The 56567-nt window shown below is 61.9% G+C and carries 52 protein-coding genes (1 of these 52 only partly in view); 24 read left to right on the forward strand and 28 right to left on the reverse strand.

Features of this window, described 5'->3' with window-relative positions; genetic code table 11:
- Positions 1-166 precede the first annotated feature (166 nt).
- Together AC1RR7_RS21805 and AC1RR7_RS21810 are read right to left on the reverse strand one after the other, a co-directional pair.
- A complete protein-coding gene (locus AC1RR7_RS21805) occupies positions 167-1378 on the reverse strand; it encodes an MFS transporter (protein ID WP_493158410.1) in 1212 nt (403 codons plus the stop codon).
- A gap of 132 nt (positions 1379-1510) precedes the next feature.
- Entirely contained in the window at positions 1511-5806 is a 4296-nt protein-coding gene (locus tag AC1RR7_RS21810; protein ID WP_493158411.1) for a DEAD/DEAH box helicase, read from the reverse strand.
- A gap of 178 nt (positions 5807-5984) precedes the next feature.
- Between AC1RR7_RS21810 and AC1RR7_RS21815 the strand changes: the two genes are divergently transcribed.
- Positions 5985-6869 (forward strand): sugar nucleotide-binding protein, encoded by an 885-nt coding sequence (locus tag AC1RR7_RS21815; protein WP_493158412.1) that lies wholly within the window; start codon positions 5985-5987, stop codon positions 6867-6869.
- Positions 6862-7791 (forward strand): NAD-dependent epimerase/dehydratase family protein, encoded by a 930-nt coding sequence (locus tag AC1RR7_RS21820; protein WP_102620875.1) that lies wholly within the window; start codon positions 6862-6864, stop codon positions 7789-7791. The genes AC1RR7_RS21815 and AC1RR7_RS21820 overlap by 8 nt, the downstream gene beginning before the upstream one ends.
- Positions 7792-7981: 190 nt before the next feature.
- Here AC1RR7_RS21820 and AC1RR7_RS21825 read toward each other — a convergent pair whose 3' ends face one another.
- From AC1RR7_RS21825 to AC1RR7_RS21860, 8 genes are all read right to left on the reverse strand, one after another.
- Positions 7982-8680 carry an OmpW/AlkL family protein gene (locus AC1RR7_RS21825; RefSeq protein ID WP_007955593.1) on the reverse strand — a complete coding sequence of 233 codons (699 nt, stop codon included), beginning with the start codon at positions 8678-8680 and terminating at the stop codon, positions 7982-7984.
- A gap of 158 nt (positions 8681-8838) precedes the next feature.
- On the reverse strand, positions 8839-9357 hold the full coding sequence (locus AC1RR7_RS21830; RefSeq protein ID WP_096820927.1) for a DUF3299 domain-containing protein: 519 nt from the start codon (positions 9355-9357) through the stop codon (positions 8839-8841).
- A gap of 11 nt (positions 9358-9368) precedes the next feature.
- Positions 9369-10634 (reverse strand): ABC transporter permease, encoded by a 1266-nt coding sequence (locus AC1RR7_RS21835; protein WP_493158414.1) that lies wholly within the window; start codon positions 10632-10634, stop codon positions 9369-9371.
- A gap of 1 nt (position 10635) precedes the next feature.
- Positions 10636-11346 carry an ABC transporter ATP-binding protein gene (locus AC1RR7_RS21840; protein WP_096820744.1) on the reverse strand — a complete coding sequence of 237 codons (711 nt, stop codon included), beginning with the start codon at positions 11344-11346 and terminating at the stop codon, positions 10636-10638.
- Between the two features lie 15 nt (positions 11347-11361).
- Complete coding sequence (locus AC1RR7_RS21845) at positions 11362-11964, reverse strand: DUF2796 domain-containing protein (protein WP_273537884.1); 603 nt, start codon at positions 11962-11964, stop codon at positions 11362-11364.
- Between the two features lie 157 nt (positions 11965-12121).
- Positions 12122-12685: a hypothetical protein gene (locus AC1RR7_RS21850; RefSeq protein WP_096820746.1), complete on the reverse strand. Its 564-nt coding sequence runs from the start codon at positions 12683-12685 to the stop codon at positions 12122-12124.
- Positions 12682-13632 (reverse strand): CHAP domain-containing protein, encoded by a 951-nt coding sequence (locus AC1RR7_RS21855; RefSeq protein ID WP_096820747.1) that lies wholly within the window; start codon positions 13630-13632, stop codon positions 12682-12684. Before AC1RR7_RS21855 ends, AC1RR7_RS21850 begins: the two co-directional genes overlap by 4 nt.
- Positions 13629-14210, reverse strand: a complete 582-nt coding sequence (locus AC1RR7_RS21860) for a PAAR domain-containing protein (protein ID WP_255261922.1) — start codon at positions 14208-14210, stop codon at positions 13629-13631. The genes AC1RR7_RS21855 and AC1RR7_RS21860 overlap by 4 nt, the downstream gene beginning before the upstream one ends.
- A 125-nt stretch (positions 14211-14335) precedes the next feature.
- Here AC1RR7_RS21860 and AC1RR7_RS21865 point away from each other — a divergent pair, with 125 nt between their 5' ends.
- Entirely contained in the window at positions 14336-14692 is a 357-nt protein-coding gene (locus AC1RR7_RS21865; RefSeq protein ID WP_273537889.1) for a hypothetical protein, read from the forward strand.
- Positions 14693-14696: 4 nt separating this feature from the next.
- Here the strand turns inward: AC1RR7_RS21865 and trxA are convergent, their stop codons facing one another.
- The 3 genes from trxA to AC1RR7_RS21880 are packed head-to-tail and all read right to left on the reverse strand — an operon-like array spanning position 14697 to position 16726.
- Positions 14697-15569, reverse strand: coding sequence for a thioredoxin (gene trxA / locus AC1RR7_RS21870; protein WP_096820749.1), 873 nt, complete (start codon positions 15567-15569; stop codon positions 14697-14699).
- Positions 15570-15608: 39 nt separating this feature from the next.
- On the reverse strand, positions 15609-16265 hold the full coding sequence (locus AC1RR7_RS21875; protein ID WP_085712325.1) for a class I SAM-dependent methyltransferase: 657 nt from the start codon (positions 16263-16265) through the stop codon (positions 15609-15611).
- Positions 16262-16726: a YbaY family lipoprotein gene (locus AC1RR7_RS21880; protein WP_096820929.1), complete on the reverse strand. Its 465-nt coding sequence runs from the start codon at positions 16724-16726 to the stop codon at positions 16262-16264. Before AC1RR7_RS21880 ends, AC1RR7_RS21875 begins: the two co-directional genes overlap by 4 nt.
- Before the next feature lie 128 nt (positions 16727-16854).
- Between AC1RR7_RS21880 and nrdR the strand changes: the two genes are divergently transcribed.
- From nrdR to AC1RR7_RS21940, 12 genes are all read left to right on the forward strand, one after another.
- A complete protein-coding gene (gene nrdR / locus AC1RR7_RS21885; RefSeq protein WP_003228656.1) occupies positions 16855-17319 on the forward strand; it encodes a transcriptional regulator NrdR in 465 nt (154 codons plus the stop codon).
- Entirely contained in the window at positions 17316-18449 is a 1134-nt protein-coding gene (ribD, locus tag AC1RR7_RS21890) for a bifunctional diaminohydroxyphosphoribosylaminopyrimidine deaminase/5-amino-6-(5-phosphoribosylamino)uracil reductase RibD (RefSeq protein ID WP_493091863.1), read from the forward strand. Before nrdR ends, ribD begins: the two co-directional genes overlap by 4 nt.
- Before the next feature lie 47 nt (positions 18450-18496).
- The gene (locus tag AC1RR7_RS21895) at positions 18497-19159 is read left to right on the forward strand and encodes a riboflavin synthase (RefSeq protein WP_085712322.1); all 663 of its coding nucleotides are present in this window, start codon (positions 18497-18499) and stop codon (positions 19157-19159) included.
- A 16-nt stretch (positions 19160-19175) separates the two neighbouring features.
- Positions 19176-20267 carry a bifunctional 3,4-dihydroxy-2-butanone-4-phosphate synthase/GTP cyclohydrolase II gene (gene ribBA / locus AC1RR7_RS21900; protein WP_065259547.1) on the forward strand — a complete coding sequence of 364 codons (1092 nt, stop codon included), beginning with the start codon at positions 19176-19178 and terminating at the stop codon, positions 20265-20267.
- 91 nt (positions 20268-20358) lie between these two features.
- Entirely contained in the window at positions 20359-20835 is a 477-nt protein-coding gene (gene ribH, locus AC1RR7_RS21905) for a 6,7-dimethyl-8-ribityllumazine synthase (protein ID WP_003228649.1), read from the forward strand.
- On the forward strand, positions 20832-21332 hold the full coding sequence (gene nusB, locus AC1RR7_RS21910) for a transcription antitermination factor NusB (protein ID WP_096820751.1): 501 nt from the start codon (positions 20832-20834) through the stop codon (positions 21330-21332). The genes ribH and nusB overlap by 4 nt, the downstream gene beginning before the upstream one ends.
- 18 nt (positions 21333-21350) lie before the next feature.
- Positions 21351-22316: a thiamine-phosphate kinase gene (gene thiL, locus AC1RR7_RS21915; protein ID WP_096820752.1), complete on the forward strand. Its 966-nt coding sequence runs from the start codon at positions 21351-21353 to the stop codon at positions 22314-22316.
- A complete protein-coding gene (locus AC1RR7_RS21920; RefSeq protein WP_096820753.1) occupies positions 22313-22816 on the forward strand; it encodes a phosphatidylglycerophosphatase A family protein in 504 nt (167 codons plus the stop codon). Before thiL ends, AC1RR7_RS21920 begins: the two co-directional genes overlap by 4 nt.
- Positions 22817-22844: 28 nt before the next feature.
- Complete coding sequence (locus AC1RR7_RS21925; protein WP_096820754.1) at positions 22845-23582, forward strand: substrate-binding periplasmic protein; 738 nt, start codon at positions 22845-22847, stop codon at positions 23580-23582.
- A 133-nt stretch (positions 23583-23715) separates the two neighbouring features.
- A complete protein-coding gene (ribA, locus tag AC1RR7_RS21930) occupies positions 23716-24333 on the forward strand; it encodes a GTP cyclohydrolase II (protein WP_065259552.1) in 618 nt (205 codons plus the stop codon).
- Positions 24330-24749, forward strand: a complete 420-nt coding sequence (locus AC1RR7_RS21935) for an MFS transporter (RefSeq protein ID WP_096820755.1) — start codon at positions 24330-24332, stop codon at positions 24747-24749. The genes ribA and AC1RR7_RS21935 overlap by 4 nt, the downstream gene beginning before the upstream one ends.
- Complete coding sequence (locus tag AC1RR7_RS21940; protein WP_493158416.1) at positions 24749-25549, forward strand: cobalamin-binding protein; 801 nt, start codon at positions 24749-24751, stop codon at positions 25547-25549. The genes AC1RR7_RS21935 and AC1RR7_RS21940 overlap by 1 nt, the downstream gene beginning before the upstream one ends.
- Before the next feature lie 3 nt (positions 25550-25552).
- On the opposite strand, the gene AC1RR7_RS21945 is transcribed toward AC1RR7_RS21940, so the two are convergent.
- The 5 genes from AC1RR7_RS21945 to AC1RR7_RS21965 all read right to left on the reverse strand — a co-directional run bounded on the left by AC1RR7_RS21945 (position 25553) and on the right by AC1RR7_RS21965 (position 31926).
- Positions 25553-27436, reverse strand: coding sequence for a TonB-dependent receptor domain-containing protein (locus tag AC1RR7_RS21945; RefSeq protein ID WP_493158417.1), 1884 nt, complete (start codon positions 27434-27436; stop codon positions 25553-25555).
- Positions 27437-27575: 139 nt separating this feature from the next.
- Positions 27576-29474: a 1-deoxy-D-xylulose-5-phosphate synthase gene (gene dxs / locus AC1RR7_RS21950; protein WP_493158419.1), complete on the reverse strand. Its 1899-nt coding sequence runs from the start codon at positions 29472-29474 to the stop codon at positions 27576-27578.
- A 91-nt stretch (positions 29475-29565) separates the two neighbouring features.
- Positions 29566-30453, reverse strand: coding sequence for a (2E,6E)-farnesyl diphosphate synthase (gene ispA, locus AC1RR7_RS21955; RefSeq protein ID WP_493072945.1), 888 nt, complete (start codon positions 30451-30453; stop codon positions 29566-29568).
- Positions 30450-30692 carry an exodeoxyribonuclease VII small subunit gene (locus AC1RR7_RS21960; RefSeq protein ID WP_007894317.1) on the reverse strand — a complete coding sequence of 81 codons (243 nt, stop codon included), beginning with the start codon at positions 30690-30692 and terminating at the stop codon, positions 30450-30452. The genes ispA and AC1RR7_RS21960 overlap by 4 nt, the downstream gene beginning before the upstream one ends.
- Before the next feature lie 88 nt (positions 30693-30780).
- Positions 30781-31926, reverse strand: coding sequence for a Fic family protein (locus AC1RR7_RS21965; protein ID WP_493158420.1), 1146 nt, complete (start codon positions 31924-31926; stop codon positions 30781-30783).
- A gap of 277 nt (positions 31927-32203) precedes the next feature.
- Here AC1RR7_RS21965 and AC1RR7_RS21970 point away from each other — a divergent pair, with 277 nt between their 5' ends.
- From AC1RR7_RS21970 to AC1RR7_RS21995, 6 genes are read left to right on the forward strand one after another with little or no spacing between them, the layout of a single operon-like run.
- Positions 32204-32995, forward strand: coding sequence for a YfaP family protein (locus tag AC1RR7_RS21970; protein WP_493158421.1), 792 nt, complete (start codon positions 32204-32206; stop codon positions 32993-32995).
- A gap of 35 nt (positions 32996-33030) precedes the next feature.
- Positions 33031-34743, forward strand: coding sequence for a DUF2138 domain-containing protein (locus AC1RR7_RS21975; protein WP_493158423.1), 1713 nt, complete (start codon positions 33031-33033; stop codon positions 34741-34743).
- A complete protein-coding gene (locus AC1RR7_RS21980) occupies positions 34713-35378 on the forward strand; it encodes a DUF1175 domain-containing protein (protein WP_493158425.1) in 666 nt (221 codons plus the stop codon). The genes AC1RR7_RS21975 and AC1RR7_RS21980 overlap by 31 nt, the downstream gene beginning before the upstream one ends.
- Positions 35375-39940 carry an alpha-2-macroglobulin family protein gene (locus AC1RR7_RS21985; RefSeq protein ID WP_493158427.1) on the forward strand — a complete coding sequence of 1522 codons (4566 nt, stop codon included), beginning with the start codon at positions 35375-35377 and terminating at the stop codon, positions 39938-39940. The genes AC1RR7_RS21980 and AC1RR7_RS21985 overlap by 4 nt, the downstream gene beginning before the upstream one ends.
- 1 nt (position 39941) lies before the next feature.
- On the forward strand, positions 39942-41561 hold the full coding sequence (locus tag AC1RR7_RS21990) for a DUF2300 domain-containing protein (protein WP_493158428.1): 1620 nt from the start codon (positions 39942-39944) through the stop codon (positions 41559-41561).
- 3 nt (positions 41562-41564) lie between these two features.
- Entirely contained in the window at positions 41565-42377 is an 813-nt protein-coding gene (locus AC1RR7_RS21995; protein WP_102620863.1) for a YfaP family protein, read from the forward strand.
- Between the two features lies 1 nt (position 42378).
- On the opposite strand, the gene AC1RR7_RS22000 is transcribed toward AC1RR7_RS21995, so the two are convergent.
- The 10 genes from AC1RR7_RS22000 to exaC all read right to left on the reverse strand — a co-directional run bounded on the left by AC1RR7_RS22000 (position 42379) and on the right by exaC (position 52553).
- Positions 42379-42855 carry a hypothetical protein gene (locus AC1RR7_RS22000; protein WP_493158430.1) on the reverse strand — a complete coding sequence of 159 codons (477 nt, stop codon included), beginning with the start codon at positions 42853-42855 and terminating at the stop codon, positions 42379-42381.
- A 415-nt stretch (positions 42856-43270) separates the two neighbouring features.
- Complete coding sequence (locus AC1RR7_RS22005) at positions 43271-44008, reverse strand: S24 family peptidase (RefSeq protein WP_493158431.1); 738 nt, start codon at positions 44006-44008, stop codon at positions 43271-43273.
- 221 nt (positions 44009-44229) lie between these two features.
- On the reverse strand, positions 44230-44757 hold the full coding sequence (ppa, locus tag AC1RR7_RS22010; protein ID WP_007990564.1) for an inorganic diphosphatase: 528 nt from the start codon (positions 44755-44757) through the stop codon (positions 44230-44232).
- A 112-nt stretch (positions 44758-44869) separates the two neighbouring features.
- Positions 44870-45682 (reverse strand): M90 family metallopeptidase, encoded by an 813-nt coding sequence (locus AC1RR7_RS22015; protein WP_493158432.1) that lies wholly within the window; start codon positions 45680-45682, stop codon positions 44870-44872.
- 4 nt (positions 45683-45686) lie between these two features.
- On the reverse strand, positions 45687-46337 hold the full coding sequence (locus tag AC1RR7_RS22020; protein WP_096820769.1) for a DedA family protein: 651 nt from the start codon (positions 46335-46337) through the stop codon (positions 45687-45689).
- 238 nt (positions 46338-46575) lie between these two features.
- Positions 46576-47037: a GNAT family N-acetyltransferase gene (locus AC1RR7_RS22025; protein WP_096820770.1), complete on the reverse strand. Its 462-nt coding sequence runs from the start codon at positions 47035-47037 to the stop codon at positions 46576-46578.
- A 115-nt stretch (positions 47038-47152) separates the two neighbouring features.
- Entirely contained in the window at positions 47153-47986 is an 834-nt protein-coding gene (gene eutC, locus AC1RR7_RS22030; protein WP_371858315.1) for an ethanolamine ammonia-lyase subunit EutC, read from the reverse strand.
- Positions 47983-49377: an ethanolamine ammonia-lyase subunit EutB gene (locus AC1RR7_RS22035; protein WP_102620861.1), complete on the reverse strand. Its 1395-nt coding sequence runs from the start codon at positions 49375-49377 to the stop codon at positions 47983-47985. Before AC1RR7_RS22035 ends, eutC begins: the two co-directional genes overlap by 4 nt.
- An 80-nt stretch (positions 49378-49457) precedes the next feature.
- Positions 49458-50828 (reverse strand): ethanolamine permease, encoded by a 1371-nt coding sequence (gene eat, locus AC1RR7_RS22040; RefSeq protein ID WP_096820772.1) that lies wholly within the window; start codon positions 50826-50828, stop codon positions 49458-49460.
- A 204-nt stretch (positions 50829-51032) separates the two neighbouring features.
- A complete protein-coding gene (gene exaC / locus AC1RR7_RS22045; protein ID WP_096820773.1) occupies positions 51033-52553 on the reverse strand; it encodes an acetaldehyde dehydrogenase ExaC in 1521 nt (506 codons plus the stop codon).
- Positions 52554-52854: 301 nt separating this feature from the next.
- Between exaC and AC1RR7_RS22050 the strand changes: the two genes are divergently transcribed.
- The 3 genes from AC1RR7_RS22050 to ubiX all read left to right on the forward strand — a co-directional run.
- Positions 52855-54771: a sigma-54-dependent Fis family transcriptional regulator gene (locus AC1RR7_RS22050; RefSeq protein ID WP_493158433.1), complete on the forward strand. Its 1917-nt coding sequence runs from the start codon at positions 52855-52857 to the stop codon at positions 54769-54771.
- A gap of 194 nt (positions 54772-54965) precedes the next feature.
- Positions 54966-56315 (forward strand): UDP-N-acetylmuramate:L-alanyl-gamma-D-glutamyl-meso-diaminopimelate ligase, encoded by a 1350-nt coding sequence (gene mpl / locus AC1RR7_RS22055; protein WP_007958628.1) that lies wholly within the window; start codon positions 54966-54968, stop codon positions 56313-56315.
- On the forward strand, positions 56312-56567 hold the start of the coding sequence (gene ubiX / locus AC1RR7_RS22060) for a flavin prenyltransferase UbiX (protein ID WP_011336112.1). It continues 380 nt past the right edge of the window; the window shows 256 of its 636 coding nt (coding positions 1-256); its start codon is at positions 56312-56314; the stop codon falls past the right edge of the window. Before mpl ends, ubiX begins: the two co-directional genes overlap by 4 nt.

A 56567-nucleotide genomic window follows, 5' to 3' on the forward strand; every position in this document is an offset into this window, starting at 1 on the left:
GTGGCGCTGGTCGCGCCAAGGGGCAGGGCGCCCCTTTGAGTCATCGATGCGAATCGCCGCCATGCCGTCCTCCCGTCGAAAGTCCTCTTACCGCCTCTGTCTATTGGTGACTGCGGGCGGTTCGAGAAAGTTTCGGCGGGACTACGGACGGTCGGTATTCGCCGGATCAGTGGCCGGTAATGACGCGAGCAGAGCCTTCAGCGGGTTCGGCATACACCGGACCCAGCCGGTCGAGGCGACCGCTCAAGGCTGTCAGGGCCAATGCCGCCAGCACCACCAGCCCGCCGATCCACGCGGTGTGGATCAGGCCGATGTGTTCGACAATCAGCCCGCCACCCCAGGCACCGCCGGCGATCCCGAGGTTGAACGCCGCAATGTTCAGCCCTGAAGCCACATCGACTGCCTGCGGCGTGTGATGTTCAGCCTGACGCACCACGTACACCTGCAAACCCGGCACGTTGCCGAAGGCGACCGCGCCCCAGACCAGCACGGTGGCCAGTGCCAGCCACGGGTTGCCGGCGGTGAAAGTGAGCACGAACAGCACGGCGGCGAGCAGGGCGAAGATGATTTTCAGGGCGCTGATCGGCCCGCGCTTGTCGGCCAGTTTGCCGCCCCAGATATTGCCGACGGCGACCGATACGCCGTACACCAGCAGCACCAGGCTGACCGTGCCGGCACTGAAGCCCGAGATGTCCTGAAGAATCGGCGCCAGGTAGGTGAAGGCAATGAACGAGCCGCCGTAACCGATGGCGGTCATGGCGTAGACCAGCAGCAGGCGCGGCTGTTTGAGCACCTGCAACTGTTGCAGCAGCGAGGCCGGTTTGCTGTGGGCGATGTTTTTCGGCACATACAGCAAGCTGCCGATGAACGCGATGACGCCCAGCGCCGACACGGCGAGGAAGGTTTCACGCCAGCCGAAATGCTGACCGATGAAGGTGCCCAGCGGCACGCCGGTGACCAGTGCCACGGTCAGCCCGGTGAACATGATCGCAATCGCGCTGGCGGCCTTTTCCTTGGGCACCAGGCTGGTGGCAATGGTCGAGCCGATGGAGAAGAACACGCCGTGGGCAAGGCCGGTGACGATCCGTGCCAGCACCAGCGATTCATAACTCGGTGCCAGCCAGGCCAGCAGGTTGCCGAGGGTAAACAGCACCATCAGCGACAGCAGCAACAGTTTGCGCGGGACTTTGCCGGTGAGCGCGGTCAGCACCGGCGCACCGATGGCCACGCCGAGGGCGTAGAGACTGACCAGCAGACCGGCGGACGGCAGACTGACGCCAAGATCGGCGCCGATGGTAGGAAGCAGGCCAACGATGACGAACTCGGTCGTCCCGATGGCAAATGCGCTGAGCGTCAGCGCGAGCAAGGCAATGGGCATGACAGCACTCCGGTTGAGGATTGAATGGAGCGCAGTGTCGGGGTTTGGCGAGGGAGGAAAAATACAGGGATGGGCATTTGATATTTGACCTGGGAGCAAAGATCAAACGCTGCCCTCAAGGCGTTCTTGAGCTCAATGCCGAATCAGTTTGTTGCGCACCTGTTCCATGGAGACCTGATCCAGCTCCGGCCAGAACTGCTGCTTGCCGGCAATCTCGGCCGCCACCGGCAACCCGTCGCGATACACCAGCCGGTTGCTCGTCAGCGCCGGCACTTTCGCGCCCGGCAACAAAGTGCCGGCGAGGTTCAGCGGATCGACCCCGCACACCGCGATCAGGCTACCGTCATGGGGGCGACGGCGCACTTCGCGCAGCAGCGGAATCGCCTCGGGCAGGGCGAATTGTTCACCGGCCAGGCCACTGACAAACCGCCCGCCGCGAATCTCGCCCCGGGCCTCCAGCCGGTGAAAGGTGCGCAGGAGTTCGCGCCAGCTCGGCAGCCAATCGGCTTCGCGTTCCAGCAGGCGCCAGAACACCACGCCGTAACGGCGCAACAAGGTCATGGCGATGTGTTCAAGCGTCTCGGGCGGCGCTGTCTGGCTGCTTTCCGCAACTGACCCACGACGTAAAAGCGCCCAGCGCCCGGCATCGTCCATGCCACCCACGAACGCCCCGCGCCCGCGTCGACTGCTGCGCTGCTGGCGCTTGCTCGCCGGGGTGATCAGTGCCCGCAGCCCGGCGAAGCTGTCGGCATTCACCAGACCTGCGCCGACCAGTTCCTGCAAGGCGATTTCCAGTTCGGTGCGCAGCAGGTGCGCTTCATGAATCAGCTCATCGAAAAACAGCGCCCCGTGCTGACTGAGGGCCTCGAAGACTTTCTGCGTTTTAGGCGACAGTTCACTGATCGGCGTCTGCTCGGCCAGTGCACTCCACAACCCGACCTGACTGCGCGGCAACAGCACCACGGGCGTACTGCGCAGCGCCGTGCCGCTGGTTTTTTGCCGGGCGCTGAGGCGTGTCCACACCAGTTTTCCGCTGCGGCACAAATCATCCAGCCAACGCGGTGAATAGTCCTTGAGCCGCGCCGGAAGAATGTCGCTGTCCCACGCCGAGGCGGCAGCCGGATAGCCTTCGAACTGACCGACAATCGCCGGCAACACGGCGCTGCCCTGACCCCGGGTGGACGGGGAGACATGCTGCCAGTCGAACAGGAAACGCATGAAATCCTGCAACGCCACCGGTTCGATTTCCCGGCGCAGGCGCTTGACGGTGTAGCGGTGAATACGCGCGAGCAGATGCCGTTCGCACCATTCTTCAGTCTTCAGCCCCGGCGTGAATTGACCGCGCAGTACATAGCCTTCGCGTTCCAGTCGGGCGAGGGCTTGATGGACGTGAGCGGGCAGCAATGACAGCGGTTGCGCGATGGTCTCCAGTGGCAGCGGACCGAATGCACTCAGTCGCGCGCGGATGACTTCCACCAAGGCATCGTCGGCGGTCCAGACTTCGTCAAAACCGGGCAGGGCTTGCAGTACTGAAGATGCCTGTGGATAAAGCGCTTGCAGACAGGTCAGGCGTTCTCGCGCCAACCAGAGCGAATGCTCGGGATCGATTTGCAGTTGGCAGGCTCGACCCGTGTCGGCCAACGCATTCAGCCAATCGCGCCAATGCAGGTTGGCCTCGACTTCGTGGTCGCTGATGCAGGCCAGGCTCATCAGCGCTTCGTGCATTTCATCGGGGCTGTTCGGCGTTGGCCAGGCTTCTTCACGTACGGCGGTGATCGCGTCGGCGTCCAGCGCACCGAGGTCATCGGTGGATTGTGGATCGCTCCAGCGGCGGTTGAGCACAGCCTGGGTGCGACGCTCTTCCAGCGGCGCGTCGTCGAGAAAGGTGTAGGGGCGTGCGCTGAGGATTTCCGCCGCCAGCGGCGAGGGCGCCGGCAGATCGCGGGCGATCAGGCGCACTTCGCCGCGTTCCATCCGTCGCAGGAGATCGAGCCAGCCCTCGCTGTCCATTGCGTCGTGCAGGCAATCGTCGAGGGTCTGTTCCACCAGCGGATGCTCGGGGATTTCCCGTTCGCCGGCGAGATTTTCCAGGCAGGCGATCTGATCGGGAAACACGCTGGCGATCAGGTCTTCGCTTTTCATTCGCTGCAACTGCGGCGGGACTTTTCGCCCGCCGACAAAGCGCGGCAGGGCCAGCGCCACCCCGGCGTTCCAGCGCCAGCGTACGCCGAACAACGGCGCATCCAGCACCGCTTGAATCAGGATGTGCTCGGCGCTGTTGCTGCGCAGATAACGCCAGACTTCGTCGAGTTCGAAACTGTGGCTGGTGGACAGCGACAGCACGATGGCGTCTTCGCTGGCGGCGGCCTGCAATTCGAAATTGAAGGTGCGGCAGAAGCGCTTGCGCAGGGCCAGGCCCCAGGCGCGATTGATACGGCTGCCGAATGGCGAGTGGATGATCAGTTGGGTGCCGCCGGACTCGTCGAAAAACCGCTCCATCAGCAGCGTGTCCTGGGACGGCAGGGCGCCGAGGGAGAGGCGGGCTCGGGCCAGATAATCCACAAGCTGTTCGGCGCTGGCCAGGTCCAGTCCCAGGGTCGCGGTCAGCCAGTCGAGGGCCGGTTGCAGGTCGCCGGGGCTGGCGCTCAGCAGTTGATCGAGCTGTGCCTGCAGGCGGGCCACGGCCATCGACAATTCGGCGCTGCGACCGGGCGCTTCGCCGAGCCAGAACGGAATGGTCGGCGGTTGGCCCTGGGCATCCTCGACCCGCACCTTGCCGGTTTCCACCCGCAGGATTCGGTAGGAGGTGTTGCCGAGCTGGAACACATCGCCGGCAATGCTTTCCACGGCGAAGTCTTCGTTGACGCTGCCGATGTTCAGGCCCTGGGGTTCCAGCAGCACGCTGTAGTCGGCGTTGTCGGGGATGGTGCCGCCGCTGGTCACGGCCGTCAGCCGCGCACCGCGTCGTCCGCGCAAGGTTCGGCTCACGGCATCGCGGTGCAGGTAGGCGCTGCGGATGCCCTGACGGCCGTTGTAGCCCTCGGCGAGCATGGTCAGCAGCGCCTGATAATGCTTTTCGTCGAGGTCGGCGTAGGGTTCCGCGTGACGAAGCAGTGCGAGCAACGCGTCCTCGGCCCACTCCTGGCAACTGACCTCGGCGATGATCTGCTGCGCCAGCACATCCAGCGGCGCTTCGGGGATGTGCAGGGTGTCGAGTTCGCGCCGGCGCACGCAGTCGAGCAGCGCGGCGCATTCGATCAAGTCATCGCGGGTGGTGGCGAACAGGCGCCCCTTGGGCGTGCCGCCAACCTGGTGTCCGGAACGGCCGACCCGTTGCAGAAAACCGGCAATCGAACGCGGTGAAGCGATCTGGCACACAAGGTCGACCTCACCGATGTCGATCCCCAGTTCCAGCGATGCAGTGGCGATCAGCACTTGCAACTCGCCACGCTTGAGTCGCTGTTCGGCGTCGAGACGAAACTCCTTGGCCAGACTGCCGTGGTGCGCGGCCACCGCGTGTTTGCCGAGGCGTTCGCTCAGGTGCCGGCTCAGGCGTTCGGCCAGGCGCCGGGTGTTGACGAAAATCAGCGTGGTGCGGTGTTCGCGGGCGAGCGTGGCGAGTCGGTCGTAGACCCGTTCCCAGACGTCATTGGCCATCACGGCTGACAACGGCACCGGCGGCACTTCGATGCCCAGATCCCGTGGACGGGCGTGGCCGATGTCGATGATTTCGCAAGGGCGCTCATGGCCGACCAGAAACCGTGCGACCGCATCGATCGGTTTTTGCGTGGCCGACAGGCCGATGCGGGTCAGCGGTTCGGCGCACAGCGCCTGCAAGCGTTCGAGGCTCAGGGCCAGGTGGCTGCCACGTTTGCTGGCGGCAATGGCGTGGATTTCATCGACGATCACCGTGCGCGTGGTGCCGAGCATTTTGCGCCCGGACTCCGAACCGAGCAGTACGTAGAGCGATTCCGGGGTGGTCACCAGAATGTGCGGCGCACTTTTGCGCATGGCGGCGCGGTCTTTTTGCGGGGTGTCACCGGTGCGTACGGCGGTGGTGATTTCCAGTGCCGGCAGGTCCATTTGGCGTAACTGGTCGGTTATTCCGGCCAGCGGATTTTGCAGGTTGATGCGGATGTCGTTGGACAACGCCTTGAGCGGCGAGACGTAGACCACCAGCGTCTCGTCCGGCAGACCGTCCGGGGTTTCCAGGCCACGGTGGACCAGATCGTCGAGCACCGCGAGGAATGCGGTGAGGGTCTTGCCGGAGCCGGTGGGCGCGGCGATCAGCGTCGAGCGACGCTGGCGGATCAACGGCCATGCGCGGGCCTGGGCGGCGGTGACCGTCGCGAATGTGCGGCTGAACCAGGCGCTGACAGCGGGGTGGAAGCCTGCCAGGGCCGCGTCCTTGGGGAGGGGCAGATTCATGGCTTCAGTTATGCGGGTGAGCGGGCGAAGTTGCAAGTACCGCTGGGGATCTACACTTTACGGGTGACGGTTGCGCACTAAACCCGCAAAATGCAACGATTCCGGCAATTATCGACGACGGTGCCACACGCATCGTCGCTAAAGCCATCGTTCCAATCAGACTGGGCCTGCTGACTCTATGCGAATGCGCCTTATGTTACTGGGCGGCGGAAATGCCCTTGGGCAGGCGCTGATTCGCCTCGGTGCGGAGGAAGACATCGGTTTCCTCGCCCCCCGCCCGCCCGAAGACGGCTGGGATGCCGCGAGCCTGACACAACTGCTCGACGACACCCGTCCCGATGCATTGATCAACCTTGCCTACTATTTCGACTGGTTCCAGGCCGAGACCGTCAGCGAAAGCCGTCTGTCGGGCCAGGAACGCTCCATCGAGCGTCTGGCCGAACTGTGCCAGCACCACAACATCGTGCTGGTGCAACCGTCCAGCTACCGGGTATTCGACGGTTCCCGTGCCACCGCCTACAGCGAAAAGGACGAGCCCGTGCCGTTGGGCCTGCGCGGTCAGGCGCTGTGGCGGATCGAGCAGAGCGTACGCGCCACTTGCCCGCAGCACGTGTTGCTGCGCTTTGGCTGGCTGCTCGATGACAGCCCGGAAGGCACCCTCGGGCGATTCCTGGCCCGTGCCGAACAGCCGGAAGAATTGCTGCTGGCTGACGACCGTCGCGGCAATCCGACCCCGGTCGACGATGCGGCCCGGGTGATCATTTCGGTGCTCAAACAACTCGATTGCGCCGCGCCGCTGTGGGGCACTTACCACTACGCCGGCCACGAGGCGACTACGCCGCTGGCGCTGGGGCAGGCGATTCTCACCGAGGCTCGCAGCCTGCATCCGCTGGCGATCGAAGAACCGACCGCCCAGGCCCATGCCGCGCGTGAGGATGCCGCTGAAGAGCCGCAACACGCGGTGCTGGCCTGCAAGAAAATTCTGCACACTTTCGGGATCAAGCCGCGCGCCTGGCGTGCCGCACTCCCGGGCTTACTGGATAGGTTTTATCGCCATGGCTGACGGCCCTGTTTTAATCACCGGCGGCGCCGGTTTCATCGGTTCGCACCTGACTGACGCGTTGCTCGCCAACGGCCACTCGGTACGGATCCTCGATGACTTGTCGACCGGCAAACGCAGCAACCTGCCGCTGGACAATCCCAAGGTCGAGCTGATCGTCGGCGATGTCGCCGATGCCGCGCTGGTCGCCCAGGCGATGCTGGGTTGCAGCGCAGTCGCGCACCTGGCCGCCGTGGCTTCGGTTCAGGCGTCGGTGGATGATCCGGTGAAGACTCACCAGAGCAATTTCATCGGCACGCTCAACGTCTGCGAAGCCATGCGCGAGGCCGGCGTGAAGCGCGTGCTGTTCGCCTCCAGCGCCGCGGTCTACGGCAACAATGGCGAGGGCGAGTCGATCAACGAAGACACGCCGAAAGCGCCATTGACGCCGTATGCATCGGACAAACTGGCCGGTGAGCACTACTTCGATTTCTACCGTCGCCAGCACGGTCTGGAACCGGTGATCTTTCGCTTTTTCAACATTTTCGGCCCGCGTCAGGATCCGTCCTCGCCGTACTCCGGCGTGATCAGCATCTTCAGTGAGCGCGCGCAGAAAGGCTTGCCGATCACCGTGTTCGGCGATGGCGAGCAGACCCGGGATTTCATGTACGTCGAAGATCTGGTCGACGTGCTGGTGCAAGCCCTGGAAAAACCTGAAGCACAAGTCGGCGCGGTGAACGTCGGCTGGAATCAGGCGACCAACCTCAAGCAGATGCTGGCCGCGCTGGAAGCAGTGGTCGGTGAGCTGCCGCCGGTCAGCTATGGCCCGGCGCGCTCCGGCGATATCCGTCATTCGCGGGCGAACAACGCTCGGCTGCTTGAGCGATTCAAGTGCCCGACGCCAACGCCGATGAGCGTTGGCCTGGCACGTTTGCTCGGCCGCTGAGCTTCTCGCGGACATGAAAAAGGCGCCTTTTGACAGGCGCCTTTTTCACGGCCGGAAATCGGATTTCAAACACATTTCCTGTAGCGAGGGAGCTTGCTCCCCGGTCGATTGCGTAACATCGCCGTCAGTTCTGAGTCTGCCCGCCACCAAGCCTCATTCACCACCACGTGAACGTTCTTTGATTGCTCGCTTAGAACTTGTAGCCCAGACCGACCATGTACACAAATGGATCGACATCAACATTCACTTTTGCTCGGGTGCCCGGCGCAACGGCGTTGTTCTCGACGGTGGCGCGGGTGTCGATGTCGATGTAGCGCACCTGGGCGTTGAGCATGATGTTGTCGGTCAGCATGTAGTCAGCGCCGACCTGCCAGGCCAGGCCCCAGGAGTTTTTCGCCTTGAAGTTGCTGAAGCCGTTGGACTGGGCTTCGCTGCCGACGTGTTCGTCGTAGATCCAGGTGTAGTTGATGCCGCCGCCGATGTACGGCTGGAAGGCCGACTTCGCGTCCAGCGGGTAGTAGACGACGCTCAGGGTCGGCGGCAGGTGTTTCAGGGTGCCGAGCTTGCCGTTGGCCGCTGGCAGTGCGGTGCCCTTGAGCTTCACGTCATGCTCGAACGGGGACGCGGCCAACAGCTCGATACCGATGTTGTTGGTCAGCATGTAGGCGAAGTTCAAACCCAGTTGGGTGTCGCTGCTCATGGTCGCCTTGCCGCCCAGGTTGGTGCCGCTCAGCGGACCCTGATCGACCTTGACGCTGGAGCTGTCGGCCTTTGGGTTGACGGTGATCGCACCGGCACGAACGATGATGTCGCCAGCTTCGTGGGCGTGGGCGAGCGGGGCTGCGAGCGCGAGGGCAAACAGCGAAGCGCTGAGCAAGGACTTGTTCATGGAAGCTCCCAAAGGACGTTAAAAATGTTTGATGTCCTATGGTACGAATCCGTCTGATACGGTCTTTTGACTCAGCTCAATGAAACAGTGATGGACGGTTTTTTTGTGGAACCTTTGCTCGCGAAGCCGATTTGGCGGGCTATAACTGATTGCCGGATTTACTCCGGCAGCTCGTAGACGTAAATCTTGTCTGCGTCCATCTGATACCCGGCATCGGCCAGTTCGCTGGTGGACGCCTTGACCTGCAGCGGCCCCTCGACCCAGTACGGCTGATACAGCTCGTCGAGCTTCACGCCGACGGCGCTTTTCACATGCACGATCTGGTTCGACGGTGGTGGCGGCACGTGGATGCAGGCGCCGAAATACGGCACCAGCAGGAAGTCCGTGGTGCGGCCTTCCTCGCTGACTTCCAGCGGCACGATGTAGCCCGGCAGGCGGATGTTCTGGCCGTCGAGGCTTTGCACCACCGGTGCGTTGGGCAAGTCCTGCTTGGCTGCCGGCGCGGATTCGGCGGACAGCGCGTCGCTCATCTTCGACAGGTCATGCAGCGGCGTCATGTTCGGCACTTCGGGCGCCGCGTCCGGCGGGATCATCTCCGACCAGGTCAGGTCTTTCGGCGCCGCTGCCCACACGGGCAGGGCGACCAGCAACAGCAGCGCAAGGACAGCGCGGGGCATGGTGAACATCCTCATAAACGGATCGACAGGCCATCGGCCAATGATTGGCGATACGCGCGCCAGGCCGGCACGCTGCCCATCAGCAGCGCGGCAGCCAGAATGCCACCGAGCAGCGTCCATTCATACTCGCTTGGCCATGCGAGCGGCAGATACAAGCCGTAATTGGCCTGCACATAACCCTGTGCCGCGGCGATGCCGATGTACAGCAACGCCAGCCCGGCGATCACCCCGGTCAGCGCCAAAGCAAATGCCTCCAGCACCAGCAGGCTCGCGATGTGCCACGGCCGCGCACCCACCGAACGCAGGATCGCCATCTCGCGGCGGCGTTCGTTGAGGCTGGTGAGAATCGCCGTGAGCATGCCGATCAACCCGGTCAGCACCACGAACAACGAGACCACGAACAGCGCTTTTTCAGCGGTGCTCATCAGGCTCCAGAGTTCCTGCAAGGCCACACCTGGCAGGATCGCCAGCATCGGTTCGCCACGGAATTCGTTGATCTCCCGTTGCAGCGCGAAGGTGGAAATCTTGCTGTTGAGGCCGAGCATGAACGCGGTGATCGCTTGCGGCGTCAGGTCCATGTTGCGCGCCTGATCGGCACTGATCCGCCCGTTGCCACGGGCCGGCACGCCGTTGTGCCAGTCGATGTGGATCGCCTCCATGCCGCCGAGACTGATGTGCAACGTGCGGTCCACCGGCGTGCCGGTGCGCTTGAGAATGCCGACCACGGTGAACGGTTTGTCATCGTGCTTGACCAGACTGATCGCCGCCACGCCGTGGGCCAGTACCAGATGGTCGCCGAGTTTGTAATGCAGCGCCTCGGCCACTTCGGCACCGAGCACCACTTCAAACGGATCGGTAGCAAAGGCGCGGCCGTCGGCCAGTTCCAGATGCTGCTGGCGACCGTACTGGTAATGCTCGAAATAGGCTTCAGTGGTGCCCATCACCCGATAGCCGCGATGGGAATCGCCGAGGGACATCGGGATCGCCCACTTCACCTTCGGGTTGCTGGCGAAGTGTTCGAAGCTGTCCCAACGAATGTTGTTGGTGGCGTTGCCGATGCGGAATACCGAGTACAGCAGCAGGTTCACCGAACCGGAGCGAGCGCCGACGATCAGGTCGGTGCCGCTGATGGTGCTGGCGAAACTGGCCTTGGCTTCGGTGCGCACCCGTTCCACTGCCAACAGCAGACAGACGGAGAGGGCGATGGCGAACGCGGTGAGCAGGGCGGTGAAGCGGCGGTTGGCGAGGCTGGCCATGGCCAGACGGAACAGATACATCTCAGACCTCGGCAGACGTGGCGGCGCGATTGAGTTCGGCCAGGGACAGGTGACGGTCGAACAGCGGCGCCAGACTCTGGTCGTGGCTGACGAACAACAGGCTCGACCCGGCCTCACGGCACTCGGCGAACAACAGGCGAATGAAGTTTTCCCGGGCGTCGTAGTCCAGCGCCGAGGTCGGCTCGTCGGCGATCACCAGTTCCGGCTGACCGATCAACGCGCGCGCAGCGGCAACCCGTTGCTGTTGACCAATCGACAGCGAGTCGGCACGGCGTCCCAGAATGCCTTCGTCCTTCAAGCCCAGGTGGGCGAGCAGGGTGGCGGCTGCCTGATCGACGCTGCCGTGACGTTGCTTCGCACGTTCTGCACGCAGCTTCGAAAAATGGCACGGCAGTTCGACGTTCTCGCGTACCGAGAGAAACGGCAGCAGGTTGAACTGCTGGAAGATGTAGCCGGTGTGATCGACACGAAAGCGATCGCGAGCGCCGGCACCCAGTTCGGTCAGTTCCTGGCCGAGCAGGCGAATGCTGCCGCGACCGGGCTTCTGCACCCCGCCGAGGAGGCCGAGCAGGGTGGTCTTGCCGCTGCCGCTGGGGCCCTTGAGGAACAGGGTTTCACCCGGTTCCAGACGAAACGCCGGGATGTCCAGCAGCGGCGGGTGACCGGGCCAGTTGAAGCCCAGGTCGGACAGTTCGATGAGTGCTTGGGTCATGGTGCCGGTTCGTGATCAGAATTTCAGGGCGGCGGATTTGGCCGTCACTTCCGTGCCTTGCTGGCCGTTCGGGCTGATCAGTTGTACCTGAATTTTCTGGGTCGCCGGGAAGGTATTGAAAATGTTCGCCAGATCCAGAGTAGTCAAGGCGCCCGGTGCTGCGCAGGTGAACTGGTAGTGAGCGTGGATTTCGCTGTGATCGTGGTGATGCGCTTCGCCGCCCTTGGCGTCTTCGTCGTGGTCATCGTCGTCATGATCGTCGGCATCCGGCTTGTCACCGAACAGCGGGCTCGACAGTTCCTGGCTGGTGACTTTGCAGCCAGCAGCGGCCGGCAGGCTGAACAGCGCCAAAGGCTTCTCAAGTTGTGCCCGGGCGGCAGCGACCTTGGCCTTGTCGGCATCGCTGGTGGCGACGTGTTCGAAGCCGACCAGGTTCATCGCCGGGCTTTCCAGTTCCAGTTCCAGGGTCTGGCCGTCGAGCGCAGCGTTCAGGCGACCGACGCCATGTTCGTGGGCACCGAGGCTGCCGTGTTCATGATCGTGGTCATGCTCATCGGCAGCCTGGGCGATGGCCAGCGGCAACAGGGCAAACGGCAAAGCGAGCAGCAGACGACGCATGGCGAACTCCGGGAAGTAAAGTGAAGAGTTTGTTATGTAATCTTATAACGAAAGTGCGCAGAGTTTGCCCGCCCCGCACGCTTTGCGCAAGGCATCACTGAGCACCGTCCGGGATGTTCCCGGAGCGGCACGTAGATTGAATGTCACGATTTTTGAATCAGAATCCGGCGCCGGGATAGTCGAACCAGTAGCCTCCCGTTAGCACATGGCGGATCAGACTTTCGTCGAGCAGGTTCGGAGCATCGCGAGTGAAGCGCTGGCGCCAGGCTGGAAGCCACCAGTAGTTGATCGCCGTTCCACGCGGAAGTACCACCACCTTCATGACCTCCGGATCTATTTTGTGCTCTGAGTAGAGTTGATGGCTGCGATCCATGAAGCCCATGTACTGACTGATCGGCAACTGGAACATCAACGCCGTAGTGAAGATTTTTTCACTCTCACTGAACGCGGGATTTTGCAGTATCTGTAACGCTTCACATGCGTACGGCTTTGGTTGGCCGGCAATTTTTTGGCCTTCGGGAGTAGAGAGTATGTCGAAGCGGTCATCCATATCGCGCCATCCGATACGTCTATTACTTTCAAAGTAATTGTGAATGATGGCGCTCAACGGCCCTGGTGCTGCGCCTTCGGAGGTGCAGGCTGAAAGGTCGGCAGGCGACCAAAAGCGCCATGCCACAACGAGCAGGAGTGAAGCAGCCAGGATTATCCAGAGTCGTTTCATTGTGGTTTGCTGTACTTGTAACGTCGGAAGATGGTGAAGTCGTGGTCACTGCGAGCAGCATTACCCGATGCGATTCGAAAACCTGCGTCGTTGACTTCGATTTTGTCCCAGCCTGCTGAAATGCAGACACCTTGAGTCAGAACAAATCCGACGTGACCGCTGGCATCAGAGTAATTGACAGCATACGCACCAACGTCTCCGGGTAGGGGAGATTTCTCTGCGTTCCAACTATTGAGCAGCCGGGTCTCATCTGCCCATTCCCCTGCGGTTGGCGGGCTCACTTTGGAATAGCCCGGGATGTATTTTGAAGAGCCATGTTCGATCATCGCCACGTTGACACCGATGGCAGTCAATACGTCATAGACGAACACATTGCACTTGTTTGATTCCGCCCTGAACTCCACGCTTTTCTTAAGCGTTGGATGCGGTAAAGAATGTTTGACTTTGTTGCCGGCCCATTCAGTCGAACCTCGGTGTGATAGCGCCTCCATCAGTATGCGGCGCGGCATGTCCTGGATGACCACCTTTACGGTGCGGGTTTCATCCCTCCGTTTGACGCCATACTCGACCTCGTAGAATGTGTCGTTAGAGACTTTGCCGCTGGTGGATAGGGGCACTTTTACCCAAGGTGATACTGCAACTATCGACAGCGATTTACCTGAATTCAGCGTGGCTGTATGCATTGCCTTTTTTGCGCCGGAGTTACCAACAATTTGAACGGTGACTTCGTAGCTGTCACGGCTTTTTATCGAAGGTAATTTCTGGGCGTCCAAGCGGGTAATAGCGGTTTGAGTCTTGTCCGAAACGAGTGAGTAGATGCGGGGTTTGTCATCGTTTTGAACGATGTTGTCATCAATGACAAGTCCGTCGATCAGCAACTGAAACTTCACGCCTTTTGGTGGCTGCATCAGAAAGTCTTTAAAGACGAGTTTGATTTCCGACTTCATGGCAAGTCCTGATTCAGGGATTCTTCATAAGCGTAAAACGTCCACTCGGACTCTTCACCGACCAACAGAGTGTCGTAATCCGAATGGCTTTCCACAGGGTGTTCGCAGCCTTCGCCTGTTGCATTACAGGTGATGTCTTGCAGGACGGCTGTTTTTTTCTTGTCTTTGAGTCTGTAGGCAAGTCCTGGTTTCTGGGAGTCGTCCAGGCGTTCGATGATGACTTGCAGATAGCGATGTGAAGTCGGGGCGGTAATCGAAGGGCCCATATCGATGGGAGCTGGACGGCCAATGCCGGCGAAGCCGCTGTGTTGCTGAGTGAGCAGTTTGTTGGCCATGGGCGGGCAGCCGCAGGCGATATAGTCACCCTCCAGTGCAGCTGGGCCGGCGGGCAGGATCAGAGTTCTTTCGCCAACGGCGACAATCGGTCCTTGGCCAGCACTGCACGCCGGGCAACTGGCAAGTTGCCCGATCGAGGCGATGATTTTGCCTTCGATACGCAGGTTTTCGTTTCCTTCGAGAATCACGCCACCTGTAGAGGTGGGGCCTCCCTTCGACGCCAGTTTTCTTCCTGAAGACATGGGGTTCCTTCCCATGAAAAAAAGAAGAAATGTAGCCGATAAGGCAAGCGTCGCCAGCTTCTGACACTTGGCGTTACACAAGTCCCATGGGAGCATGCAGGTCAGAAATGTGCGGGAGCGAAGTTATGTTGCGGATACGCGGAACCGTCGGCGAGTTGCCGGTGGATTTGACCCTGGAACTGGATGAAAGCGACTGGGCGCGGCTCGGTTCGCAGTTGGGCGTGCAGGTGCAGACGGCCCAGCCGCAAGCAGCCGCGGCGCCGGTGGCGAAACCGGTCAATCAGGATGACGCGTTGTGGCAGGTCGCCAGGGATTTGTTGCGCAAGGCCGGGCAACTCAGCGGGCCGGAGCTGCTGGATCAGCTCGAAGGGCTGACCGGCAGTGCGGCGGCGGGCAAGCGCTTGCTGGTGCGCCTGCGTCATTCATCCGACGTGAAAGTCATGAGCGGCGGGGATACACCGCTCTACAGCTGGATCGAGTAAGCGCTTAGTACAGCGCCGCAAACACCTTGCGCCGGTAAGCGGTCACCAACGGGTGATCGTTGCCCAGCAGTTCGAACACTTGCAGCAAGGTCTTGTGCGGCAGGCCTTCGCCGTAGCTGCGGTTGCGGATGAACAGCTTGAGCAGAGCGTCCAGCGCCGCTTCGTATTGCTGACGGGCCAGTTGCTGGATCGCCAGTTGATACACCGCTTCATCGTCCTGCGGGTTCTGCGCCAGACGGCTTTTCAGGTCGGCGGCGTCCGGCAGGTCGCGGGCCAGACCAAGGAACTTGATCTGCGCCTTGGCACCGGCCAGTGCGGCTTTGTGTTCGTCGCTCTTGACCGCGTCGAGTACGGCTTGCGCTTCGCCCAGTTCACCGCGTTCGGTCAGGCAGCGGGCGTAGAGAATCAGCGCCTTGGCGTTGGTGTTGTCTTCATTGAGCATCACCACCAGCGCGGCTTCGGCATCGGCGTAACGGCCTTCGTCGAACAGCGCCTGAGCCTGTTCGAATGGATCGGCGGCGGCCGGTGGCGGCATCTTTACATGCGGTTCGAGCAGGGCACGCACAGCGGACTCCGGCTGGGCCCCGGCGAAACCGTCCACCGGTTGGCCGTCCTTGAACAGCACCACGGTCGGCAGGCTGCGGATACCGAAGCGGGCGACGATATCTTGCTCGACGTCGCAGTCGACCTTGGCCAGCAGCAACTCGCCCTGATAGCTCTCGGCGATGCCTTGCAGCATTGGCATCAGCGCTTTGCACGGCGCGCACCATTCGGCCCAGAAATCCACCAGCACCGGTTTTTGAAAAGAAGCCTCGATCACCGACTGGTCGAAGTCGGCCGTCGTGGCGTCGAAAATGTACGGCGTTTGCTGACTCATGGGGTATCTCGTAAAAGCGTGAATGGGGCAACTATACGGTCAGGCGCGGGCCGCGTGGTAGAGGCTGACATGGCGAAACTCTTCGGGCTCGGCCAGATCCGGCAGGGTCATGGCTTCGAGCATTTCGATCCGCCGGTACAGCGGATGACGGAAATCCCTGACCCGCGAATCCGCCACCAATGCTTCGCGACCGCGACTGAGAAACGCATCGAGCAGCGGCAGGTTCTCACGGTCGTACAGAACGTCGGCCACCAGGATCAGATCAAAGCGATCCGCCTCGGCGAAGAAGTCCGTGGAATAGCTCATCTGCACATCATTGAGTTCAGCGTTGGCCCGACACGCGGCAATCGCCAGTGGGTCGAGGTCGCAGGCCACCACTTCCAGCGCGCCGGCCTTCACGGCGGCAATCCCGGCGATCCCGGAGCCGGCACCGAAATCCAGTACGCGTTTGCCACGCACCCACTCGGGAAATTCCGCCAAGTAACGTGCCACGGCCAGGCCGCTGGCCCAGCAGAAACTCCAGTACGGCGGTTCGTGCAGGATTCGCCGGGTTTCGTCCGGGCTGAATTCCCGGGCCATGTTGTCGCCGTCGATCAGCCACAGTTTCAGATCAGTGTCCGGCAGCGGGCAGGCCACCAGCCGGGCATCGCCGAGCAACTCGCCCAGCGCCTGTTGCAGGTCTAACGGTGCATTCATGGGGCTTTGACAAATTGCAGTTGGCCCAGCGCCTGGGTGGTCGGCTGGCTGATGGTCTGCGACGGCAGGTGCAGGATCAACTGGCCGGATTGAGTGGCGCGGCCCCGCAGTTCGACCCGCGCGCCGGCCGGGAAGGCGTCAGGGTTGAAACGCAGGCGAAACGGCAGAACCTGGTTGTTGCCGATCAGGCTGGAGCTGGCGAGTAACTGCTGTGGGCGACCTTTCTCGTCGATCACCAGCAGCGCCAGTTCGACTTCGGCGCCAGCCGGCACGCCTTGCAGGGTGCCGCTCAGTTCCCGTTGATACGCGGGCAGCGGGCCGAGGTCGGCAGCTTCCCTGGCCTTTTTCTGCGCCTGTTGCGGCGCCGGGCCCGGTGTAGGCGGCTGCGGCTTGGGCGCGTCGCTGCCACAAGCCACCAGCAGGCTGAAAACACTGAGCAAAACGAGCGGTCGTAACGACATTGGCGGCTCCAGCAAAATGAAATCCATGGATCAAACGATCATGGCAGTCTGTATACCGCAAAGCCTATGGCTTGTCTTGCCACCGGGATGCGCTACCATGGCCCTCCCTTTTTTTGTTGCCAGCCACCATGCACTGTCCCTTCTGCGGTGCCAACGACACCAAGGTCATCGACTCGCGTCTGGTCGCCGAGGGCGAACAGGTGCGCCGCCGGCGTGAATGCCTGGCCTGCGGCGAACGTTTCACGACGTTCGAGACGGCCGAACTGGTGTTGCCGCGCCTGATCAAAACCGACGGCAGCCGCCAACCGTTCGACGAAGAAAAACTCCGCGCCGGCATGCAGCGCGCCCTGGAGAAACGTCCGGTTAGCGTCGAGCGTCTCGAATCCTCGCTGGTGCACATCAAACACAAGCTGCGCGCCACCGGCGAACGCGAGGTCAAATCCCTCGTGGTCGGCGAACTGGTGATGGCCGAGCTGCAAAAGCTCGATGAAGTCGCCTACATCCGTTTCGCTTCCGTGTATCGCCGCTTCCAGGACCTCAACGAGTTCCGCGAAGAGATCGACCGCCTCGCCCGTGAACCGGTGAAAGAATGACCGCCGCCGCCGAACAGGCCATCCTCGACGCCCACTTCATGGCCCGGGCCCTGGAATTGGCGCGCAAAGGGCATTACACGACCCATCCCAATCCACGGGTAGGCTGCGTGATCGTGCGCGACGGGCAGATTGTCGGCGAAGGCTGGCATGAGCGTGCCGGCGAACCCCACGCTGAAGTCCACGCCCTGCGCGCCGCCGGTGAGCTGGCCCGGGGCGCCACCGCTTATGTCACCCTCGAACCTTGCAGCCATCACGGTCGTACACCTCCGTGCGCCGATGCGCTGGTGAATGCCGGCGTCGGTCGGGTGGTTGCGGCAATGCGCGATCCGAATCCACAAGTGGCCGGGCGCGGTTTGCAGCGTCTGGCCGATGCCGGCATCGCCACCGAAAGCGGTGTGCTGGAAAGCGAAGCGCGCAAGCTCAATCAAGGTTTTCTGAAACGCATGGAACACGGCTTGCCGTTCGTGCGGGTCAAGTTGGCCATGAGCCTCGACGGTCGCACGGCGATGGAGAGCGGTGAGAGCCAATGGATCACCGGGCCTGCCGCGCGTTCGGCGGTGCAGCGTTTGCGCGCCCAGGCCAGCGTGGTGCTGACCGGCGCTGATACGGTGCTGGCCGATGGCGCACGACTGACCGTGCGCGGCGATGAGCTGGGGCTGGATGCCGAGCAAACCGCGCTGGCCCTGAGCCGTCCGCCGCTGCGCGTGCTGATCGACGGGCGCCTGCGGGTTCCGCTGGATGCGCCGTTCTTCAAGGCTGGCCCGGCGCTGGTCGCCACCTGCGTGGCCATCGAAGAGCAATATGCCCACGGCCCGGAATGCCTGATCGTGCCGGGTGATGACGGTCAGGTCGATCTGCGCCAATTGCTGATTGAACTGGCCAGCCGTGGCGTCAACGAAGTGCTGGTCGAGGCCGGTCCGCGACTGGCCGGTGCGTTTGCCCAGCTCGGCCTGGTCGACGAGTTCGTGATCTTCATCGCCGGCAAGTTTCTCGGCTCCACGGCGCGTCCGTTGCTGGACTGGCCGCTAGCCTATATGAAGGATGCGCCGGAGCTGAAAATCACAGAAATTCGCGCGGTTGGCGATGACTGGCGAGTCACTGCAATCCCTGTCTCATCGGCGAGCGTATAATTCCCGGCCATCGCGTTAGCGCTGGCTTCGTTCTCAAGGAGAACCCCATGTTTACCGGCATCATCGAATCCATCGGCAGTATCCGCGCACTGACCCCAAAGGGCGGTGATGTGCGGGTGCATGTCGAAACCGGCAAGCTCGACCTGAGCGACGTCAAACTCGGCGACAGCATCGCGGTCAACGGCGTGTGCCTGACCGCTGTAGAGCTGCCGGGCGACGGCTTTGCCGCCGACGTCAGTCGCGAAACCCTCGACTGCACCGCCATGAATGACCTGAAGAGCGGTAGCCCGGTCAACCTGGAAAAAGCCCTGACCCCGACCACCCGTCTCGGCGGACACCTGGTCAGCGGTCACGTCGACGGTGTCGGCGAAGTGGTCTCGCGCAGCGATAATGCCCGCGCCGTGGAATTTCGCATCCGCGCGCCGAAAGAGCTGGCCAAGTACATCGCCCACAAAGGCTCGATCACCGTCGACGGCACCAGTCTGACCGTGAACGCGGTCGATGGCGCCGAATTCCTGCTGACGATCATCCCGCACACCTTGAGTGAAACCATCATGGCGTCCTACAAGCCAGGTCGCCGGGTGAACCTGGAAGTCGACTTGCTGGCGCGTTATCTGGAGCGTCTGCTGTTGGGCGACAAGGCTGCAGAGCCAACGTCCGGCGGCATCACTGAAAGCTTTCTGGCCGCCAACGGCTACCTCAAATCCTGACTGAAGGGGGTGCCTTGTGGCGCTCAATAGCATCGAAGAACTGGTTGAAGACATCCGCCAAGGCAAGATGGTCATCCTCATGGATGACGAAGACCGCGAGAACGAAGGCGACCTGATCATGGCCGCCGAATGCTGCAAGGCCGAGCACATCAACTTCATGGCCAAGCACGCCCGTGGCCTGATCTGCATGCCGATGAGCCGCGAGCGCTGCGAAACCCTGAAGCTGCCGCTGATGGCACCGCGCAACGGTTCCGGTTTCGGCACCAAGTTCACCGTGTCGATCGAAGCCGCCGAAGGCGTGACCACCGGCATCTCCGCCGCTGACCGCGCGCGCACCGTGCAAGCGGCTGCGGCGAAAGACGCGAAAGCCGAAGACATCGTCAGCCCGGGCCACATCTTCCCGCTGATGGCCCAGGCCGGCGGCACCCTGGCGCGCGCCGGTCACACCGAAGCGGCTTGCGACCTGGCACGCATGGCCGGTTTCGAGCCGAGCGGCGTGATCTGCGAAGTGATGAACGACGACGGCACCATGTCCCGTCGCGCCGAACTGGAAGCTTTCGCGGCCGAACACAACATCAAGATCGGCACCATCGCCGACCTGATTCACTACCGGATGATCCACGAACGTACCGTTCAGCGGATTGCCGAGCAGCCACTGGACAGCGAACTGGGCCAATTCAACCTGGTGACCTATCGTGATTCCGTGGAAGGCGACGTGCACATGGCACTGACCCTGGGCACCGTTTGCGCCGAAGAGCCAACCCTGGTTCGTGTGCACAACATGGACCCGCTGCGCGACCTGCTGATGGTCAAGCAACCGGGCCGCTGGAGCCTGCGCGCCGCCATGGCTGCGGTCGCCGAGGCCGGCAGCGGTGTGGTGCTGCTGCTCGGTCACCCGCTCGATGGCGACGTGTTGCTGGCGCACATCCGCGAAACCGGCGATCAGGCGGCGGTGAAAAAACCGACCACCTACAGCATCGTCGGTGCCGGTTCGCAGATCCTGCGTGACCTCGGTGTGCGCAAAATGCGCCTGATGTCGGCACCGATGAAATTTAATGCGATATCCGGTTTCGATCTGGAAGTTGTAGAATACGTGCCCTCCGAATAATGACCGGTTGTTTCCGGACCCGAATTCGCGGCAAATAAATCACTGAGGGACGCGAAACAGACGCGTCCCGGCTCTTTAAGAGATCTGACGAATGACCCTGAAGACCATCGAAGGTACCTTCATCGCCCCTAAAGGCCGCTACGCTTTGGTAGTAGGCCGTTTCAACAGTTTCGTGGTTGAAAGCCTGGTCAGCGGTGCAGTTGATGCCCTGGTTCGCCACGGCGTGAGCGAAAGCGACATCACCATCATCCGCGCACCTGGCGCCTTCGAAATCCCGCTGGTTGCGCAAAAAGTCGCCCAGAAAGGCGAGTTCGCAGCAATCATCGCCCTGGGCGCGGTCATTCGTGGCGGCACTCCGCACTTCGAATACGTGGCTGGCGAGTGCACCAAGGGCCTGGCCCAGGTGTCCATGGAGTTCGGCGTACCGGTCGCTTTTGGCGTCCTGACCGTTGATTCCATCGAGCAAGCCATCGAACGTTCCGGCACCAAAGCCGGCAACAAAGGTGCTGAAGCTGCCCTGTCCGCTCTGGAAATGGTCAGCCTGCTGGCGCAGTTGGAGGCCAAGTGATTAGCGACGAAAGCGATCGTTTCAACCCGCGCGATCCGAAACCTGCGGATGCCGGCAAGCCATCGAAGAGCGTCAAGCGCCGCGAAGCCCGTCAGCTCGCGACTCAGGCTCTGTATCAATGGCACATGGCCAAGGCTTCGCTGAACGAGATCGAAGCGCAATTCCGGGTCGATAACGATTTTACCGATGTCGATGGCGCGTATTTCCGCGAAATCCTGCACGGGGTTCCGGCCAGCCGCACCGAAATCGACAACGCGCTCACGCCTTGCCTGGATCTGGCGATCGAAGAGCTGGACCCGGTTGAACTGGCGGTTCTGCGCCTGTCCACCTGGGAGCTGCTCAAGCGCGTCGACGTGCCTTACCGCGTTGTGATCAACGAAGGTATCGAACTGGCCAAGGTGTTCGGTTCCACCGACGGCCACAAGTTCGTCAACGGCGTTCTCGACAAGCTGGCTCCGCGCCTGCGTGAAGCTGAAGTCAAGGCGTTCAAGCGCTGATCAGCGCTTGATATCGCAATGGGCGAGTTTGAGCTGATCCGCAATTTCTTCGCCGCCGCGCCTTGTGCGCAGGGGGGCGAAGGCGTTGCACTGGGGATCGGCGACGACTGCGCCTTGCTGGCGGTTCCTTCCGGGGAACAGCTGGCGATTTCCACCGATACGCTGGTGGCCGGCGTGCATTTCGCCGATCCCTGCGATCCGTTTCTGCTCGGTCAGCGCTCGCTGGCCGTGGCGGTCAGCGATCTGGCTGCCATGGGCGCCACGCCCGTTGCCTTTACCCTTGCCCTGACCTTGCCGACGGTGACTGCCGATTGGCTGCAAGCCTATGCCCGTGGTTTGAACCGTATGGCGCAAAGCTGCAGCGTGGCACTGGTTGGCGGTGACACGACGCGTGGGCCGTTGAGCCTGACTGTCACCGTGTTCGGTCGTGTCCCGGCCGGAAAGGCCCTGACCCGCAGCGGCGCGCAGCCGGGCGATCTGCTGTGCGTCGGCGGCGAACTGGGCAATGCCGCGGGGGCCTTGCCGCTGGTGCTCGGCCAGCGCGAAGCCGAGCCGGACATCGCCCAGCCGCTGCTCGATCATTACTGGTCGCCGCAACCGCAACTCGCCCTCGGTCAGGCCTTACGTGGCAAGGCTACGTCGGCGCTGGATATCTCCGATGGCTTGCTCGCCGATTGCGGCCACATTGCACTGGCCTCGAAGGTTCGCCTCGAAGTCGAGCGTGAGCGCGTGCCGCTGTCGGAGGCGCTGGTGGCGTTTCTCGGTCAGCGCGGCGCCGAGCGTGCGGCGTTGAGTGGTGGCGATGATTACGTGCTGGCCTTTACCTTGCCGTCCGTCGAATTGCCGGCGCTGCTGGCCGATGGCTGGCCGATCCATGTGATCGGGCGCGTGGCCGAGGGGCAGGGCGTGGTGCTGCTGGATCGCGAAGGGCATGACATCACCCCGCAAATCCGGGGTTATCAACATTTTCAGGAGTCACCGTGACAGATCACCCGAAACAGGTTCCCGGCGAGTTCGTTCCGCCGTCGGTCTGGCGCAACCCCTGGCATTTCCTCGCGTTCGGCTTCGGTTCCGGCACCTTGCCGAAAGCACCGGGCACGTGGGGGTCGTTAGTTGCGCTACCCTTTATTCCGTTGTGGCAGATGTTGCCCGACTGGGGTTACTGGCTGATGCTCGGGATCACCATGCTGTTCGGCTTCTGGCTGTGCGGCAAGGTCGCCGACGATCTGCGGGTACACGACCACGAAGGCATCGTCTGGGACGAAATGGTCGGGATGTGGATCACCTTGTGGCTGGTGCCGGAAGGCTGGTACTGGTTGCTCGCCGGGTTTTTGATGTTCCGCTTCTTCGACATCCTCAAGCCATGGCCGATCCGCTGGATCGACCGGCATGTGCATGGCGGCGTCGGCATCATGCTCGACGACGTGCTGGCGGGCGTGTTCGCCTGGCTGGCGATGCAGGGACTGGTGTGGATTTTCGCCTGATTTCAAGGCGTGGATGAGGGACACAGGGATGGCTCGACGCGGCTTGGCGATACTGTTTTTTACCCTGCTGGGTGTGCTGGCCGGTGCGGTGGCGCAGGCGCAGGACGCAACGCCGTCGGTCATTCACCTGGCCAGCGAAGAATGGGAAGACTACACCGCTGCCGATGGCCACGGCCTGGGCTGGGACGTGTTGCGCAAAGTGTTCGAGCCGGCCGGCGTGACTCTGGATATCCGCTCCGTGCCGTACACCCGTTCGGTGGGCCTGGTGCAACTGAAGGAAGTCGACGCACTGGTCGGCTCCTATCGCGGTGAAGCCGAGCAGGTGCTGTACCCGAAATGGAACTTCGATTCCGACCACATCTACGCACTCGGCCTTGCCAGCAACCCGTCGCCGACCCAGGCGAACCTTGGCAAGTACCGACTGGCCTGGGTGCGGGGTTATCGGTATGAAACCTACCTGCCGAACGTCAAACGCTTCAACCAGATCGAACGCCGCACCGGAATCCTGTCGATGCTCAAGCAGGGGCGGGCGGATTACTACATCGATGCGCTGACGGAAATCGAAGCGGTGGTGAGAAACGCCGCCGACCCTTCGCAATACCATTACTCGCATCTGGCGGAGTTGCCGCTGTACCTCGGTTTCGCCGACACCCCGCAGGCCCGCGCACTGATGTCGATCTACGACCAGCGCATGGAACAACTGGTGAAAAGCGGCGAGCTGAAACCGATCTTCGAGCACTGGAAGCAGCCGTATCCGTTCGAGTAAACGCGATGATGTCGGGCCTGTTATCAAACTTTTTGATCGTTATGGCCGATAATTCAGCCTAAGCGCCTGCAGGAACCTGCTGTTACAATGCCGCCCAGCGAATCTTCAGACTTTTTAGATCAGGAGCACACCGGTGCCTGTCGTTTTTGTCGCCGCTTCCAAGCTGCCAACGCCTTTTGCGCAATTCACCATGCACGGTTTTCTCGATGAAGCCACCGGCCGCGAGCACGTCGTGCTGAGCCTGGGTGAGATTGCCGACGGTGCCCCGGTACTCGGCCGGTTGCACTCCGAATGCCTGACCGGCGATGCCTTGTTCAGTCAGCGTTGCGACTGCGGCTCGCAACTGGAGGCCGCCCTCAAGGCGATCGCCCGTGAAGGTCGTGGCGTGTTGCTGTACCTGCGTCAGGAAGGCCGTGGCATTGGCCTGCTGAACAAGATCCGTGCCTACGAGTTGCAGGACGGTGGCGCCGATACCGTTGAAGCCAACGAGCGTCTGGGTTTTGCCGCCGACCAGCGTGACTACGCCATGTGCCTGCCGATGCTTGAGCATCTGGGCGTGAAATCCCTGCGCCTGATGACCAACAACCCGCGCAAGGTCAAAGCCCTGACCGACATGAATATCGTCGTCGCCGAGCGCGTGCCGCTGCACACAGGCCACAACCCGCACAACAAACTCTACCTGGCGACCAAGGCCAGCAAACTCGACCACATGATGGGCAACGAACATCAGGGCGAGGTAGACCGGGCGTGACTCGCGGTCAGGTGCGGCGCCGTCTGTCAGTCGCCTGGTGGAAATACCTGGCGCTGGCGCTGGTGCCGCTGTTTGTTCTCAATGCCGTGTTCGGCGAGAGCGAAGCGATCATGCCGGTGCTGGCGATGCCGTTTTTCATTGCCGGCGTGGCCTCGATGTTTGTCAGCCTGAAGTTTTTCGGCCGTTACAAACATGCGCTGATCGCCACGCAAAAAGCCCTCGATACCCCTGAAGAACCCGCTGCGTGGATAGCCCTTGCGGCTCGTCGTCGCACAGCGTTTCTGGTGGCGGGGTTGCCGGCGTGGATCGGTGCACTGGCGGTGTTCGTCGGCCTGGAGGCCGTGCCGCTGATGTTGCTGGCGCTGTCCACGGCGGTGCTGTTCTACCTCTACCGTATCCCGCGTCAACTCGGTTGATGCGTCGTCTCTGGCTGGCAGTTCTGCTACTGGCCGTCAGCAGCGAAACCCTGGCCGCTCTGCGAGTGGTCAGTCTCGCGCCATCCTTGTCTGAAATCGTCGTCGAGCTGGATTCGGCCGATCTGTTGGTGGGTGTGCTGGATGCCGGTGACCGGCCGTCTGCGATCAAGGATGTGCCTTCGGTGGGTCGTTATGGTCAGCTCGACATGGAGCGGCTGCTCAGCCTCAAGCCTGACTTGTTGCTGCTGTGGCCCGGCAGTGTCGGCCCGGCCCAGCGCGATCAGCTCAAGCGTCTGAACATCCCGACTTTCGTTGCCGAACCCCACAGTTTCGAACAGTTGATCACGCAGATCGAAGCCATCGCTGCGCAGCTTGGTCGCCCTGAGCGCGGGGTTGAGCGGGCGACTGGGTTGCGGCGCAAGCTCGACGAGCTGCGCCAACGCTATCGGCGGGAAACGCCGCTGCGGGTGTTCTATCAAGTCTGGGACAAGCCGCTGTACACCGTCGGTGGCGGGCAGATCATCAGCGATGCTCTGGAGGTGTGCGGCGCGCGCAACGTGTTTGCCGACCTGACATTGCCGGCGCCGCAGGTGAGCATCGAAGCTGTTTTACAGCGTGACCCCGAAGTGATTCTGGCCGGCGATCAACCGCAACTGAATGCCTGGAACGCCTGGCCGCAGGTGGCAGCGGTCAAGCACAGGCAGTTGCTGCTGGTCACCGACAAAGGTCTGGAGCGTCCGAGCGGGCAGATGATCGAGGCGACCGCCAAACTCTGCCAACTGATTGCGCCAGACCGTTGACCGCTACAGCTGTGGCGTCCAGGTCACCCCGAACATGAACGCCCGACCTTCCTCGCGATAGCCATACTGACTGCCGTCATGGCTGTACAGCGCTCGGCTGTAACCCTTGTCCAGCAGGTTATCCACCTTGAAATCCAGCTTGATTTCACGGTTCAGAGCCCAACTGCTGCGCAGTCCGAGTAGCACATAACCACCCAATGGTTGTTGATTGTTCAGGTCGTCATAACTGCTGCTGACGGCCTGCCAACTGGCACCGAGACCGAGACGATCGAACTGCCGGTCCAGATCCCAGCTCAACGTCCGGCGTGCACGGCGCGCCAAGGTGTGGCCGGTGTCGCGGTCGCGGGGGTCGATGATTGCGACGCCGAGGTTGCTCTGCCAGCCCAGCAGTTCCTGTTTCAGCGCTGCCTCAAAGCCGTTGATCCGCGCCGACGCGACGTTCTCTGGCCGGGAGTTGCTGCCGAAGATGATCGCGTCTTCCAGGTCTGTCCGATACAGCGAGGCTTCGAGGCGGCTGCTGTCGCTCAACTGGCTGCGCCATTGCAGCTCGTAGCTTTTCGAGGTTTCCGGTTTCAGATCAGGGTTGCTGAAGTCCGGGTAGTACAGGTCGTTGAAGGTCGGTGCGCGGAAACCTTCGCTGTAGCTGAGCAACAGATCGTTGTCCGGGTTGACCGGCAATGTCAGCGTGCCGCTCCAGCTGTTCTGCCCGCCGAACTGCTGATTGTCGTCACGGCGCAGGCCGAGCTCGGTGGAGAAACTGTCGGCCTGGAAGCGATGCTGGATGAACGCAGCACGGTTCCAACGGCTGTCTTCGTCGAACGCGGTGCTGCTGTTGACCCGGTCTTCGTACCAGTCACCGCCGAGGATCAGGCTGTTGCGCGCATCCAGGGTCAGGTCGTTCTGCCAGGTCACCGAGTCGCGGTAGGTGTTGAACACCGAGCGTTCGTCGCTAAGCTTGTCGAACGTCTTCTCGCGGTTTTCGCTGTGGCCGAGTTCCAGGCGCGATTTCCAGCGCTCGTTGATCCGCGCGTCGATGTAGCTGCTGAAACTGCTGACGGTGAAATCGCTGTAGGGCTGCTGCTGGACGGAGTCGAAGGTGACTGGGTCGAAGCGTCCGAACGGGTTGTCGAACTCGCTTTTGCCACGGTTATCCAGCAGGTTGGCGCCGACTTCGACATCATCGGTCAGCGCATGGCTGAGGCTCAGACTGATGGATTTGTTGCGGTAGGCGTCGTGGTCGCTGTCGCTGGGATACGACTCGTGGGTGCGGTCGAGGCCGGCGGTTTCATCAAGGCTGGCGCCGAGGTTGAAGCGGGTTTTCTCGTCGCCGCCGGACAGGCCGACACTGCGCTCCCAGGTCTGATGGCTGCCGAATCCGACATGCATCCGCGGCTGCAAGCCTTGTTCGCCGCCGCGCCGGGTGAAGATCTGAATCACCCCACCAATTGCATCGCTGCCATAGATCACCGAACGCGAACCGCGCAGCACTTCGACGCGTTCGATTTGCTCGATGTTCAGGTGTTGCAGGTTGCTGTCGCCGGAGGTGGAGTTGCCGATGCGCTGGCCATCGACCAGCACCAGGCTTTGCGCCGACTGGGTACCACGAATGTAGATCCCCGGCAGACTGCCGCGCCCGCCGGTTTGCGCCACTTGCACGCCCGGTACCCGTTGCAGCAGGTCGGTGACGCTGCTCGGTTGCAGGCGCTCGATGTCTTCGCGGGTGAACACGGTGTTGGCGGCGCTGCTGTCGTTGCGAGCTTCCACCTGGCGGTTGGCGCTGATCAGCATGTCCGGCAGCTTCAGGGCCTGATCGCGTTCGAAGGTATCGGCGAGGGCGTTGGCGGTTGGCAGCAGGAGAAGGGGCAAGGCGAGGCGCGAGAGGTTCATCGGTATTCCGTTGGTATTTCCGGTGTGCGCAAATCAATGTGGGAGCGAGCCTGCTCGCGATTGCGGTGTGTCAGTCGACATTGAAGTGACTGACAGTGCGCTATCGCGAGCAGGCTCGCTCCCACATGGGCATTGCGTTTTACTTGTTAAGCAGCTCCAGGCGCTCGCGCACCGCCGCTTCGATCCCTGCCTCGTCCAGCCCGCACTCGGCCAGCATCTGCGCCGGTTTGGCGTGTTCGACGTAAACGTCCGGCAAGCCCAGGTGCAGCACCGACTTGAGAATGTTTTCACGGGCGAGGAATTCGCTGACCGCGCCACCGGCACCGCCCATGATCGCGTTCTCTTCGATGGTCACCAGCAGGTCGTGGCTGGCGGCGATTTCACGCACCAGCGCTTCGTCCATCGGTTTGACGAACCGCATGTCGACCACGGTGGCGTCCAGTGTTTCGGCGACGTTCAGCGCTTCGGCCAGTTGCACGCCGAACACCAGCAGGGCGACCTTGCTGCCCTGGCGACGAATCACACCCTTGCCGATCTCGATCGGTTCGAGGTCTTTCTCGATGGTCGCGTTCGGGCCGGTGCCGCGCGGGTAACGCACCGCCGCCGGGCCGTTGTACAGGTGACCGGTGGTGAGCATCTTGCGCAGTTCGTTTTCGTCGCTCGGGGTCATGATGACCATGCCCGGGATGCAGCGCAGGAACGACAGATCGAAGCTGCCGGCGTGGGTCGGGCCGTCTTCGCCCACCAGACCGGCGCGGTCGATGGCGAACAGCACGTCGAGGTTCTGCACCGCAACGTCGTGCACCAACTGGTCGTAGCCGCGCTGCAGGAATGTCGAGTAGATCGCCACCACCGGTTTCGCGCCTTCGCAGGCCATGCCGGCCGCGAGGGTCACGGCGTGTTGCTCGGCAATCGCCACGTCGAAGTAGCGCAGCGGGAAGCGTTCGCTGAACGCCACCAGATCCGAACCTTCCTTCATCGCCGGGGTGATGCCCACCAGACGCGGGTCGGCAGCGGCCATGTCGCACAGCCATTCACCGAACACGCCGGAATACTTCGGCCCGCCGGCCTTCTTCGGCGCGGCAGCCGGGGCGCCCAGCGGTTCGAGTTTGGTGATGGCGTGGTAACCGATCGGGTCGACTTCCGCCGGGGCGAAGCCTTTGCCTTTCTTGGTGACGATGTGCAGGAACTGCGGGCCTTTCAGATCGCGCATGTTGCGCAGGGTGGCGATCAGGGTCGGCAGGTCGTGGCCATCGATCGGGCCGATGTAGTTCCAGCCCAGTTCTTCGAACAGGGTGCCGGGAACCAGCATGCCTTTGGCATATTCTTCGGTGCGACGGGCGATTTCCCAGGCGCCGGGCAGGCGCGACAGGACTTTCTTGCTGCCTTCACGCATGCTCGCGTAAGTGCGGCTGGAAAGGATCTTCGCCAGATAGTTCGACAGACCGCCGACGTTGCGCGAGATCGACATGTCGTTGTCGTTGAGGATCACCAGCATGTTGGCGTTCACTTCCGGCGCATGGTTCAGCGCCTCGAAGGCCATGCCGGCGGTCAGCGCGCCGTCACCGATCACGGCAATCGCCTTGCGATCACTGTTCTGCAGGCGAGCGGCGATGGCCATGCCCAGCGCGGCACTGATCGAGGTGCTGGAGTGGCCGACGCCAAAGGTGTCGTACTCGCTCTCGGAGCGACGCGGGAAGGCAGCGATGCCGTCCTTCTGGCGCAGGGTTTCCATACGCTCGCGGCGACCGGTGAGGATCTTGTGCGGATAGGCCTGATGACCGACGTCCCACACCAGCCGGTCGTCCGGGGTGTCGAAGACGTAATGCAACGCGATGGTCAGCTCGATGACGCCCAGGCCGGCACCGAAATGCCCACCGGTCTGGCCGACCGTGTAGAGCAATTCCAGGCGCAACTCATCAGCCAGGGTTTCCAGCTCGGCTTCGCCTAACCGGCGCAGGCCGTCCGGCGTGTTCGCGCGGTCGAGCAGGGGCGTGGTCGGGCGCTTGCGGGGAATCTCATGGAACGTCGTGGGCATCAGGCGAATCGTTATAGGTATAAAAGATGCGGCAGTTTACCTGATGCATCGTCCCCTGCCCACGCGTTGGTCTTTTTTGGCTGATTAGCCTTTAGTTGCGTCGGTCGACGATATACCGGGCCAGATCGCGCAATGGCTCGGCGGCCGCGTCAAACGGTCGCAGTGCATGCAACGCCTGATCGCGCAGTTCCAGGGCATAGGCCTTGGCTGCGTCCAGACCCAACAGGGCCGGGTAGGTCGGCTTGTCGCGGGCAATGTCGGCACCCTGGCGTTTGCCGAGGGTTTCGGTATCGCTTTCGACGTCGAGGATGTCGTCCTGCACCTGGAACGCCAGGCCGATGGCCTGTGCATAACTTTGCAGGGCCTTGAGTTCATCCTTTTCGGCGCGGCCGCTGGCCAGGGCGCCGAGCTTGACGCTGACTTCGATCAGCGCGCCGGTCTTGTGCCGGTGCATCTGTTCAAGGGCTTTCTGATTGAGCTTCAGACCGACCGAACCGAGGTCGATGGCCTGACCGCCGACCATGCCGGCCGGGCCTGCCGCGTGCGCCAGCGCCGTGACCTGTTGCAGACGGATATCCGCGCTCAGGTCGCTCAGGCGCGGGTCGAGCAGGGCGCTGAACGCCAGGCTCTGCAAGCCGTCACCGGCAAGAATCGCGCAGGCTTCATCGAATTTTTTGTGGGTAGTCGGCTGACCGCGACGCAGATCGTCGTCGTCCATCGCCGGCAAATCGTCGTGTACCAGCGAATAGGCGTGGATCAACTCCACTGCACTCGCCGCGCCGTTGGCCTGCTCGGCCTTGCCGCCGAGGGCTTCGCACGCGGCGTAGGCCAGCAATGGACGCACGCGTTTGCCGCCGTTCATCACGCTGTAGCGCATTGCTTCGTAAAGCCGCGCCAGCTCTGGCAGTGGTGCGTTGAACAGGGTTTCCAGTGCCGCATTGACCCGCGCCTGGCTGGTCGCCGAATACGCCGCGATCATTCTGGCTGATCCGCGTCGAAGGGTTCCTCGGCCAGCTCGCCATCGCGCTCCAGCAACACCTGGACCTTCTGCTCGGCCTGGGCCAGCGCTGCCTGGCAGTCACGGGTCAGGCCGATGCCCTGCTCGAAAGCGGTCAGCGAGTCTTCCAGCGACAATTCACCGTTCTCCAGACGCTCGACCAGTGTTTGCAGGTCGGCGAGGGACTGTTCGAAATCCAGTGCAGCTTTTTTGCGGGCCATGGCGGCTAATTCCGGTTGACGTTAAACCGGCGCGACACTAGCAGATAGGGGGTTTATGGGCAAATGAGCGGGCTGATGGACAATGCTGTCAGTCGGTCGATTCGCCCGGATAACTGATCTGATACCGAGTACTCCGCCCGCCGCCCGGAAGACGTTGCAGGCAGCCTTTTTCCAGCAGTTCCGCCAGATGTCGGGTCGCCGTGGCTTTGGAGACCTTGGCCACACTCTGGTATTGCGCCGCACTGATGCCGTGCTCGAAACCGCGCTCACCACCGTCGAGCAAACGATTGAGCACTTTGATCTGCTCCGCCGACAGCCCGGATTCGCGGTGTGCCTGCCAGAAGCGCGACTTGCCCAACACACTTTCAATCCGTGCGATGGCCTGCTGCAGGCTGCGCAGCAGGGTTTGCAGGAACCATGTGAGCCAGTCAGTGATGTCCAGCGTGGCTTTCTGACTGGATTCCAGAATTCGGTAGTAGCCCGCGCGGTCATCGAGAATGCTGGCGGACATCGCGTAAAAACGAATCGCCTGCGCTTCGCCCTGAGCCAGTGCCAGATCGGTGAGGGTGCGAGTCAGGCGTCCGTTGCCGTCATCGAACGGGTGCAAGGTGACGAACCAGAAATGTGCGATACCGGCTCGCAGTAAAGGATCGAGGCCTGCCTGATGCTGACTGGCGTCGAACCACTTGAGAAAACTGTCGAGTTGTCGCTCAAGGCCTTGTCGCGGTGGCGCCTCGAAGTGCACGGTCGGACGGTCGATTCGTCCGGAAACCACCTGCATCGGCTCATCGCCGCGTAATGCGCCGACATTGATTGCTCGCGAAAGGAAACCACTCTCCTGTTCTGGAAACAGCCATGAATGCCATTCCAGCAATCGTTCCAGCGTCAGCGGTTCGGCAAAACGTTGAGTGGCATCGAGCATCAGTTGCGCCAGCCCCTCGCTGCGCTTGCTGACGTTGTCGCCATCCGGTGATTCCAGCCCCAGACGTCGTGCCAATGAAGAACGCACGGATTCAACATTCAACTGCTCCCCCTCGATGGCCGAGGAGGTCACGATGTTCTGCAGCAACGCGTCCAGCTCAGTCTGAGCGCTCAGTGAATTGCCCACTGATCCCGCCATGCCCATCAATTGTCCCTGCGCCTGAACGCATTCGCGCAACAGCGCAGTGAGACGCTCTGCCTGCCAATTGAAGTCGGGCCAATCGGGTTGCTGCCAGATCCAGTGAGTTGCCATGAAATGCTGTTCCTGAGTGCGTGAGCCGAATAGAAATGCTATTCGGCTCATTTTGTGAGCCGAATATGACGCCTATTCGGCTCATCGTCCACCCGGGTGCGTGATTCCCACCGCATTTCAAGATGTATCCGATTGTTAAAAAACTGCCGAATCGCTAACCTTCGCGCCTTCTACGACCCGACAGTCACGGGTCTTTCAGACGAAACGCAGTTTTCACCGCTGTGAAGTACCGAGGATCGGGTGCAAGGTTTCGTTCAGGCATGGCAGGAGGCATCACATGCGTTCATTTCTTTTGCTGCTGGTCGGGTTGGCCTGCGCCCCCGCTTTATGGGCGGCGCCGAGCGCTGATCTGTCAGAACCAGTGGGCGGCTGGCGCTATAACGGTTTGCTCGACCGCAGTGAAAACCCGCAAGTCGCCTATCCCACGCCGCCGATCGATCGCGGCATCCAGCGTAATCGCACGATGATCCAGGGCCAGCTCAAGGCCATCGGCAACCAGCGCGGGCCGCACACTCTGGCGGTCAACGGCAATCCGCTGAATCTGTACACCGACGACGATGGGCGTTTCGCCCGGCCTTATGCATTTGGCGCAGGCTCCAACAGCGTCGAAGTGCGCAGCGCCGAAGGCCAGTCGTTCAAGCGCGTGCAGTTCTACGAAGCGAACAACCTGCGCACACCGGCGCGGATTCGCGTGGTGCTCGGCTGGGACGATCCCAAGGCTGAACTCGACCTGCACATCATTACGCCTGACGGCCAGCATGCGTTTTTCGCCCACACGGCGTTGACCAACGGCGGCGGTCTGGACCCGGACGGTGTCGACGGCCCCGGCCCGGAAATGTTCACCATGACCGCGCCGCTGCATGGCACCTATCTGGTTTACGTCAACTATTGGGGCAACTTCGGCGACGGCGGCTATAACTTCGAGGAGACCAGCAACCAGAACGAGGTCATCACCTCGCAGATCACGCTGGTGCTCAACGAAAACACTGTCGACGAAAAACGCGAAACGTTCATCGTGCCCCTGCGGGCCATCGGTGATCTGCTGCTGGTCAAGACTTTCAACTATTAAGCATCCCGCCACGGATGAACTCGGGTTCTGGAAAGATGAGCGATAACACTGCTACACCGGCCGCCGTAACGCCTGCCGGCAAACCTTCCCGGCGCTGGCCGTTGCTGGTGGTCGGGCTGTGCCTGGTGGCCGGCGTGGCGGGCGGGCTCGGCTGGCTGATGCACAAACCCAAGCTGCCTGCGGCGGCACTGGCCAGCGACAAGCTCGGCCTCAGCCGCCCGGACGCGCTGCTGGAAACCCGCTCCCTGAGCCAGTTGCCCAAGGACTTGCTGACGGTGCCGTTCCTCAAGGCCACGCTCACCGAGGATTTTGTCTTCTATTACGAGACCCATGCTGATCGCCTCGGACTGATAGGCAGTCTGCGGCGGATCATTTACGAGCATGACCTGAAGCTGCAGGACAGCCTCATTGAGCAACTCTTCGATCAACCGGCAGACGTGGCGTTGTGGCGTGGCGCCGATGGTCGTCTGAAGGATTTCCTGTTGGTGATGGATCGCGGCGGACTGGCCAAGCTGCTGGAGCCGCTGGCGAAAGTCGCGCTGGATGATTCGCAACTGAGCGTGTTGAGTACCCTGAAAGTCGGCAGTGACGAGGTGCCGCTGTATCAACTGACCTACAACGCCAGCAAATCCCTGTTGTTCGCTTCCCGTGGCGACAAACTGGTGGTGCTGTCCAATCCGACCAAATTCTACGACCCTGAAAGTGGCGCCTCCGAAGAGTCTGGCCATGTTTCGCCACAAGCGCTGGCGGCGCTGCTCAATGGCGAAAAACTGTTCCCCGAAGCGTTCGGGCTGCCAGCTAAAACACCTGAAACCAAGCAGCGTCTGTCGGTCAATTCCAGCGTCCTCGCCATGGGCTACCAGCGCTTCATCCCGAACTTCGCCGGCCTGCGTTTCGACATGGACGACAAGGGCTGGCACAGCTTCCTCGCCATGGATGAACTGGAGAACCAGCCGGACTTCGATTTCAAACCGGTCTGGCAAGCCATGCCGCTGGGTGCCAGTGCCTGCGTGACCTTGCCGGTAGCTGCCGAACCGCAGAAACCGCTGCTGGTGAAGCTCGGCGCCGAAGAAGCAGTAGCGCAGACACTTACCGAACACGTGGCCGGCGCGGCGGGCCTGTGTTGGTACGCGGATTCGCGGCTGTACACGCCGTTGCTGGTGGCCAGTCTGAAGGACGAGGATAGCGGCAAACTCGACGGCGATATCGGCACGTTGTTCGATTCGATGGTCGGCGCCTATGAAGGCAATGTCGATGAGCACGCGTTCCCGGTGGTGGAAAAACAGGAAGGCCAGAGCCACCTCTGGCAGCGCCAGGTCAGCTCCAACTTCGGCCCTTACGCGGCCAAGGATGCCGAGAGCCCGGACGCGATCACCGGCAAGGCTTTCATGAAAGTCAGCCTGGCGCGCCACGGTTCGACGCTGCTGTTTTCCCTCGACGACAAACTGGTCGACAAGGCCCTCGGCACCCTCGACAAACGCTTCCCGCCGATGGCCGATGTGCTGCCCAAAGACGTGCTGATGCCGATCTACTTTGGTCCGGACTCGATGGCGCAACTGATGCAGCAGGAAACCCTCGACAGCCTGCCGCAGGACATGGAGCCGGTGTTCTACAACGCCGCGCAAACCTACCTGATCCCGAAACTGCGCACCCTCGGCGGTTACGGCAAATACGCCCTGACGTTGCCGGAAGGCAGTGAGCCCGACGGTCACTGGCAATGGCTGCCGCTGGAGTGGAAAGCGCTGTGACGGCACTGATCCGCAGCCTCGGCTTGCTCGCGCTGTTACTGAGCGCGGGTGTCCGAGCGGTCGAAGCGCCGGCGCTCGATCCTGCGCAGTCCCAGGTCTTTCGTGCCTGGTTCGTGCGCATCGCTCAGGAGCAGTTGAGCAAAGGCCCGAGCCCGCGCTGGTATCAGCAGGACTGCGCCGGACTGGTGCGGTTTGCCGCCAACGAAGCGCTGAAAGTCCATGACGACAAATGGCTGCGCAGCAATGGCGTGTCCAACCGCTACCTGCCGCCGGAGCTGGCGTTGAGCGACGAGCAACGCAAGTTTGCCCAGCAATGGCAACAGGGCGGCGGCAAGGTCGGGCCCTACGTCAATGCGATCAAACTGATTCAGTTCAACAGCCATCTGATCGGCCGCGACGTGTCTCAGGCACGGCCCGGCGATCTGATGTTTTTCGATCAGGGCGACGACCAGCACCTGATGATCTGGATGGGCCGTTACATCGCCTATCACACCGGCACGACCACCCCCACTGACAACGGCATGCGTTCGGCAAGCCTGCAGCAACTCATGACATGGAAGGACACCCGATGGATACCCGACGCAGCCAACCCCAACTTCATCGGCGTCTATCGACTGAACTTTCTCTCCCAATGACCGGTGCCCGCATGCTGCGTTTACTGCCTTTTCTGTTGCTGTTAGCCCTGCCATTTTCGGCCGTGAATGCCGAAGACACTGTCGAGCCGAGCGGCTACACGCCGGTGTCCGGTGAAAGCTTCTTCCTGCTGGCCGACAGCAGTTTCGCCAGCGACGAACAGGCGGTTGTGCGCCTCGAAGCGCCGGGCCGTGACTACCGTCGTTTCCGCATGGAACCGTACGGCGGCGCCGACATTCGCGTGTACAAGATCGACAAGCCGCTGGACTTCCTCAAGCGCCAGAAGAACCTGCACCGCGTGGTCAGCGACGGCCAGTTCAAGGGCGAAGGCCTGTCGAACACCCTCGCGTACCTGTGGGACAACTGGTACCGCAAATCCCGTCGGGTGATGCAGCGCGCGTTCTCCTACGAATCGCGTCAGCAAGTCACCGAAGAGGTGCCGGAGCTGAAGATGGGCAGCGCCATCGCTGCGCCGACGCCTTACGACGCGCAACCGCAGTTCGCCTTGATTCCGGGTCTGCCGGTGGTCAGCCAGTTCCGTTATCCGCTGTGGCAGGCCAAGCCGATCCAGCCGCCGGAAGGCGTGAATCTGGCCGGTTCTTCCAGCGAGTTCGTCAGCGTTGCGCCGGGCAACGTCTACATCCCGCTAGGCAACCTGAAACCGGGCCTGTACCTGGTTGAAGCGCTGATCGGCAAGTACCGCGCGACCACCATGGTGTTCGTTTCCAACACCGTGGCGGTGAGCAAGATTGCCGGTGATGAGTTGCTGGTGTGGGCCGCGCGCAAACACGAAGGCAGTTCGGTGCCGAAGGTCAATGTGCTGTGGACCGACGGCCTCGGCGTGATGAGCAGCGGCGCCACCGACACCGATGGTTTGCTGCGCCTGAAACACGTCAGCCCGGAGCGTTCGTTCGTGATCGGCGAGGACGAAGAGGGCGGCGTATTCGTCTCGGAAAACTTCTATTACGACAGCGAAATCTACGACACCAAACTCTACGCCTTCACCGACCGGCCGCTGTATCGCCCGGGCGATTGGGTGTCGCTGAAAATCGTCGGCCGCGAATTCAAGAACGCGCGGGACTCGGTATTGCCGGGTGCGGCGGACGTCAATGTCAGCGTGCTCGATGCGACCGGCACCGAGTTGCAGCGGCTCGACCTGAAACTCGATTCGAAGGCCGGAACCCAGGGCCGTTTCCAGTTGCCGGACAACGCGGTGGCCGGTGGTTACGAGCTGCGTTTCAACTACAAGGATCAGGCCTACAGCAGCGCGTTCCGTGTGGCGGAGTACATCAAGCCGCACTTCGAAATCTCGCTGAATCTGGCCAAGCAGGATTACCGCACCGGCGAACCGGTGAAGGGCAGCCTGGTGCTGCTGTACCCGGACGGTAAACCAGTGGCCAATGCCAAATTGACCCTGAGCCTGCGCGCCCAGCAACTGTCGATGGTCGACAACGAGCTGCAATACCTCGGGCAATTCCCGGTGGAGCTGACCAGCACCGAACTGACCACCGACAGCAAAGGCAACGCGACCCTCGACCTGCCAGCCGCTGACAAACCGAGCCGCTACATGCTCACCGTGTTCGCCAGCGATGGTGCGGCGTATCGGGTCAAGACCACCAAGGAAATCCTCATCGACCGGGGCGCCGCCAGCTTCCGCCTGACTGCGCCGCAGCGTTTCAGCGCGGTGGGTGACAAGGTCGCGTTCAGCTACGCCAACGAAGGTGGCAGCGAACAGGCTCAGGCCGTTGTGCCGAGCAGCTACAGCTGGGTGCGTTTGGAAGACCAGACCACCGGCGAAGGCAAACTGGCGGCGAAAGACAAAGGTTTCAGCGTGGCGTTCGATCGCCCGGGCACCTACAACCTGTCGCTGAAAGATCAGCACGGTCGAGTGCTTGGTGCGACCGGCCATTCGGTCACCGGCGACGGCGTCAAGGCGGTGCCGGGCACCGTGGAAATCGTCCTCGACAAAACTGAGTACAAGGCCGGCGACGAAGCGCTGGCGCTGATCACTTTCCCGGAGCCGGTGAGTGATGCCCTGTTGTCGCTGGAGCGCGACAAGGTCGAAGCCACCGCGCTGCTGGCCAAGGGCGGCGACTGGCTGAAACTGGAAAAACTCAGCGACACCCAATACCGCGCACGCATCCCGGTGAAGGACAACTTTGCGCCGAACCTGACGTTCTCCGTGCTCTACACCAAGGGCGGTCAGTACAGCTTCCAGAACGCCGGGATCAAGGTCGTCGCGCCGCAGATCGACGTGGCAATCAAGACTGACAAAGAGACCTATCAGCCGGGCGATACCGTGACGGTCGACCTGACCACGCAGTTCGCCGGCAAGGCAGTGCCGGCGCACCTGACGGTCAGCGTTGTGGATGAAATGGTCTACGCGCTGCAACCGGAAGTCGCGCCGACCATCGACCAGTTCTTCTATCACCCGCGCCGCAACAACGTGCGCACCAGCGCCAGCCTGTCGTTCATCAGTTACGACGTGGCATTGCCGGGTAGCCCCGGCGCACCGGGCAAGGCTAACCGCAGCGAACGCGGGGTGAAAGTGCTGGAACGGCCGCGTCGCGAAGACGTTGATACCGCTGCGTGGCAGCCAGAATTGCTGACCGATGCCGACGGCAAGACCCGCTTCACCTTCAAGATGCCGGACTCGCTGACTCGCTGGCGCATCACTGCGCGGGCGATTGCCGATGACGGTCAGGTCGGGCAGAAGAAGCAGTTCGTCCGCTCGGAAAAACCGCTGTACCTGAAGTGGAGCGGGCCGAGCAAGTTCCGCAAGGGCGATCAGCCGCAACTCGGCGTGTTCGCCTTCAGTCAGGCCGAGAAACCGGTCAAGGCTGAGCTGGTGACGCACTACGCCGGCGCCGAACAGCGCCTGCCGGTGACCCTCAACAACGGCATTAACTACCTGCCGCTACCGGCGTTTGCATTGGCTACCGGCGAGTGGACAGCCGAGCTGGTGCAGGACGGCAAAACCGCCGACGCCCTCGCTGTGCGCCTGACCGCGACCGGAGAAGGCTGGCAAGTGACGCAGACTCAGAGCCTCGACGTGGCCAGCGGCGACACGCCGTTGACTCTGCCGGCGGACGCCACCGACATTCGCCTGCGTCTGGATGACAGTCCGCAAGCGCTGTTCCGTTCCGCCCTCGACGATCTGTTGAGCTATCCGTACGGCGGCGTCGAGCAGACCGCCAGCCGCTTGCTGCCGCTGAGCATCGCTTATCCGTCGCTGGCGTCGAGCCCGCAGATCCGCGACCGCTTGCGTCTGATCATGCAGAACAGCCGTCTGCGCCTGGTGCAAATGGCCGGGCCGTCGGCGAGCTTCACCTGGTGGGGCTTCGACGGTGAACCGGATGCGTTCCTCACCGCTTACGCCTACTACGCCGACTGGAACGCCAGCCAAGTGCTGGATCTGACCCTGCCGCCGGAGCACTGGCAGCGGGTGCTGGAGGTTTACGCCAAGCAGGCGCCGAACACGCCGTTGCTGCAACGGGCGCTGATCCTGTCGTTCGCCAAGCAGATGCATCTGCCGGTCAACACGCTGCTCAGCGGTTTGATGGACGATCTGGCGAAGGCCGGTGAGGGCAATGCCGCGAACCTGATGGACGACGGTGAGGACAGTCTGGTGATGAGCGATCCGGATTCGGCGCTCGGTCTGGCGGCGGCGCGGGTCCTGACCGCATCGCTGGCCACCCAGTCGAAAGTCGCTTTGCCGGATGCGTTCAATCGTCAACTGGGCGCTGCGCAGCAGCGGTTGGCCGTCAGCTCTCAACCGTTTGTCGAAGCGCTGAACCTGTCGCTGCAACCGTTCGATCAGGATCGTGCGAACGCGCTGCTGCAACGCCTGTTGCCGCAGCAATCGACCCTCGAACGCGCGCTGGCGCTGACCTGGCTGCAACGCAGCATCGCTCAGGCGTCGCCGACCATCGCGCTGGCACCGGGTGAAGGCTGGAAGAAAAACTACGGCGCGACCGGCGAGATGTTCTGGACGTGGCAAGGTGCTGCGCCGGTGCCGAGCGTGTTGACGGTGTCGGGCACCCAGGAGCGTCCGTTGCGTGCAGCGTTGAGCTTCCAGACTCAACAACCGGCGGTCGATCCGATGGCCGTGACCATCACTCGTCGCCTGTCGCGTCTGGTGCCGGGTGACGAAGCCTTTACCTTCAAACTGGAGCCGGTCGGTACTAAACCACTGTCCAGCGACAGCCTGTATCTGGACGAAGTGATCCTCACCAGCAAGGCACCGAAACCGCTGCGCTACGGCATGCTCGAAGTGCCGCTGCCGCCGGGCGCGGATGTCGAGCGCACCACGTGGGGCATCAAGTTGCAGGGCAAGGACGGTACCGAGCCGACCGCGCTGGAAAAAGCACGTTTCGAACCGGGTCAATTGGCCTACGCGGTGCCGGTGGATGCGCTGAGCGGTGAATTGCGTCTGCGGCATCTGGTGCGGTTCTCGCAGAAAGGCCAGTTCAATCTGCCGCCGGTGCGCTTCACTCAGGTCTACGCGCCGCAGCATCAGGCCCAGGAAGCGAAAGCGGCCCTCGGTCAGGTCACGGTCAACTGACATGAGCCGGCCGCTGCTGTGGCTGCTGATGTGTGTGATTCCTGCGCTGGCGACAGCGCAGGATGAACCGTTGCGCGTGGCCTACAAGGGCGAGTTGTTGTCGCTGAACACCACGCAATTGACCGCTCGCGAGCCGCTGCCTTCGTCTCTGGATACGCCGCTGGGCAGTCTGTGGAAGGTGTTCGTTTACGCGTGGCTGGTGGATACCGGCGCGCAAGAGCCGGCGTATGAATGCCGCGGGCAGTCGAAGGAAGAAGTCTATTGCTGCACCGCGGGCGGCAAGATCGAACGTGATCAGGCGCTGGTGAAATCCTGCGGACTGTATTTCGAGCCGGCGCGGCTGGGCATAACCGCTGGCGATTGGAAAACCTATTGGCAGGCGCGACAGGCGCCGTCGTGGTTGCTGGACCTGCCATCGGTGCAACCGGCTACTCGGGTTTCCGTCGCTGACTTGCTGAAAGTTTTGGCTTTGCTGCCGGCTCAGGATCAGATGCGTCGTGTGCTGCTCGACGTGGTGCTGAACGCGGCGGACGGCAATGTCGTCGGTGAACTGGGCGGCCGCTTGCGGGTGAAAACCTGGAGCTGGCTCGGCGATCAGGACCCTCAATCACGCCAGGGCGGATTCGCTGGCTGGACGGCGGATGGTTCGCCGATCTGGGCGGGTGGCCGGGGTACCAGTCAGATGGTTCTGCGGCATTACGGTTCGGCGTTGGCGACGGTGTTGCCTTCTTCCTGGCCGGCGGAGGCGGGGCGTTGTGTCGAGGTCGGACTGTTCTCGCGTTATCCGGTTTCGCGGGTTCTGTCGGGTGAGCGCGTTGCGGGCTCAGGCCCATTGCAGGGTGATTTTCGCGTCGAATTCGCCAATGGCAATGCGCTGGATATCCACAGCGACGGCGAACTGTTTCTGCTCAACGACAAGCTTGTTGCTCGGCTCGATCGTGAAGAGTACGTCGCCCGTGTGCTGGAGCGTGAAGCCAAACCCGAACCCGCCGAAGCCGCCAAAGCATTGGCCGTGGCAATCCGCACGTATCTGCTGCAAAACGCCACGCGCAACGGCGAATGCCTGAGCATCGATGACAGCAGCACTCGCCAGCGTGTTGCACCGCGTCCGGCCTCCGCCGAGTCGCGCAGCATTGCGGCGTGGACGGCGGATCTGGTGTTGGCCGGCAGCACCGTCACCTATCACTCCGATCAACCCGGCCCCGACAAACTCGCCTGGCAACAAGCCGTCGAGCAGGCGAATGCCGGCCAGCGTTACGACGCGATTCTGCTGCACGCCTATCCCCGGGCCAGCCTTAGCCGTTGGGACAACCCGGTGGCGTCCTGCGAAGCGTTGCCCGCCGCGCAGGACTGGCTACAAAAACAGCGGCGTGGCTGGCGTCCGAAGCTGGAAAGCGAAACCGGCTACAACGAAGTCAGCACTTTCGCCGTCTGCAAACTCGCCTTCGGACGACCCTTCGTCGACCGCGAACGCCAGCGCATCTACGTGCGCGGCGTGCTGTCTTTGCAGGATCGCCTCGACCTGACTCACGAATACCTGCACCTGGCCTTTGAAGCACACCCCAACGGCCAGGATGAAACCTATATCGAAGGGCTCGCCCGTCACCTTTTGCTGGAATAGACCATGACACTCCGTTATCCACAGGTCTTGCTGTTGCTCTGCGCGCTCAATGCATTGCCGATGGCGATGGCCGCCGACAGCGTCAAACTCGACACCCCGATCGGCGGCTGGCGCAGCGGCGCGCCCGAGGGCGACGGCGAAAACTTCCGCCAGACCGTCAACTACCCGGCCTCCTCGGTGAACACCCCGGTCGGCCAGGCCAACACCGCACGCATCAGCGGCGAAATCAAAGCCACACCGAAAAACAAAGAGCCCGGCCGGCTGATCGTCAATGGCGTCAGCATGCCGCTGAAAATCGACGACAGCGGCCGCTTCGACCGCCCATTCTCATTCCCCAACGGCAGCAACAGCGTCGAAGTCCGCAGCCCCGACGGCCAGCAACGCCACCGCACGCAATTCCTCAACGTCAGCGGCGGCGCCACCCCGGCCAAACTGCGCGTGCTGCTGTCCTGGGACAGCGACGGCACCGACCTCGACTTGCACCTGGTCACACCGGACGGCGCGCACATCTGGTACGGCAACCGCGTCGCCCCCAACGGCGCTGCATTGGACGTTGACGTGACCACCGGTTACGGCCCGGAAATCTTCGCCATGCCGGCGCCGATCAAGGGGCAGTATCTGGTGTATGTGAACTACTTCGGCGGTGGCTATCGCGGGGATGACGAGGGCGGGGAAGAGGCGGTGCAGCCGCTGACCACGGCGCAGGTGACGGTGATTACCGAGGAAGGGACGCCGAGCGAGAAGATGGAGACGTTTTTGGTACCGATGCGGGCGGTGGGGGAGTTGACGTTGGTGAAGTCGTTTAGTTATCCGTGAGTCAATCGGGAAAAACGCCGCACAGTGCATTGCCTTCATATCCGTGAACGATTGGCCCCAGCACCATGAATGGGCCACAAGCGTATAGCGGAGATAGCACTTTTTGCTGGGTGTTGAGCAGAACGGCTTCGTTTCCGAACTCGTCTTTGCCGAAGGACTGTTCGAAGTACGACGTGCACACCGGCAGCTTCAACGGCACCGGAACTACCAGCGCCCAGACAGTAATTCCGCACCATTCTCGGGCGGGTGTCGATTTTACTGTTCTGGTGATCTGTGGGGGAATCGAGCGGTAGCTTTGTGCTCTGTAGGCGTCGGTTTTTAGTGTGGTTTTTTCAGGGAGGGAAACGCCTACTCCCACGCAAGCTGTCAGGCAGAGGCATATGGTCGAAACCAGTCCGACGGATTTCAGGCGTGAATTCAGGGCAGATGGGAGCAATCTTGAACGTCCTTGTAGTGGATTAAGCATCGAAGTTGCCAAGAGCCTTTTCGCTGAACAATTGTGCAAGTACCTGCTGCACAATTTGGTGTTGATCAGCAATTGGCTGAACGCCTCTCGAAAATCACTTTTCCAACAGGCATTAAAAAGCCGGCTTGTGGCCGGCTTCTCGGGGACTGGCTTGGTTTATTTTTGGTAAACCGCGCCAGCCTTCAAAACGTACACCCGGATCTTGCGTCCGGCTGTGGGACTTGGTCAGACAGTGGTCTGCCGCGTCAGGCGTCATCTGTGCCGCAGGGCGGTCGATGCGCGAATGTGGGGCGCAGGATACTGAGTTTTGCCGGGGATTCCCAGCCTGAAGTGCGGTTTAGAGCGACCGCAGCAGAACAAATTCGGGATTTGTACTGATTTTCCGGGCCTCATCGCCAGCCGGCGAGTTCCCACAACAGCAGTAACCTCAGAGAAACGGCACCACCGGCCGCCGTTTGCCCAGCGTCGACCACCAGAACACCCACCCCAATACATGAATCCTCTGCTCCTCGATCTGCGCTGCCCGGAAGATCTCGTCCGGGTATTCGGCGCTGTTGTGGCTGCGCAGGCGCAGGGCATTGCCGGGCATGCGGTGCAGGTATTTGATGCGCAGCATGCCGTCGTGTTCGATGGCGTAGATTTCGCCGTCCACCACCTGGGTGAGGCCGCGGTCGATGGCGAGGGTGGAGCCGTCTTCGATCTTCTCGGCCATGCTGTTGCCGATCATGTGCGTGCAGATGGCGTCGGTGTGGCGGATTTCCAGGGTTTCGAGGTGGCTGCGGGGCAGGCGGATGGTTTGCTCCGGGTCCTTGATGACATGGGTCTTGTCGGAGCCAGGGGCAGTCGGGGCTTCCTTGTAGAGCGGCAGTTCGATGTCGGTGGATTCGAGCACCGTATAGACGCCCTGAATCGCCTGGGCATCCAGTGTGTCGCCGGTGGTGTACAGGTGCGGCGCTTCTTTCGGGCCTTCACCGGTTTTCAGCCATTGGCTGTTGACGGACAGCAGGCGCGCGACTTCTTCCATGCGGTACGCGGGTACGCCCCGGGTGTACCAGTTATGAACGTTTTGGGCTTCCGTGCCCCAGAACTTTGCGAATCCCGTGGTGGTGATATTCGCAGCTTCCAGGAGCGCCTTGAATCTTGGACCGCTAGTGTTCTTTCTCATAAACACGAGTCTACGGCCGGCCTAGAGCGGTTTGAATAAACCTGGCGTTCAAAATCGCGGCAAATTTTGCGACGGGATGTAAGACGTACTTGTGGGAAATTACACACACTAAAACTTTTCTGTAGGCAGCCATAAACAAGCTGTTTAAGCCCCTGCCAGTCAGGCACAAAAAACCCCGGATCAACCGGGGTTTTCTTCAAGCGTGTCGCAGGTCGCGAGGCTTAGCCTTTGTAGGCAGCAACCGACTTGGTGATCGCTTCGCGAGCGGCGTCTGCACCGGCCCAGCCTTCGATTTTCACCCATTTGCCTTTTTCGAGATCTTTGTAGTTCGCGAAGAAGTGCTCGATCTGCTGGATCAGCAGGGCTGGCAGGTCGGTGTATTCCTTCACGTCCACGTACAGCTGGGACAGCTTGTCGTGTGGGACTGCGATGACTTTGGCATCGCCGCCGCCGTCGTCGGTCATGTTCAGGATGCCGACTGGACGAGCGCGGATCACCGAACCTGGAGCAACCGGGTAAGGGGTTACGACCAGCACGTCCAGGGGATCACCGTCGTCAGCCAGGGTGTTCGGGATGTAACCGTAGTTGGCCGGGTAGAACATCGGGGTGGCCATGAAACGGTCAACGAACAGGCAATCGCTGTCTTTGTCGATTTCGTATTTGATCGGCGCGTGGTTGGCCGGGATCTCGATCGCGACGTAGATGTCGTTCGGCAGGTCTTTGCCAGCCGGAATCTTGCTGTAGCTCATTGGGCGTTGCCCCCGTTAGTAGACCAAAACACTTGGCCGGATTGACCAAAAAGTGGCGGCGATTATAGGCATATTCCACCCGCGATGCCATGCACCGAAGGTCGTCCAGGCCTTACTCGTGTGCCTGATAGACCGGGTCCGTGGCCTGAAGTTGCTTCAGTCGTGCCAGCGGATCCTGTCGGTAGAAAAGCTGCAACTGCGCATACACCTGTGGATAAGCCTCGTGCAGCAGATCCGGGGCGCTGAAAAAGTACTCGCTGGTGACGGCGAAGAACTCGGCCGGGTTCTCGGCGGCATACGGGTCGATGGCGGTTTCGGCGTCGGGATGGCGGTCGAGCTGGCGGTTGAGATCGTCGTAGGCCGCTTGCATCACCTGGGCCCAGTCGCTGACCCTCATGTCGGCATGCAGCGGCGGCAGGCCGTTGGCGTCGCCATTGAGCATGTCGAGTTTGTGCGCCAGTTCGTGGATCACCAGGTTGTAGCCTTCCCAGCCACCACTGGCCATCACCCCGGGCCAGGCGAGGATGATCGGCCCTTGCTGCCAGGCTTCACCGCTGTGTTCGCCGTCCCATTCGTGCTCCACACCACTGGCATCGCGATGGCGCTGGGGGCTGAGGAAGTCGTCGGGATAGAGAACGATTTCGTGAAAACCCTGATACCAGTTCAGATCGTCGAGGTGTAAAAGCGGCAATTGCGCCTGGGCCGCGAGCAGCAGGCGTTGTTCCTGATGCAACTCGACGCCGGGCAGGGCGGTCAGGTGTTTGTCTTCAAGGAACAGGACGCTGGTTTCGCGCAGCCACTGATCCTCCTCGGCGCTGATGCCGTCGAGAAAGGTCAGGTGGTGGCGCACCCGCTGCCACATATCATCGGCAATCGGGTGCTTTGCCAGGATGCGCCGGCGTCGCCAGGCGCTCAGCGACCACATCGACTTAGTTCGATTGGGCTTTGGCGCCGCCGAAACGACTGCGAACCACGCCAATGATCATCGGTACCAGCGACAGCAGGATGATGCCGACGACCAGCAGCGACAGGTTTTTCTTGATGAACGGCACGTTGCCGAAGAAGTAGCCCAGCGTCACCAGACCACCGACCCACAGAACGGTGCCGAACACGCTGAAACCGAAGAAACGCGCATAAGGCATTTTCGCGACACCGGCGACGAACGGCGCAAAGGTGCGGATGATCGGCAGGAAGCGCGCCAGAGTCACGGTCTTGCCGCCGTGCTTGTCGTAGAAATCGTGGGTCTGTTGCAGATAGTCACGGCGGAAGATCTTCGAGTTCGGATTGCTGAACAGTTTTTCGCCGGCCGTTCGTCCGATCACGTAGTTGGTACTGTCACCCAAGATCGCCGCCAGCATCAGCAGGCCGCCCAGCAGCACCGGGTCCATGCCGCCACCTGCGGCAACGGCGCCGGCGATGAACAGCAGCGAATCACCCGGCAGGAATGGCATGACCACCAGGCCGGTCTCGCAAAAAATCACCAGAAACAGGATGGCGTAGATCCAGGTCCCATAGTTGTTCACCAGCATGTCGAGATAGACGTCGAGATGCAGGATGAGGTCGATCGGGTTGAAATCCATGTGGGCACCTGTGGTGACGGCCCGACTCGGCAGGCCTGTGCGGATGATTCGGTGTAAGCCTACAAGCGGGTGTAGTTTTTCTTACAAGCCGGAAAGCTCAGGATTATACGAGCTGATAGGTGAAAAGCGCGTTGGTTTTGTAGCGGGGCGTTTCGAGGGGGGAACGAGGCGCCAGCCTTGGTGGCGAGGAGGTTTGCTCCTTCGCCACGATGGCCGGCTTGCGCATTGTTAGAAAAAATCAGAGTTCGTCGCTGATCGGCAGCACGTAGTTCTTGAACTCGGTGTCTTCCTTGAATCCGATGGATTCGTAGGTTTTCTGCGCCACTTCGTTGTTGCTGCTGGTGGATACGCGCATACGCACGGCCTGGGTTTCCTTGGCCATTCTCTTCGCGGTGCGGATCAGATTGTCGGCGACCAGCTGGCGGCGGGCGTCTTCGGCGACGTAGATGTCGTTGAGGATCCATACACGCTTGAGCGACAGCGAGGAAAAGCTCGGGTAGAGCTGACAGAAACCCATGAGCTTTTTGTCGTCGTCATCGGCCAGGGCCAGGTAAATCACCGATTCCTTGCGCCGCAGGCGTTTTTCAAGGAATGCCCGGGACGAGTCCGGATAGGGCAGGGAACCGTAGAACTCGCGATATTTGACGAACAGCGGGGCCAGCAGGTCCAGGTGTTCGAGGGTCGCTTGAATAATCCGCATGATAGGTCTCGTCTTCAAGTGGCTGTCTTCAACTGCTCTGACGGCGATGGGAAACCCGTGCGGCCGTGCATCGATCCTGCCTTAAACCGGCGCAGAAACGCAATGCGGAAACGGTTCAGGCTGGGGGCGGATCGAGTAGGAAATTACTCTTCATATCTGCACCGGCTTCCGATTCCAGCGTCTGAACCTGCGCTTCGTCCTTCAGATTGACGCCCGACAGTTGTCGCCGACAGGCTTCACGCATCAGATACAGCAAGCGATGGGCCGCCATGCCGTAGCTGAGGCCCTCCAGCCGCACATTGGAGATGCAATTGCGGTAGGCATCCGTGAGGCCGACCTTTGGATTGTAGGTGAAATATAAACCGAGGCTGTCCGGCGAACTGAGGCCGGGGCGCTCTCCGATCAGCATCACGACCATTTTTGCGCCCAGCAATTGGCCGATTTCATCGCCAACCGCCACTCGGCCTTGCTCTACCAGCACTACCGGCGCGGTCGACCATTCGTCGGCGGTCATCTGTTCTTCCAGACGGGTGAGAAAGGGCAGGGTGTGCCGATGCACCGCCAGTGCCGAGAGGCCGTCGGCCACGACGATCACCAGGTCCACGCCGCCCGGATGCGCCAGGGCGTATTCACGCAGGGCTTGCGCCGATTGATCGCTCAATTTGCGCCCCAGGTCCGGGCGTTGCAGGTAGCTGTTGCGATCCGCAGCCGCGCTGTGCAGCAGCAGGCTGTCACGCTGACGCTCCGTCAGTTGGGCACTGAGCCCTGCATGGTCGAAGGGTAAATGCACCGCATCACGGGCCTGAGCGTGGGCGAACTGGAAATCCAGCTGCGCGCGGGTCGGCAGGCTGGTGCCGGTGCGGCCGAGAGCGATCCGCGCCGGGGTCAGGCGGCGCAGCTCAAGCCAGGGGTTTTGTGGATCAACGGGCGGTTTTTCCATCTGACTCATCCCAGTTGCGCCAACGCCTGGCGGAAGGCCGGCGGCAGGTTGTTGCCGAAGCGGACCTTGCCGTCCGCCTGGGTGAAGATGCCCATGTTCGCCAGCCACTGCTCGAACTCCGGCGCCGGTTTCAGGCCCAGGGTCTGACGCGCGTAGAGGGCGTCGTGGAACGAAGTGGTCTGGTAGTTGAGCATGATGTCGTCGGAGCCGGGGATGCCCATGATGAAATTGATCCCCGCCACGCCCAGCAGGGTCAGCAGGGTGTCCATGTCGTCCTGGTCGGCTTCGGCGTGGTTGGTGTAGCAGATGTCGCAGCCCATCGGCACGCCGAGCAGCTTGCCGCAGAAGTGGTCTTCGAGGCCGGCGCGGATGATCTGCTTGCCGTTGTAGAGGTATTCCGGGCCGATGAATCCTACGACGGTGTTCACCAGAAACGGTTTGAAATGTCGCGCCACAGCGTAGGCCCGGGTCTCGCAGGTCTGTTGATCGACGCCGTGGTGGGCATTGGCCGACAGCGCGCTGCCCTGACCAGTCTCGAAATACATTAGGTTTTGCCCCAGCGTGCCGCGATTGAGGCTCAGCCCGGCGTCATAGCCTTCCTGCAAGATATTCAGGTTGATGCCGAAACTGGCGTTGGCCGCCTCGGTGCCGGCAATCGACTGGAACACCAGATCCAGCGGCACCCCACGGTTGATCGCCTCTATAGAGGTGGTGACGTGGGTCAGTACGCAGGCCTGGGTCGGAATGTCGTAGCGCTGGATGATCGCGTCGAGCATTTCCAGCATTGCGCAGATCGAGGCGATGCTGTCGGTGGCCGGGTTGATGCCGATCATCGCATCGCCATTGCCGTACAGCAGGCCGTCGAGAATGCTCGCGGCGATGCCGGACGGTTCGTCGGTCGGGTGATTGGGTTGCAGCCTTGTGGATAACCGTCCACGCAGGCCGAGGGTGCCGCGAAATTTCGTGACGACGCGGATCTTCTGCGCCACCAGCACCAGATCCTGCACGCGCATGATCTTCGACACTGCCGCGACCATTTCCGGCGTCAGGCCAGGGGCGAGGGCCCGCAGGCTGGACTCGTCGGCCGCTTCGCTCAGAAGCCAGTCGCGAAAGCCGCCAACGGTGAGATGGCTGACGACCGCAAAGGCCTGCTTGTCATGGCTGTCGATGATCAGTCGGGTGACTTCATCGGATTCGTAGGGAATCAGCGCTTCCTGCAGGAAATGTGTCAGCGGGATGTCGGCCAGCGTCATTTGCGCGGCCACCCGCTCGCCATCGTTGAGCGCGGCGACGCCGGCCAGAAAATCCCCGGAGCGCGCCGGGCTGGCCTTGGCCATCACGTCTTTCAGGCTGTCGAAGCGATAGGTCTGGGCGCCGACGGTATGGGCAAATGCGGCCATGGGGCGCGTTCCTCCTGAATGAATGCTTTTAGTGCGGGCACCGAGCCCGAGGCCCGATGCCGGTGCAGCTCAGTTAGCGTTTAGATACCTTCGAGCATAGCGTCTGCCGGTGCTTCGGAGCGTTGCTTGGCGGTCAGCTGGAAGTACAGGTAACCGGCGGCCATGAACCCGAGGAACACACAACCGATCAGCGTGTTGAACCAGGCCATCGCCACCAGGCACACCACCGCCAGAAACAGCGCAATGGCCGGCACCACCGGATAACCCGGCGCGCGGAAGGTGCGTTCCAGGTTCGGCTCGGTTTTGCGCAGTTTGAACAGGCTGAGCATGCTGATGATGTACATCACGATGGCGCCGAACACCGACATGGTGATCATCGCTGCCGTCAGGGTCATGCCTTGCAGATTGACCAGTCCGTCGCTGTAGATTGCCGCGATGCCGATCACGCCGCCGGCCAGAATCGCCCGGTGCGGCGTCTGGAAACGCGAGAGTTTGGCCAGGCTTTTCGGCAGATAACCGGCCCGGGCGAGGGCGAAGAACTGCCGCGAGTAACCGAGGATGATCCCGTGGAAACTCGCCACCAGCCCGAACAGGCCGATCCAGACCAGCATGTGCATCCACGTCGAGTTGTTACCAACCACCGCTTTCATCGCCTGTGGCAGCGGGTCGTTGATGTTCGACAGTTGACGCCAGTCGCCAACGCCGCCCGCCATCACCATGACGCCGATGGCCAGGAACACCAAGGTCAGGATGCCGCTGACGTAAGCCTTGGGAATCGTGCGTTTCGGGTCCTTGGCTTCCTCGGCCGCCATGGCCGCGCCTTCGATGGCGAGAAAGAACCAGATCGCGAAGGGAATGGCGGCGAAAATGCCGGGAATCGATCCCATCGTGAATTCATTGGCGCCCGACCAGCCGTTCAGCACGAAGTTGCTGAAACTGAAGCCCGGTGCAACGACGCCCATGAACACCAGCAGTTCGGCGACGGCGAGCACGGTGACCACCAGTTCGAAGGTCGCGGCGATGCTGACGCCGAGGATGTTCAGGGTCATGAACACGAAATACGCGCCGACCGCCGCGACTTTCGGATCAAGTTCCGGATATTGCACATTGAGATAGGCACCGATGGCCATGGCGATGGCTGGCGGGGCGAACACGAACTCGATCAGCGTGGCGATCCCGGCGATCAATCCGCCTTTCTCACCAAAGGCTCGGCGGCTGTAGGCGAACGGCCCGCCCGCGTGGGGAATCGCGGTGGTCAGTTCGGTGAAACTGAAGATGAAGCAGGTGTACATGGTCGCGACCATCAGGGCCGTGACCAGGAAACCCAGGGTTCCCGCCGTGCCCCAGCCGTAACTCCAGCCGAAGTATTCGCCGGAAATCACCAGGCCGACGGCAATGCCCCAGAGATGCAGGGTGCCGAGTGTGGGTTTGAGCTGTGTGGTGGAAGTCATAAGTCCTCTCTGTCTTTTTTATTGTTCGATCTGTTGGACTTTCGGGTGCAGCGGTTGAGTGGGTGGGCGCTGTTCACGCAGCGGCAGTGTTCACGCAAATCCTGAATGACGGGTACGCAAGGCCCGTGCCAGAGCGGCCAGGCCAGGGAGTTGTCATCGGGATGAAAAGGGCGGTACCGAAATCTCGGCACCGCCCTCGGTTTTTTAGAAGAAGCCCAGCGGATTGATGTCGTAGCTCACCAGCAGGTTTTTGGTCTGTTGGTAGTGATCGAGCATCATCTTGTGGGTTTCACGGCCGACGCCGGACTTCTTGTACCCGCCGAACGCGGCGTGCGCCGGGTACAGGTGGTAGCAGTTGGTCCACACACGACCGGCCTTGATGGCGCGGCCCATGCGATAGGCGCGGTTGATGTCGCGGGTCCAGAGGCCGGCGCCCAGGCCGAACTCGGTGTCGTTGGCGATTGCCAGGGCTTCGGCTTCGTCCTTGAAGGTGGTGATGCTCACCACCGGGCCGAAGATTTCTTCCTGGAACACACGCATCTTGTTGGTGCCCTTGAGCAGGGTCGGCTGGATGTAATAACCGGAAGCCAGGTTGCCTTCGAGTTTTTCCACCTTGCCGCCGGTCAGCAGTTCGGCACCTTCGCCCTTGGCGATTTCCAGGTACGAAAGAATCTTGTCGAATTGCTGCTCGGACGCCTGGGCGCCGACCATGGTGTCGGTGTCCAGCGGATCGCCTCGTTTGATTTGCAGGACTTTCTTCATGACGACGGCCATGAATTCGTCGTAGATCGATTCCTGTACCAGCGCACGGGACGGGCAGGTGCAGACTTCGCCCTGGTTGAAGAACGCCAGCACCAGACCTTCAGCGGCTTTTTCGATGAAGCTCGGCTCGGCCTTCATGATGTCTTCGAAGAAGATGTTCGGCGACTTGCCGCCCAGTTCCACGGTGGACGGAATGATGTTCTCGGCGGCGCATTTCATGATGTGCGAGCCGACCGGGGTCGAGCCGGTGAAGGCGATCTTGGCGATGCGCTTGCTGGTGGCCAGGGCTTCGCCAGCTTCTTTGCCGAACCCTTGCACCACGTTGAGCACGCCCGGTGGCAGCAGGTCGCCGATCAGCTCCAGCAGCACGCTGATGCCCAGCGGGGTTTGCTCGGCAGGCTTGAGCACCACGCAGTTGCCGGCGGCCAGGGCCGGGGCGAGTTTCCACGCGGCCATCAGGATCGGGAAGTTCCACGGGATGATCTGGCCGACCACGCCCAGTGGTTCATGGATGTGATACGCGACGGTGTTGCCGTCGATCTCGGCGGCGCTGCCTTCCTGGGCGCGCAGGCACCCGGCGAAATAGCGGAAGTGGTCGGCGGCCAGCGGGATGTCGGCGTTGAGGGTTTCGCGGATGGCTTTGCCGTTGTCCCAGGTTTCGGTGATCGCCAGCAGTTCGAGGTTCTGTTCGATGCGATCGGCGATTTTCAGCAGGATCAGCGAGCGGGCCTGGGCGGAGGTCGAGCCCCAGGCATCGGCAGCGGCGTGAGCGGCGTCCAGGGCCTTGTCGATGTCTTCGGCAGTGGAACGCGGGAATTCGGCAATCGGCTGGCCATTCACTGGCGAGGTATTGGTGAAGTACTGACCTTTGACAGGCGCGACGAACTCGCCGCCGATGTAGTTACCGTACTTGCTCTTGAACGAGACTTTGGCGCCTTCAGTACCGGGGTGAGCGTAACGCATGATGATGTTCTCCTTGGCTTTGTACTTATTAGAGAAACGCGCATGAGCGCTTGCTATAAGCGTAGAGCAAAGGTCGGGCCACCGCCGTGCAGGTCAGGCAAATCAAGGCCTTGCGTGATTTCTGTCGGACAAGTGGCAAGCGTCTGTGACGGTATCGGTACAGCTAGGGTGACAGTTTGTACCGCTTCTGGCACAACCTGTGACCGGGCGGTCTTGCCAGCATTGCAAAGACCGGTTGGCTGGAGGATGCTGGGCACCACTTCACGCATGGGCCGATGAGCCTCGGGGAGAATAATAAGAAATGCACGACAACCATTTGAGTCGCCATGCCCAACAGGTTCTCACCGTCACCCAGGGCAAGCCGCACCTGCACGGCCCCGGCGCCGACCCGTCGATCGCCCGCTCGTGGCTGCGTTGTCTTGAGGACTATCACCTCGACCCGGCCCTGACCATGGCGCCGACCGTGCTCGAACACGGTCGTGTCCTCGAAAGCCGCGAACGGCTGCAACAGGTGTTGCAGATCGCCGGCAATGAAATGAGCAGCCTGCATCAGCAACTCTCCGGCGCCGGCCACGCGGTACTGCTGACCGACGCCCGTGGGGTAATCCTCAACTGCGTCACCGCTCCTGCCGAACGCAAGATCTTCGAACGCGCAGGGCTCTGGCTCGGTTCCGACTGGAGCGAGGCCTGTGAAGGCACCAACGGCATCGGCACCTGCCTGGTGGAACGTCAGGCCCTGACCATCCATCAGGACGAACACTTTCGCGGCCGCCACACCGGCCTGACCTGCTCGGCGAGCCCGGTGTTCGACCCGCACGGTGAACTGCTGGCGGTGCTCGATGTTTCCTCCGCACGGCATGACGTCTCGCGCCAGAGCCAGTTCCACACCATGGCGCTGGTCAATCTGTCGGCGAAGATGATCGAGAGCTGCTACTTCCTGCGCTGTTTCGATAACCAATGGTTGCTGCGTTTTCATCTCCAGGCCGAATCCGTCGGGCTGTTCAGCGAAGGGCTGCTGGCGTTTGACGGGGAAGGGCGGATCAGTGCGGTCAATCAAAGCGCCTTGAACCTGCTGGGGCACATTCGCGGTGGTTTGCTCGGCAAACCGGTGGAGGCGTTTTTCGATTGTTCGCTGGATGAGTTGCTGGGGCGTGCGAGTGCCAATGCCAGCGCCAGTTGGCCGTTGCGCACTCGTGACGGACGGCATCTGTTCGCGGTGCTGCGCGGCGAGTCGCGCAAGCCATCCATCGTCTTGCCAAAACCTCAGGCTCCCGAGGCGCCACGCCTGGCTGGCATTTGCCTGGGCGACGCCGGACTGCAAGCGGATTTCCGCAAGGCCTTGCGGGTGTTCGAGCGTGACGTGCCGCTGCTGATCAACGGTGAAACCGGCTCCGGCAAGGAAGCGTTCGCCAAGGCCGTGCATCAGGCCAGTCAACGCGCCGGCAAAGCGTTCGTCGCCCTCAACTGCGCGGCCATTCCCGAAAGCCTGATCGAGAGCGAACTGTTCGGCTATCGCGGCGGCAGCTTCACCGGCGCGCGCAAGGACGGCATGCGCGGCAAGTTGCAGCAGGCCGATGGCGGCACGCTGTTTCTCGATGAAATCGGCGACATGCCGCTGGCCTTGCAGACCCGTCTGTTGCGGGTGCTTGAAGACCGGCAAGTGGTGCCGATCGGCGGCGAGCCGGAAGCGGTCAACGTGCGGATCATCAGTGCCACACACCGTAACTTGCTGGAACGGGTTGGCGACGGCAGTTTTCGGGAAGATTTGTATTACCGGCTCAACGGGCTGGAAGTGGCGCTACCGCCATTGCGCGAGCGCAGTGACAAGTCGCAGTTGCTGGATTTCCTGCTGGCCGAAGAGGCGGGCGGTGAAACGATCCTGATCGAAGAGCCGGCGCGCCAGGCCTTGCTGGGGTTCAACTGGCCGGGCAATGTGCGGCAGTTGCGCAATGTGCTGCGCACGCTGGCGGCGTTGTGCGATGAAGGGCGGATCGGGCTGGATGATCTGCCGGCGATGTTCCGGCAGGTGCAGCCGCTGCTGGTCAAAGTCGATGAAGTGTCATCCGGGCAGCCGCTGGAGGATGCCGAACGGCTGGCGTTGCTCAATGCGCTGGAACACACGCGCTGGCACATGACCCACACGGCGCAGCAACTGGGTGTCAGCCGCAATACGCTCTATAGAAAGCTGCGTAAGCACGGGATCGCCCGAACCGCCTGAATCCCCCTCCTGATCGTTCCCACGCTCCGCGTGGGAATGCCTCCCCGGACGCTCCGCGTCTGCTTTTGGACGCAGAGCGTCCTGCACCGCATTCCCACGCAGAGCATGGGAACGATCAAGGTCGGGTGTTCAGCTAAAGAGTGCCATTTCCCCCTCCCTGCGCTAACCTGCGGCCATGTTTTACGAGGTCGACTATGCACATTCATATTCTGGGTATCTGCGGGACTTTCATGGGCTCGATGGCGGTTCTGGCCAAAGAGCTGGGCCATCACGTGACCGGCTCCGATGCCAACGTCTATCCGCCGATGAGTACTCAGCTCGAAGCCCAGGGCATTCAGCTGACTCAGGGTTACGACCCGGCTCAGCTTGATCCGGCGCCGGATCTGGTGGTGATCGGCAACGCCATGTCCCGCGGCAATCCGGCGGTGGAATATGTGCTGAACAAAGGCCTGCCGTACGTCTCCGGCCCGCAGTGGCTGGCCGACCATGTGCTGCAAGGTCGCTGGGTGCTGGCGGTTGCCGGTACTCACGGCAAGACCACCACCAGCAGCATGCTCGCCTGGGTGCTGGAACATGCCGGCATGAGCCCGGGCTTCCTGATCGGCGGCGTTCCGCAGAATTTCTCGGTGTCGGCGCGTCTGGGCGGCACGCCGTTCTTCGTGATCGAGGCCGACGAGTACGACAGCGCGTTCTTCGACAAACGCTCGAAGTTTGTCCACTACCGTCCACGTACGGCGATCCTCAACAACCTTGAGTTCGATCACGCTGACATCTTCCCGGATCTGCCGGCCATCGAGCGCCAGTTCCACCACTTGGTGCGGACTATTCCGAGCGAAGGCCTGGTGATCCACCCGACCACTGAACCCGCCTTGCAGCGCGTGATCGAGATGGGCTGCTGGACCCCGGTGCAAACCACCGGTGCTGGTGGTCAGTGGCAGGTCAAGTTGCTGAAGGACGACGGCTCGGCATTCGAAGTGATGTTCGAGGGCGTCTCCCAAGGCGTCGTCGAGTGGGAATTGACGGGGCAGCACAACGTAGCCAACGCATTGGCTACTCTGGCGGCAGCGCGTCACGTTGGTGTTGTGCCATCGATGGGCATCGCCGGGTTGAGCGCGTTCAAGAGCGTCAAGCGTCGGATGGAAAAAGTCGCGGAAGTGCGCGGCATCACCATCTACGACGACTTCGCCCACCACCCGACCGCCATTGCGACCACCCTCGACGGCCTGCGCAAACGCATTGGCGACGCACCGCTGATCGCGATCATCGAGCCGCGTTCCAACTCGATGAAGCTCGGCGCACACCGTGACGGCTTGCCGGACAGCGTGGTCGATGCCGATCAGGTGATCTGGTACGCCCCGGCCAACCTCGGTTGGGATCTGGCGGGCACTGCTGCGTTGTGCACCGTGCCGTCGATCGTCAGCGATTCGCTGGAAGGCATCATCGAACGCGTGAAAAGCCAGGCCCAGCCCGGCACCCACGTGGTGATCATGAGCAACGGCGGCTTCGGCGGTCTGCACGGCAAACTCGCCGAGGCGCTGAAATGAACAACAACGGCCCGGAACGCATCACGCTGGCGATGACCGGCGCGTCCGGCGCCCAGTACGGCTTGCGTCTGCTGGATTGCCTGGTGCGTGAGGATCGCGAAGTACATTTCCTGATCTCCAAGGCCGCGCAACTGGTGATGGCTACCGAGACGGACGTGTCGCTGCCGGCCAAGCCGCAAATGATGCAGGCGTTCCTTACCGAATACACCGGCGCCGCCGCCGGGCAGATCCGCGTGTATGGCAAGGAAGACT

This window comes from Pseudomonas sp. GW821-FHT11G12 (assembly GCF_058808055.1).

Excerpts from the sequence above, each read along its gene's own strand:
- AC1RR7_RS21805 (WP_493158410.1), bottom strand. The coding sequence starts at position 1,378 with ATGCCCATTGCCTTGCTCGCGCTGACGCTCAGCGCATTTGCCATCGGG.
- AC1RR7_RS21810 (WP_493158411.1), bottom strand. The coding sequence starts at position 5,806 with ATGAATCTGCCCCTCCCCAAGGACGCGGCCCTGGCAGGCTTCCACCCC.
- AC1RR7_RS21815 (WP_493158412.1), top strand. The coding sequence starts at position 5,985 with ATGCGAATGCGCCTTATGTTACTGGGCGGCGGAAATGCCCTTGGGCAG.
- AC1RR7_RS21820 (WP_102620875.1), top strand. The coding sequence starts at position 6,862 with ATGGCTGACGGCCCTGTTTTAATCACCGGCGGCGCCGGTTTCATCGGT.
- AC1RR7_RS21825 (WP_007955593.1), bottom strand. The coding sequence starts at position 8,680 with ATGAACAAGTCCTTGCTCAGCGCTTCGCTGTTTGCCCTCGCGCTCGCA.
- AC1RR7_RS21830 (WP_096820927.1), bottom strand. The coding sequence starts at position 9,357 with ATGCCCCGCGCTGTCCTTGCGCTGCTGTTGCTGGTCGCCCTGCCCGTG.
- AC1RR7_RS21835 (WP_493158414.1), bottom strand. The coding sequence starts at position 10,634 with ATGTATCTGTTCCGTCTGGCCATGGCCAGCCTCGCCAACCGCCGCTTC.
- AC1RR7_RS21840 (WP_096820744.1), bottom strand. The coding sequence starts at position 11,346 with ATGACCCAAGCACTCATCGAACTGTCCGACCTGGGCTTCAACTGGCCC.
- AC1RR7_RS21845 (WP_273537884.1), bottom strand. The coding sequence starts at position 11,964 with ATGCGTCGTCTGCTGCTCGCTTTGCCGTTTGCCCTGTTGCCGCTGGCC.
- AC1RR7_RS21850 (WP_096820746.1), bottom strand. The coding sequence starts at position 12,685 with ATGAAACGACTCTGGATAATCCTGGCTGCTTCACTCCTGCTCGTTGTG.
- AC1RR7_RS21855 (WP_096820747.1), bottom strand. The coding sequence starts at position 13,632 with ATGAAGTCGGAAATCAAACTCGTCTTTAAAGACTTTCTGATGCAGCCA.
- AC1RR7_RS21860 (WP_255261922.1), bottom strand. The coding sequence starts at position 14,210 with ATGTCTTCAGGAAGAAAACTGGCGTCGAAGGGAGGCCCCACCTCTACA.
- AC1RR7_RS21865 (WP_273537889.1), top strand. The coding sequence starts at position 14,336 with ATGTTGCGGATACGCGGAACCGTCGGCGAGTTGCCGGTGGATTTGACC.
- trxA (WP_096820749.1), bottom strand. The coding sequence starts at position 15,569 with ATGAGTCAGCAAACGCCGTACATTTTCGACGCCACGACGGCCGACTTC.
- AC1RR7_RS21875 (WP_085712325.1), bottom strand. The coding sequence starts at position 16,265 with ATGAATGCACCGTTAGACCTGCAACAGGCGCTGGGCGAGTTGCTCGGC.
- AC1RR7_RS21880 (WP_096820929.1), bottom strand. The coding sequence starts at position 16,726 with ATGTCGTTACGACCGCTCGTTTTGCTCAGTGTTTTCAGCCTGCTGGTG.
- nrdR (WP_003228656.1), top strand. The coding sequence starts at position 16,855 with ATGCACTGTCCCTTCTGCGGTGCCAACGACACCAAGGTCATCGACTCG.
- ribD (WP_493091863.1), top strand. The coding sequence starts at position 17,316 with ATGACCGCCGCCGCCGAACAGGCCATCCTCGACGCCCACTTCATGGCC.
- AC1RR7_RS21895 (WP_085712322.1), top strand. The coding sequence starts at position 18,497 with ATGTTTACCGGCATCATCGAATCCATCGGCAGTATCCGCGCACTGACC.
- ribH (WP_003228649.1), top strand. The coding sequence starts at position 20,359 with ATGACCCTGAAGACCATCGAAGGTACCTTCATCGCCCCTAAAGGCCGC.
- thiL (WP_096820752.1), top strand. The coding sequence starts at position 21,351 with ATGGGCGAGTTTGAGCTGATCCGCAATTTCTTCGCCGCCGCGCCTTGT.
- AC1RR7_RS21925 (WP_096820754.1), top strand. The coding sequence starts at position 22,845 with ATGGCTCGACGCGGCTTGGCGATACTGTTTTTTACCCTGCTGGGTGTG.
- AC1RR7_RS21940 (WP_493158416.1), top strand. The coding sequence starts at position 24,749 with ATGCGTCGTCTCTGGCTGGCAGTTCTGCTACTGGCCGTCAGCAGCGAA.
- AC1RR7_RS21945 (WP_493158417.1), bottom strand. The coding sequence starts at position 27,436 with ATGAACCTCTCGCGCCTCGCCTTGCCCCTTCTCCTGCTGCCAACCGCC.
- dxs (WP_493158419.1), bottom strand. The coding sequence starts at position 29,474 with ATGCCCACGACGTTCCATGAGATTCCCCGCAAGCGCCCGACCACGCCC.
- ispA (WP_493072945.1), bottom strand. The coding sequence starts at position 30,453 with ATGATCGCGGCGTATTCGGCGACCAGCCAGGCGCGGGTCAATGCGGCA.
- AC1RR7_RS21960 (WP_007894317.1), bottom strand. The coding sequence starts at position 30,692 with ATGGCCCGCAAAAAAGCTGCACTGGATTTCGAACAGTCCCTCGCCGAC.
- AC1RR7_RS21965 (WP_493158420.1), bottom strand. The coding sequence starts at position 31,926 with ATGGCAACTCACTGGATCTGGCAGCAACCCGATTGGCCCGACTTCAAT.
- AC1RR7_RS21970 (WP_493158421.1), top strand. The coding sequence starts at position 32,204 with ATGCGTTCATTTCTTTTGCTGCTGGTCGGGTTGGCCTGCGCCCCCGCT.
- AC1RR7_RS21975 (WP_493158423.1), top strand. The coding sequence starts at position 33,031 with ATGAGCGATAACACTGCTACACCGGCCGCCGTAACGCCTGCCGGCAAA.
- AC1RR7_RS21980 (WP_493158425.1), top strand. The coding sequence starts at position 34,713 with ATGGCTGCCGCTGGAGTGGAAAGCGCTGTGACGGCACTGATCCGCAGC.
- AC1RR7_RS21985 (WP_493158427.1), top strand. The coding sequence starts at position 35,375 with ATGACCGGTGCCCGCATGCTGCGTTTACTGCCTTTTCTGTTGCTGTTA.
- AC1RR7_RS21990 (WP_493158428.1), top strand. The coding sequence starts at position 39,942 with ATGAGCCGGCCGCTGCTGTGGCTGCTGATGTGTGTGATTCCTGCGCTG.
- AC1RR7_RS21995 (WP_102620863.1), top strand. The coding sequence starts at position 41,565 with ATGACACTCCGTTATCCACAGGTCTTGCTGTTGCTCTGCGCGCTCAAT.
- AC1RR7_RS22005 (WP_493158431.1), bottom strand. The coding sequence starts at position 44,008 with ATGAGAAAGAACACTAGCGGTCCAAGATTCAAGGCGCTCCTGGAAGCT.
- ppa (WP_007990564.1), bottom strand. The coding sequence starts at position 44,757 with ATGAGCTACAGCAAGATTCCGGCTGGCAAAGACCTGCCGAACGACATC.
- AC1RR7_RS22015 (WP_493158432.1), bottom strand. The coding sequence starts at position 45,682 with ATGTGGTCGCTGAGCGCCTGGCGACGCCGGCGCATCCTGGCAAAGCAC.
- AC1RR7_RS22020 (WP_096820769.1), bottom strand. The coding sequence starts at position 46,337 with ATGGATTTCAACCCGATCGACCTCATCCTGCATCTCGACGTCTATCTC.
- AC1RR7_RS22025 (WP_096820770.1), bottom strand. The coding sequence starts at position 47,037 with ATGCGGATTATTCAAGCGACCCTCGAACACCTGGACCTGCTGGCCCCG.
- eutC (WP_371858315.1), bottom strand. The coding sequence starts at position 47,986 with ATGAGTCAGATGGAAAAACCGCCCGTTGATCCACAAAACCCCTGGCTT.
- AC1RR7_RS22035 (WP_102620861.1), bottom strand. The coding sequence starts at position 49,377 with ATGGCCGCATTTGCCCATACCGTCGGCGCCCAGACCTATCGCTTCGAC.
- eat (WP_096820772.1), bottom strand. The coding sequence starts at position 50,828 with ATGACTTCCACCACACAGCTCAAACCCACACTCGGCACCCTGCATCTC.
- exaC (WP_096820773.1), bottom strand. The coding sequence starts at position 52,553 with ATGCGTTACGCTCACCCCGGTACTGAAGGCGCCAAAGTCTCGTTCAAG.
- AC1RR7_RS22050 (WP_493158433.1), top strand. The coding sequence starts at position 52,855 with ATGCACGACAACCATTTGAGTCGCCATGCCCAACAGGTTCTCACCGTC.
- mpl (WP_007958628.1), top strand. The coding sequence starts at position 54,966 with ATGCACATTCATATTCTGGGTATCTGCGGGACTTTCATGGGCTCGATG.